Source organism: Phaeobacter sp. JH20_02 (assembly GCF_048056915.1).
Classification (GTDB): domain Bacteria; phylum Pseudomonadota; class Alphaproteobacteria; order Rhodobacterales; family Rhodobacteraceae; genus Phaeobacter; species Phaeobacter bryozoorum.
In genome coordinates, this window is the sequence record NZ_JAYMVP010000004.1 from 1 (window position 1) to 57,671 (window position 57,671).

General features: G+C 64.2%; 42 protein-coding genes. 21 read left to right on the forward strand and 21 right to left on the reverse strand.

The features are described 5' to 3' along the window. Positions 1-167: 167 nt before the first annotated feature. Positions 168-6,353 carry a DUF4347 domain-containing protein gene (locus VWY34_RS01145; RefSeq protein WP_416544822.1) on the forward strand — a complete coding sequence of 2,062 codons (6,186 nt, stop codon included), beginning with the start codon at positions 168-170 and terminating at the stop codon, positions 6,351-6,353. Positions 6,354-6,689: 336 nt separating this feature from the next. Further along, positions 6,690-7,814: a Gfo/Idh/MocA family protein gene (locus tag VWY34_RS01150; protein WP_416544823.1), complete on the forward strand. Its 1,125-nt coding sequence runs from the start codon at positions 6,690-6,692 to the stop codon at positions 7,812-7,814. 138 nt (positions 7,815-7,952) lie between these two features. Here VWY34_RS01150 and VWY34_RS01155 read toward each other — a convergent pair whose 3' ends face one another. Beyond that, entirely contained in the window at positions 7,953-8,357 is a 405-nt protein-coding gene (locus tag VWY34_RS01155) for a c-type cytochrome (protein ID WP_416535331.1), read from the reverse strand. Positions 8,358-8,529: 172 nt separating this feature from the next. Between VWY34_RS01155 and VWY34_RS01160 the strand changes: the two genes are divergently transcribed. The 4 genes from VWY34_RS01160 to VWY34_RS01175 all read left to right on the forward strand — a co-directional run bounded on the left by VWY34_RS01160 (position 8,530) and on the right by VWY34_RS01175 (position 14,264). Continuing rightward, complete coding sequence (locus tag VWY34_RS01160) at positions 8,530-9,525, forward strand: HlyD family secretion protein (RefSeq protein ID WP_416544824.1); 996 nt, start codon at positions 8,530-8,532, stop codon at positions 9,523-9,525. Continuing rightward, positions 9,522-12,212, forward strand: coding sequence for a ribosome-associated ATPase/putative transporter RbbA (gene rbbA / locus VWY34_RS01165; protein WP_416544825.1), 2,691 nt, complete (start codon positions 9,522-9,524; stop codon positions 12,210-12,212). Before VWY34_RS01160 ends, rbbA begins: the two co-directional genes overlap by 4 nt. After that, positions 12,213-13,337, forward strand: coding sequence for an ABC transporter permease (locus VWY34_RS01170; RefSeq protein WP_340547799.1), 1,125 nt, complete (start codon positions 12,213-12,215; stop codon positions 13,335-13,337). A 120-nt stretch (positions 13,338-13,457) separates the two neighbouring features. Beyond that, complete coding sequence (locus tag VWY34_RS01175) at positions 13,458-14,264, forward strand: formate/nitrite transporter family protein (RefSeq protein ID WP_416544826.1); 807 nt, start codon at positions 13,458-13,460, stop codon at positions 14,262-14,264. A gap of 58 nt (positions 14,265-14,322) precedes the next feature. On the opposite strand, the gene VWY34_RS01180 is transcribed toward VWY34_RS01175, so the two are convergent. The 3 genes from VWY34_RS01180 to VWY34_RS01190 all read right to left on the reverse strand — a co-directional run bounded on the left by VWY34_RS01180 (position 14,323) and on the right by VWY34_RS01190 (position 18,639). Further along, the gene (locus VWY34_RS01180) at positions 14,323-15,036 is read right to left on the reverse strand and encodes a VIT1/CCC1 transporter family protein (RefSeq protein WP_416535344.1); all 714 of its coding nucleotides are present in this window, start codon (positions 15,034-15,036) and stop codon (positions 14,323-14,325) included. Positions 15,037-15,080: 44 nt separating this feature from the next. Next, positions 15,081-17,690, reverse strand: a complete 2,610-nt coding sequence (locus tag VWY34_RS01185; RefSeq protein ID WP_416544827.1) for a cation-translocating P-type ATPase — start codon at positions 17,688-17,690, stop codon at positions 15,081-15,083. 94 nt (positions 17,691-17,784) lie between these two features. Next, complete coding sequence (locus tag VWY34_RS01190) at positions 17,785-18,639, reverse strand: delta-class carbonic anhydrase (protein WP_416544828.1); 855 nt, start codon at positions 18,637-18,639, stop codon at positions 17,785-17,787. A gap of 413 nt (positions 18,640-19,052) precedes the next feature. Here VWY34_RS01190 and VWY34_RS01195 point away from each other — a divergent pair, with 413 nt between their 5' ends. From VWY34_RS01195 to VWY34_RS01205, 3 genes are all read left to right on the forward strand, one after another. Then, complete coding sequence (locus tag VWY34_RS01195) at positions 19,053-20,564, forward strand: sensor histidine kinase (RefSeq protein ID WP_416544829.1); 1,512 nt, start codon at positions 19,053-19,055, stop codon at positions 20,562-20,564. A gap of 24 nt (positions 20,565-20,588) precedes the next feature. Continuing rightward, positions 20,589-21,260 (forward strand): response regulator transcription factor, encoded by a 672-nt coding sequence (locus VWY34_RS01200; RefSeq protein ID WP_340547793.1) that lies wholly within the window; start codon positions 20,589-20,591, stop codon positions 21,258-21,260. Positions 21,261-21,338: 78 nt separating this feature from the next. Beyond that, positions 21,339-22,556, forward strand: coding sequence for an MFS transporter (locus tag VWY34_RS01205; RefSeq protein WP_416544830.1), 1,218 nt, complete (start codon positions 21,339-21,341; stop codon positions 22,554-22,556). A 49-nt stretch (positions 22,557-22,605) separates the two neighbouring features. Here the strand turns inward: VWY34_RS01205 and VWY34_RS01210 are convergent, their stop codons facing one another. The 7 genes from VWY34_RS01210 to VWY34_RS01240 all read right to left on the reverse strand — a co-directional run bounded on the left by VWY34_RS01210 (position 22,606) and on the right by VWY34_RS01240 (position 30,909). Then, the gene (locus VWY34_RS01210; protein WP_416544831.1) at positions 22,606-23,847 is read right to left on the reverse strand and encodes an aminotransferase class I/II-fold pyridoxal phosphate-dependent enzyme; all 1,242 of its coding nucleotides are present in this window, start codon (positions 23,845-23,847) and stop codon (positions 22,606-22,608) included. A gap of 57 nt (positions 23,848-23,904) precedes the next feature. After that, positions 23,905-24,816 carry an acetaldehyde dehydrogenase (acetylating) gene (locus VWY34_RS01215; protein WP_416535322.1) on the reverse strand — a complete coding sequence of 304 codons (912 nt, stop codon included), beginning with the start codon at positions 24,814-24,816 and terminating at the stop codon, positions 23,905-23,907. Continuing rightward, positions 24,813-25,841, reverse strand: coding sequence for a 4-hydroxy-2-oxovalerate aldolase (dmpG, locus tag VWY34_RS01220; protein WP_416537870.1), 1,029 nt, complete (start codon positions 25,839-25,841; stop codon positions 24,813-24,815). The genes VWY34_RS01215 and dmpG overlap by 4 nt, the downstream gene beginning before the upstream one ends. Before the next feature lie 82 nt (positions 25,842-25,923). Then, positions 25,924-27,111, reverse strand: a complete 1,188-nt coding sequence (locus VWY34_RS01225) for an ATP-grasp domain-containing protein (RefSeq protein ID WP_416544832.1) — start codon at positions 27,109-27,111, stop codon at positions 25,924-25,926. An 11-nt stretch (positions 27,112-27,122) separates the two neighbouring features. Next, the gene (locus VWY34_RS01230; protein WP_416544833.1) at positions 27,123-28,196 is read right to left on the reverse strand and encodes an AbrB family transcriptional regulator; all 1,074 of its coding nucleotides are present in this window, start codon (positions 28,194-28,196) and stop codon (positions 27,123-27,125) included. Then, complete coding sequence (locus tag VWY34_RS01235) at positions 28,196-29,617, reverse strand: FAD/NAD(P)-binding protein (protein WP_416535319.1); 1,422 nt, start codon at positions 29,615-29,617, stop codon at positions 28,196-28,198. The genes VWY34_RS01230 and VWY34_RS01235 overlap by 1 nt, the downstream gene beginning before the upstream one ends. A gap of 47 nt (positions 29,618-29,664) precedes the next feature. Next, complete coding sequence (locus VWY34_RS01240) at positions 29,665-30,909, reverse strand: ATP-grasp domain-containing protein (protein ID WP_416544834.1); 1,245 nt, start codon at positions 30,907-30,909, stop codon at positions 29,665-29,667. 427 nt (positions 30,910-31,336) lie between these two features. Between VWY34_RS01240 and VWY34_RS01245 the strand changes: the two genes are divergently transcribed. Continuing rightward, entirely contained in the window at positions 31,337-32,182 is an 846-nt protein-coding gene (locus VWY34_RS01245) for a universal stress protein (RefSeq protein WP_416544835.1), read from the forward strand. Between the two features lie 107 nt (positions 32,183-32,289). On the opposite strand, the gene hmpA is transcribed toward VWY34_RS01245, so the two are convergent. Further along, positions 32,290-33,480: an NO-inducible flavohemoprotein gene (hmpA, locus tag VWY34_RS01250; RefSeq protein ID WP_340547783.1), complete on the reverse strand. Its 1,191-nt coding sequence runs from the start codon at positions 33,478-33,480 to the stop codon at positions 32,290-32,292. Between the two features lie 150 nt (positions 33,481-33,630). On the opposite strand from hmpA, the gene VWY34_RS01255 reads away from it, so the two are divergent. After that, on the forward strand, positions 33,631-34,080 hold the full coding sequence (locus VWY34_RS01255; RefSeq protein WP_416544836.1) for an RrF2 family transcriptional regulator: 450 nt from the start codon (positions 33,631-33,633) through the stop codon (positions 34,078-34,080). A gap of 73 nt (positions 34,081-34,153) precedes the next feature. On the opposite strand, the gene katG is transcribed toward VWY34_RS01255, so the two are convergent. Then, the gene (katG, locus tag VWY34_RS01260) at positions 34,154-36,322 is read right to left on the reverse strand and encodes a catalase/peroxidase HPI (protein ID WP_416541851.1); all 2,169 of its coding nucleotides are present in this window, start codon (positions 36,320-36,322) and stop codon (positions 34,154-34,156) included. Between the two features lie 260 nt (positions 36,323-36,582). Here katG and VWY34_RS01265 point away from each other — a divergent pair, with 260 nt between their 5' ends. Together VWY34_RS01265 and VWY34_RS01270 are read left to right on the forward strand one after the other, a co-directional pair. Continuing rightward, complete coding sequence (locus VWY34_RS01265; RefSeq protein WP_340547780.1) at positions 36,583-37,518, forward strand: hydrogen peroxide-inducible genes activator; 936 nt, start codon at positions 36,583-36,585, stop codon at positions 37,516-37,518. A gap of 166 nt (positions 37,519-37,684) precedes the next feature. Beyond that, complete coding sequence (locus tag VWY34_RS01270; protein WP_416549149.1) at positions 37,685-39,073, forward strand: multicopper oxidase family protein; 1,389 nt, start codon at positions 37,685-37,687, stop codon at positions 39,071-39,073. A gap of 78 nt (positions 39,074-39,151) precedes the next feature. Here VWY34_RS01270 and VWY34_RS01275 read toward each other — a convergent pair whose 3' ends face one another. The 4 genes from VWY34_RS01275 to VWY34_RS01290 form a co-directional block, all read right to left on the reverse strand. Then, the gene (locus tag VWY34_RS01275; RefSeq protein WP_416544838.1) at positions 39,152-39,994 is read right to left on the reverse strand and encodes a DUF1206 domain-containing protein; all 843 of its coding nucleotides are present in this window, start codon (positions 39,992-39,994) and stop codon (positions 39,152-39,154) included. Between the two features lie 59 nt (positions 39,995-40,053). Beyond that, entirely contained in the window at positions 40,054-40,251 is a 198-nt protein-coding gene (locus VWY34_RS01280; RefSeq protein WP_340547777.1) for a hypothetical protein, read from the reverse strand. Between the two features lie 57 nt (positions 40,252-40,308). After that, entirely contained in the window at positions 40,309-41,586 is a 1,278-nt protein-coding gene (locus VWY34_RS01285; RefSeq protein ID WP_416544852.1) for a replication initiation protein, read from the reverse strand. Between the two features lie 579 nt (positions 41,587-42,165). Next, positions 42,166-42,381, reverse strand: coding sequence for a hypothetical protein (locus VWY34_RS01290; RefSeq protein WP_416558503.1), 216 nt, complete (start codon positions 42,379-42,381; stop codon positions 42,166-42,168). On the opposite strand from VWY34_RS01290, the gene VWY34_RS01295 reads away from it, so the two are divergent. The 4 genes from VWY34_RS01295 (at position 42,380) to VWY34_RS01310 (ending at position 48,283) form a co-directional block, all read left to right on the forward strand. Next, positions 42,380-43,750 carry an AAA family ATPase gene (locus VWY34_RS01295; protein ID WP_340547776.1) on the forward strand — a complete coding sequence of 457 codons (1,371 nt, stop codon included), beginning with the start codon at positions 42,380-42,382 and terminating at the stop codon, positions 43,748-43,750. The two genes, VWY34_RS01290 and VWY34_RS01295, sit on opposite strands and share 2 nt — an antisense overlap. Position 43,751: 1 nt before the next feature. Beyond that, the gene (locus tag VWY34_RS01300; RefSeq protein ID WP_416541848.1) at positions 43,752-44,834 is read left to right on the forward strand and encodes a ParB/RepB/Spo0J family partition protein; all 1,083 of its coding nucleotides are present in this window, start codon (positions 43,752-43,754) and stop codon (positions 44,832-44,834) included. Between the two features lie 206 nt (positions 44,835-45,040). After that, positions 45,041-47,032, forward strand: a complete 1,992-nt coding sequence (locus VWY34_RS01305) for an ATP-binding protein (RefSeq protein WP_416558504.1) — start codon at positions 45,041-45,043, stop codon at positions 47,030-47,032. A 315-nt stretch (positions 47,033-47,347) separates the two neighbouring features. After that, positions 47,348-48,283: a hypothetical protein gene (locus VWY34_RS01310; protein ID WP_416544840.1), complete on the forward strand. Its 936-nt coding sequence runs from the start codon at positions 47,348-47,350 to the stop codon at positions 48,281-48,283. A gap of 43 nt (positions 48,284-48,326) precedes the next feature. Here VWY34_RS01310 and VWY34_RS01315 read toward each other — a convergent pair whose 3' ends face one another. Together VWY34_RS01315 and VWY34_RS01320 are read right to left on the reverse strand one after the other, a co-directional pair. Further along, complete coding sequence (locus tag VWY34_RS01315) at positions 48,327-48,740, reverse strand: SRPBCC family protein (RefSeq protein WP_340547772.1); 414 nt, start codon at positions 48,738-48,740, stop codon at positions 48,327-48,329. After that, positions 48,737-49,087: an ArsR/SmtB family transcription factor gene (locus VWY34_RS01320; RefSeq protein ID WP_416535309.1), complete on the reverse strand. Its 351-nt coding sequence runs from the start codon at positions 49,085-49,087 to the stop codon at positions 48,737-48,739. The genes VWY34_RS01315 and VWY34_RS01320 overlap by 4 nt, the downstream gene beginning before the upstream one ends. Before the next feature lie 294 nt (positions 49,088-49,381). On the opposite strand from VWY34_RS01320, the gene VWY34_RS01325 reads away from it, so the two are divergent. The 4 genes from VWY34_RS01325 to VWY34_RS01340 all read left to right on the forward strand — a co-directional run bounded on the left by VWY34_RS01325 (position 49,382) and on the right by VWY34_RS01340 (position 55,178). Further along, positions 49,382-49,948 carry a hypothetical protein gene (locus VWY34_RS01325; protein ID WP_340547770.1) on the forward strand — a complete coding sequence of 189 codons (567 nt, stop codon included), beginning with the start codon at positions 49,382-49,384 and terminating at the stop codon, positions 49,946-49,948. A gap of 101 nt (positions 49,949-50,049) precedes the next feature. Beyond that, positions 50,050-50,802, forward strand: coding sequence for a MipA/OmpV family protein (locus VWY34_RS01330; RefSeq protein ID WP_416544841.1), 753 nt, complete (start codon positions 50,050-50,052; stop codon positions 50,800-50,802). Between the two features lie 3 nt (positions 50,803-50,805). Beyond that, positions 50,806-52,065 (forward strand): efflux RND transporter periplasmic adaptor subunit, encoded by a 1,260-nt coding sequence (locus VWY34_RS01335; protein WP_416544842.1) that lies wholly within the window; start codon positions 50,806-50,808, stop codon positions 52,063-52,065. Beyond that, positions 52,062-55,178 carry an efflux RND transporter permease subunit gene (locus tag VWY34_RS01340; RefSeq protein WP_416544843.1) on the forward strand — a complete coding sequence of 1,039 codons (3,117 nt, stop codon included), beginning with the start codon at positions 52,062-52,064 and terminating at the stop codon, positions 55,176-55,178. Before VWY34_RS01335 ends, VWY34_RS01340 begins: the two co-directional genes overlap by 4 nt. A gap of 60 nt (positions 55,179-55,238) precedes the next feature. Here the strand turns inward: VWY34_RS01340 and VWY34_RS01345 are convergent, their stop codons facing one another. Both VWY34_RS01345 and VWY34_RS01350 read right to left on the reverse strand, forming a co-directional pair. After that, positions 55,239-56,441: a helix-turn-helix domain-containing protein gene (locus VWY34_RS01345; RefSeq protein WP_416549151.1), complete on the reverse strand. Its 1,203-nt coding sequence runs from the start codon at positions 56,439-56,441 to the stop codon at positions 55,239-55,241. Between the two features lie 133 nt (positions 56,442-56,574). After that, on the reverse strand, positions 56,575-57,366 hold the full coding sequence (locus tag VWY34_RS01350; protein ID WP_416549150.1) for a helix-turn-helix transcriptional regulator: 792 nt from the start codon (positions 57,364-57,366) through the stop codon (positions 56,575-56,577). Positions 57,367-57,671 lie beyond the last annotated feature (305 nt).

Sequence of the window (57,671 nt, forward strand, 5' to 3'; positions counted from 1 at the left end):
AAAAAAAGTCATCGCCCCCCACGATTGGCATATTGGATGCAAGAAATCTTTAATAAGCCCGCCACATAATTTGGCCATTACCGATTGATTAACCTCGATATCCTATAGGTTGAGCAAGACGACTGATCATACCTTTGGATTGTAAGCTTTAATCTCAGAGCGCTCAGATGATTGATACCCAGTATTTCGTTTTTGATTCCGCCGTCGACCACTGTCAGACCCTGCATCTCGATCTGCCGGATGACGCAACCGTCATCTATCTGACCCGCAACGGGTCCGGCCTGCGTCAGATCGCAGAGGCCCTCAGCGCAGTGCGCGGTCTGTCGGCGCTGCATATCATGTCCCACGGCGAAGACGGCGCGCTGCTAATCGGTGACGAAACCGTGACCGAGGCCACGCTCGCCCGGTACCCTGAGGTGATGGAGGTCCTGCGCCGGGCGCTGCATCCCGGTGGTGATATCCTGCTTTATGGCTGCGAGGTGGCGGCAACTGCCAAAGGCGAAGCCTTCGTTGCTGCCCTGGCCGAGGCGACCGGCGCGAATGTTGCCGCATCGCGGACATTGACCGGCGCTGCCGAGCTGGGCGGCGACTGGGATCTGGAGATGCAGATCGGCGCGATCTCAACCCCGATCGGGATTTCGGCAGTGGCGCAGGCGGCCTATCCGGCAGTTCTGTCCACTGTATTGAACTACGGCAACTATACAAATGGCGGCAACAACAAGGACGCCTGGGCCGATGGCAGCGACGGGATCGCGGATTTCCCCGGGCTGACGCTGACGCTTGATTTTGGTGACGGCAGCGAGGGTTCAAGCACCTTCACCAATCTGAACATGCGCGGCGCGCAGAACCTGGCGGTGGGCGCTGTCGAGGGCGGGACCATCGGCGCAATGGACGGTGCCTTCTACAACGATGACAGCAACGGATTTCAGCTGGCCGGTGATGGCGATTTCAGTTTCGAGGGGTTTCGGGTGCTCGGCCGGGCGCAGAGCATCACCTCACAGACTTTCACCATCCGTGGCTTTGACAGCAGCGGGACAGAAATCGTCTCAGATACGCTGACCTGGGCTGCGGCCGGTTCCAATGCACTGGTGTCATACAGCATCGGCAGCGGCGACTGGGACGCGGATGCAGCCTGGGGATCGGTGCGACGCATTGCGGTCGATTACACCAATGAACCCAGTTTCCAGGAATTCGCGGTCCTGACCATGACCGTCGACACGGCCGTGGTTTCAGCCAATAACGCCCCGCTGCTGGGCGGGACACCGCCAGATAACACTGCGACAGAGGATGTTGCGACGGCGATTGACCTGTCGGCCTACAATATATCTGACGCCGACGGCGATACCATAACCCTGACCCTGGCCGTGGATCGCGGCACCATCGCCACGACCGATGGCAACGGAACAACCGCCGGTGTGACCGTGGCAAATTCCGGCACCGGGTCGATGACGTTGCAGGGGTCGGCCGCTGATCTCAATACCTATCTGAACGACACGTCAAAACTTCGCTACACCACCGCCAGCAATGACACCACTACTGCGGTTCTGACCGTCACCCCCAACGACGGCACCACAAATGGCAGCGCCAATACGGTCAGTATCACCATTTCGGCGGTGAATGACGCGCCGGTGCTCGACGCTGCGGCGTCGCCCGTGCTCAGCACCATTGCCGAGGACGCAGGCGATGACGATGGCTCCTCCGCTGATGGCGACGACGACGCCAGCAACAACGCCAATAACACAGGTGACAGCGTTGCCAGCATCGTGTCCGATGGCAGCGTGACCGATGTCGATGGCAGCCCGGTCGAAGCGATTGCGGTGACTGCGGTCGATAACACCAACGGGATCTGGCAATATTCCCTCGACAACGGAACCAGCTGGACGAATTTCACCGCCACCACCGGCACATCGGTCGATCTAACAAGCGCTGCGCGCCTGCTGGACGGGTCGCTGGCGGGGGCGGCTACCCATCTGATCCGCTTTGTGGCAGATGCGGATTATTCCGGCACCGCCACCATCACCATCCGCGCCTGGGATCGCTCCACCGGCTCTGCCGGCGGCGTCGCGGACGCCAGCGTGACCGGCGGTACAAGCGCGTTTTCCGCCATCAGCGATACCGCCAGTATTACTGTCACCAGCGTCAACGACGCCCCGGTCTTTGCCGGTCTGGATGCCATGCCGACCTTTGTCGAAGGCGGCAGCGCCGTGGTTCTGGACAGCACCGCCACCATTGCCGACACCGAACTGGCCAGCCTGAATGGCGGCAATGGCGATTTCGGCGGTGCCTCGCTGACCATCGCCCGCAACGGCGGCACCGATCTCGAGGATGATTTCGGCTTTGATGTGACCGGGGCTCTGTTCACGGTCAGCGGCAATATGCTGCAAAGCGGCGGGCAGAGCTTTGCGACATTTGCCGAGGTGGGCGGTACGCTGACGATCAGTTTCACCTCCCTCGCCACCCCGGCGACAACCGCTCTGGTGAACGACGTGTTGCAGCGGGTGACCTACAGCAACACCAGCAATGACCCGGATGCCTCGGTCCAGTTGGACTGGACCTTCTCGGACGGCAATGTGGGCAGCCAGGGCAGCGGCGGGATCGCCTCCGCTACCGGCTCGGTCACGGTGAGCAATACCGGCGTCAACGACGAACCAACGCTGACTGCTACCGGCGGCAACCCAACCCATGTTGAGGGCGGCGCGGCGGTTGACCTGTTCAACAGCGTTACCTCCGGCACGGTTGAAACCGGACAGACGATCACGGGCCTGACCCTGACCATCACCAATATCGCCGACGGCGCGGATGAAATACTGGTGTTTGACGGCACCGACGTGGCCCTGACAAATGGCACCGCTCTTGTCAGTGCCGCCAACTCCCTGTCGGTGAGCGTCTCCGTAACCGGCAGCACCGCCACCATCACCGCCACCGGGGGCACCCTCAGCCCTGCGGCGCTTCAAACACTCGTAGATGGTATAACCTACCGGAATACATCAGATAATCCCACAACAACCGCCAATCGCGTGGTCACCGTGACCGAGCTTGTCGATAGCGGCGGTACGGCAAACAGCGGCGATGACACCGCCGCCCTGGCCGTGACAAGCACGGTCACGATCACCGCCGTCAACGACGCTCCCGTGCTGGCAAATCTGACGGGGGATCAGGGCGTCCTGACACCTGGCGCATCTGCGCTGATCGATGCTGGCGCCGACGCCACTCTCGCCAATGCAGATTCGCCCGATTACAGCGGCGGCGTCCTGCGGATTGTCGACAAGGACAGCAACAACACCGCAAGCGGCAGCTTCTCCGTCGACGGCACAACGGTGATATCGGGCGGTGACGGGGGCATTGCGGCCAATGAAACCATTCAGATTGGTGGCGTGACCATTGGCACCGTCGATGCAACCGAGAACGGGCAGGGCGGCAACACGCTTGCAATCAACCTCACCGCCAATGCGGACGATGCCCGAATCCAGACATTGATCCGCAATCTCGCCTGGGGCGCCTCGGCCGGGACCGGTGCGCAGACCTTCACCCTCAGCCTGGATGACAACGACGGCACGGCCAATGGCGGCGCGCAGTCCACCTCGGTCGATTTTTCGATGATCCTTGGCAACAAACCCGTGGTTGCCAATCTGGCCGGCGATACCGTCGCCTTTGTCGAGAACCTCGGCGCGGTGGCGCTGGATAACGGCGGCAATGTCACGATCAGCGATGCCGATAATAATCTGGGCAGCGGCACACTGAGCCTTGCCTTCCAAAGCGGACAGACCGCCAATGATCGCCTCCTGATCGACACCAGCGGTTCCGTCACACTGTCTGCCGGGCAGACAGCGGCCTCCTCCGTCAGCGTGGGCGGCGTGGTGATCGGTACCTTGGCCAACGGTGCGACCGGCGGCGCCAATGAAACCCTAGGCATCAATTTCAACGCCAATGCGACCCCCTCCCGGGTGCAGACGCTGGTCGGCGCGCTCTCCTACGACAACAGCAGCGATGACCCGGCGACCCATGACCGGACGCTGGGTCTCACCATCACCGACGGCACCAGCATCAGCTCCGACACTGCGACGCTGACCGTGACCGTCGCGGCCACGGATGATGCGCCGACGCTGGTCGCAACCGGCAGCAATCCGAATTTTGTGGAAGGCGACCCGGCAGCGGATCTGTTCAACACCGTCAGCACCGACACCGTCGAGGCGGGGCAGACGCTGACCACTCTCAGCCTGACGGTCACCAATATCGCCGACGGCGCGGCGGAGGTGCTGACGATCGACGGCAGTGTCTTGGCGCTGACGGATGCCAACACGCTGACCACCGCGAGCAACGGCCTGACTGCGACGGTATCCGTCTTGGGCAATACCGCAACCGTCACCCTGACCGGCGGCACGCTGAGCGCCGCCGCGGCCGAGACGCTGGTTGACACCATCACCTATCGCAACACATCCGAAACGCCGACCGGGGGCAGCCGTGTTGTCACCATCACCGGCCTGACCGACAGCGGCAGTGCAACCGGCAGCAACGCCAACAGCGCCCCGCTGACGCTGTCGTCGTCGGTAAACGTGCTGCCGGTGAACGATGCCCCGGTGATCGGCAATGCCCACTACCATGCGACGAGCCAGGTTGTTGTCGGAACCGGCGCCCAGAGCCTTGGCGGTTTGTCCGCGGTGACGGTGTCCAACCTCGATTCCAGCGATTACAACGGCGGCCAGCTGACAATTTCGCAGAATTCAGGCACCACAAATGGCAATTGGGGCGTTGACGGCACGATTGTCACTGCCGGAGGCGATGCCAGCCTTTCCGCAGGAGAGACTGTTCTGGTCAACGGCGTGACCATTGGCACGGTGGATATCACCAATGACGGGCAGGGCGGTTCGGATCTGACCATCAACTTCAGCACCGCCGATGCGACCAACGCGGCGATCCAGACCCTGATCCGGTCTATCACCTATGAGGCCCCGTCCACGGTCGGCGCGCGGGATTTCACCCTGACGCTGAATGATGCCGATGGCACTGCCAACGGTGGCGATCAGGATAGCAGCGTCAACTTCCTCCTGAATGCGACCGGCACCCCTCCGGTGATCGGCAATCTCGACGGCGACAGTTTCACCTTTACCGAGGGTGACAGCGCCACAGCTCTTGATGTGGCGGGGGACCTGACTGTCAGCGACGCGGATAGCGCCGATTTTGATACCGGCACGCTGACCGTCTCCTTCGAGAGCGGGATGCAGGCCGAGGATCGGCTCCTCATCGATGTCAGCGGCACCGTGTCGCTCTCTGCCGGTCAGGCCAACGGCTCGGTGGTCTCCGTCGGCGGTGTGCCCGTCGGAACCATCGTGGCAACCGGCACCGGCGGCGCGGGTGAAGATCTGGTCATCACCCTCACCTCCGGTGCAACACCCGCGACGATCCAGACCCTGCTGCGGGCCCTTCAATATGACAACACCGCAGCCGGCGCGCCAACCGACGGCAACCGTCAGATCGGCGTGCAGATTGCTGGCGGTACCGACAATGCCTTGTCAGATATGGCCGTAGTCACGATCAACGTTAACCCGGCGCCAGCGCCGGGAGGCGGATCAACAGGCGGCAGGCCGCTGGATATGTCGGCTGGCGACGACGATGACTCCATCGGCGGCACCAACTTCAATGACACCATCAACGGCGGCGGCGGCAATGATCGCATCACCGGCAACCGGGGCGAGGACCTTCTGAGCGGCGGCAGCGGTGTGGACACGCTGCGCGGAGGCGACGGGGACGACCAGCTCTTCCTAGGGTCCGGGAACGACCGGGGGGTCGCCGGCGACGGCAATGACCGTTTGAACGGCGGCAGCGGCAATGACTTCATGCACGGTGGCACGGGTGAGGATACGCTGCGGGGGGGCGTTGGAGACGATACTGTTTATGGCGGCCTCGGGAACGACACGATCGGAGCGGGACGTGGCGATGATATCGTCTTTGCTGGCGGCGGCGCCGACCGCGTGAACGGCGGGGGCGGCAGCGACCAGATCGCAATGGGCTCCCAGGACGACCGCGCCTTTGGCGGCAGCGGCAATGACAGCCTTGCTGGCGGCGAGGGTCGGGACACACTGAACGGCGGTATGGGCGACGATATGCTGCGCGGCGGTGCGGGCAGTGACGTCTTCATCTTTGTCGGCGGTCGCGGCAATGATCGTATCGCCGATTTCGACGCGCAGGAGGACCAGTTGACCCTGCGCGAATTTGGTTTCACCAGCCGGGACCAGGCGCTGTCTTTCGGGGCGCAATCGGGGGATGATTTCGTCTTTACCTTTGCCGATGGCAGCACCCTGACCCTGATAGATGTCACGCGGGCCGAACTGGAGACCGCCGACCTCCTGTTCTGAGCAACCGGACCGCCCTGCCGCCGCCAGACCGGCGGACCACCGCATCAAGCGGCGCCGCTTCGGCCGTCAGCGGCGCCTGCCGCTTTCGCGCTCCGTGCTACAGGGCCGTGCTAGAGGCCGGTTGATTTTACGGGAGTATTTCCCAAACGGTGGCAATAGGGCTATGACAGCTGGGCAGCGCTCGTATCGGAGTGCTGGTTGAAATTGCCGACAGTAACGGGTTGCCAAAAGGCGCACCCGTTTTCACGCGCCATCTGATCGAGGGCACCGACACGGCCTTTGAGCTTGTGCTGACGGCGAACGCGACAGGAAGACAATTCGGGAGATGCTGGGACTATGACGACGGATCGCAGGACGCGCCTCAGACTGGGGATGGTCGGGGGCGGGCAGGGTGCTTTTATCGGTGCGGTGCACCGGATTGCTGCCCGGATGGACGACCGGTTTGAGCTGGTTGCCGGCGCGCTGTCATCAGACCCGGAACGCGCAATGGCCAGCGCCGCAGAGCTGGGGATCGTCGCGGATCGCAGCTACGCCAGCTATGACGAGATGGCCCGCGCCGAGGCCCGGCGCGACGATGGCATTGATGCGGTTGCCATTGTGACACCCAACCATCTGCACGCAGGCCCCAGCATCGCCTTTCTCAACGCGGGCATTCATGTGATCTGCGACAAACCGCTGGCCGCCAGCGCAGCCGAGGCCGAGGCGATCAGACAGGCGGCGGAGGCCAGCAGCGCCCGGTTTTTTCTGACCCATAATTATACCGGCTATCCGCTGCTGCGACAGGCCCGCGCCATGATCGCGCGCGGCGATCTTGGTCGGATCCGGCTGGTGCAGGCGGAATATGCCCAGGACTGGCTGACCGATCCGATTGAACAGGACGGCCACAAACAGGCCGCCTGGCGCACCGATCCCTCACAGTCCGGCGCAGGCGCCATTGGCGATATCGGCACCCATGCCTTTAACATTGCCTGTTTTGTCAGCGGTCTGACCCCGGAGGCGCTCTCGGCAGAGCTGCACAGCTTCGGGCCGGGACGCCGGGTCGATGACAACGCCCATATCCTGCTGCGCTACGACGGCGGCGCGCGTGGCATGATCTGGGCCAGCCAGATCGCCGTTGGCTGCGAAAACAGCCTGCGCCTGCGGATCTTCGGCGATAAGGGTGGTCTTGAATGGGGGCATGAGGACCCCAATCAGATGAGTTTCACCCGTTTTGGAGAACCAAAGCAGATCCTGACCCGTGGCGGGGCTGGCATCGGACCCGACTGGACCCGCGTTCCGCCCGGTCATCCAGAGGGGTATCTGGAAGGGTTTGCAACGCTTTACACCGATATTGCCGAGGTGATCGAAAGCCGCACCGACAATCCGATGCTGCCGGGTCTTCAGGCAGGGCTGGATGGGATGTGGTTCATCTCCGCAGCTCAGGCGTCCTCCGCCGACGGCGGCTCCTGGGTCACCCGGTAATCCCAATCAGCGCGCCACCAATGCAATGCCCCCCGACAGCGAACTAGCCGAAGCGGGGCGTTGCGCCTCCTGAGCCGCAGCATCAAAGCATATAATCTGTGTTATGTTGATATTTGACGCTGCCCGTCAGTCGGCTGCTCAGCGCTTGTCCTGCACCGTTTGCAGATAGGCAATCAGACTGCTGAGCGACCGGGGCACCATCATCGGCTGGCCGCTGGGCAGCGCAAGGGCGACATATTTGTCCTCGTCCAGCGTCGGGCCGAACATCGGCATATCGCCATGGGCGGCAATCGGTTGCCGTCCGTCGATCTGCCTGGCCACGGCTTCAACCGGAAAATCGCCGCCGTTTCGCGTCGCCAGCTGGGTCAGATCCGGCGGGCGCAGCGCCATCATCTCGGCCATGGGGCCAAGGCTGGCAGCATCCTTTCCGTGGCACTCCGCACAGAAATACAGAAACAAGTCCCGGCCCTCATCGCTGTCGGCCTCCTGTGCCCAGACCGGTCCTGCCGCAATCGCCAGTATCGCTGCGAGCCGCATCAGCATGGCTGTTCTCCTTTGTGTCAAACCTGCCGCGGCGCATGTCCCGGGTCTATCCGGTGGCCGCCGTCCGATCATAGCAGCATTCCCGAGCCGCCGGATTGACCCAGCGCAAGGTGGCCGATGCCCAGATCATCTAGGCTCCGCAAAGGACGCAACGGGATCGGGGTGCTGTGCCATGACCAGAACAACGGGTGTTTTTCTGACTGCCGCCGCCGCGCTGCTGCTGGCGGCTGCGGCGTATCTGTTTGTTTCGGAAAACGGCGCAGAGCTGCCGGAGGGTTTCGTGCAGGGCAATGGCCGGATCGAGGCCGAACAGGTGGAGATTGCCCCGGCAAGGGCGGGTCGGGTGGCCAAGGTACTGACGGCTGAGGGCAGTCTGGTTGCGGCGGGCGATGTGCTGGTGGTGATGGACACCGATGAGCTGGCGGCGACGCATGACCGGGCCCGCGCCGAAGTCGCGCTGGCGCGCCAGACCAGGGCCGAGGCAGAGGCGCTGGTGGTGCAACGCCAGAGCGAGCACCGCCGCGCCGAGCATGAGCTGGAGCGCGCCACCGCGCTCTTGGCCGGGCGCAATATCTCCGAAACCCTCCATGAGGAGCGCGACACCATCCATTCGGTGGCCGAGGCGGTGCTGGGCGCGGCAGAGGCGCGGGTCGCCACCGCCGAGGCCGGGATCGCGGCGGCAGAGGCCGAGGTCCGCCGGATCGCCGCCCAGATCGAGGACAGCACGCTGATCGCCCCGATGCCGGGCCGGGTGCTCTACCGGCTGGCGGAACCGGGCGAGGTGGTTGGCGCCGGCGGGCCGATCCTGACGCTTCTCAGTCTGGAAAACATCTATATGGAAGTGTTCCTGCCCGCCCGCGAGGCCGGGCTTCTGCCGATCGGCGCCGAGGCCCGCATCGTGCTGGATGCGCTGCCCGGTTACGCCATTCCCGCCACCGTCACCTTTGTCTCGCCAGAGGCGCAGTTCACCCCAAAACAGGTCGAGACCCTCAGCGAGCGGGAGCAGCTGGTGTTCCGCGTCCGCGTCCGCATCCCGCAGGATCTGGTGGCAGCGCGGATCGAACATGTGAAAACCGGTCTGCGCGGCATCGCCGTGATCCGGCTCGACCCCGCGATGGAATGGCCCGAAGCGCTGGACCGGCGCATCCCGGCTGAGCTGTTCGAATGATCTCCGCCGCAGGCACCCCCGGCATCCGCATCGCCAAGGTCTCTCATCGCTACCGCAGGCATATCGCGCTGGATGACATCACCTTGGATCTGCCGCCCGGTCAGCTGGTGGGCTTCATCGGGCCGGATGGCGTCGGAAAATCCACCCTTCTGAGCCTGATCACCGGTGCCAAGAAATTGCAGGCCGGGTCGATAGACGTGCTGGGCGGCCCGATCGCTGACGCCGCCCACCGGCGCCGCATCTGCTCGGCCATTGCCTTCATGCCGCAGGGGCTGGGCCGCAATCTGTACCCCGAACTCTCCGTGCGCGAAAACCTCGAATTTTTCTCACGCCTGTTCGGGCAGCGGGCGGCAGAGCGGGAGGCGCGGATTGCATCGCTGCTGTCTGCGACCGGGCTCGCACCCTTTGCCGACCGGCTCATGGGCAAGCTGTCGGGCGGCATGAAGCAGAAGCTGGGCCTCTGCTGCGCCCTGATCCATGACCCGAAACTCTTGGTGCTCGATGAACCGACCACCGGCGTTGATCCCTTGTCGCGCCGCCAGTTCTGGGCGCTGATCGGTGCCATCCGGGACACCAGCCCCGGCCTCACCGTGCTGGTGTCCACCGCCTATATGGAGGAGGCGCAGAGCTTTGACTGGATTGTCGCCATGGATGCAGGCCGCGTGCTGTTCCAGGGCTCGCCGGATAAGCTGAAGGGCCGGACCGGTGATCTGGAAACCGCCTACCGCCAGCTGCGGGCAAAGGGCAGCCCGCCGCCGGTTCCACACCCAACACCAGCAGCACATAGTGGCGAGCCGGTGATTACCGCGCGCGGTCTCACCCGCCGCTTTGGCGATTTCGTGGCGGTGGACAGCGTCGATTTCAGCATAAGGCGCGGTGAGATCTTCGGCTTTCTCGGCTCCAACGGCTGCGGCAAGTCGACCACCATGAAGATGCTGACCGGCCTCCTGCCCATCAGCTCCGGCGCGGCGCAGCTGTTCGGCAGGCCGGTGGATGCCAGGAACCGCGCCATGCGCCGCGAGATCGGCTATATGAGCCAGGCGTTTTCGCTCTACGGCGAACTGACCGTCGAGCAGAACCTGCAGCTGCACGCCCGCATCTTTGCAATTCCCGACCGCGCGGCCCGGATTGCGGAGCTGACGCAGCGCTTCGGCCTTGCGGCACATCGTTCCTCCCTTGCTGCCGCCCTGCCGCTGGGCATCAAGCAGCGCCTGTCGCTGGCGGTTGCGGTGATCCACCGCCCACGCGTACTGATCCTGGACGAGCCGACCTCCGGCGTTGATCCAGAGGCGCGCGACATGTTCTGGGCATTGCTGGTCGAGCTGTCGCGCAACGAGGGCGTGACGATCTTCGTCTCCACCCATTTCATGGGCGAGGCGGAACGCTGCGACCGGGTGTCCTTCATGCACGCGGGCAAGGTTCTGGCCGAGGGCACACCCAAGGCGCTGATGGCGGCGAAGGCTGCGGCCACCCTCGAGGAGGCATTCATCGCCATTCTGAAGGCCGCTGATCCGCCGCCCCCGGTCTCCGCTCCGCAAACAGCGGTTCAGACAACGGGCAGCGCCGCAGGCGGCCCCACCCGCGCGCTGGCCTATGCCCGGCGCGAAACGGTTGAGGTGCTGCGCGACCCGGTGCGCCTCGCCTTTGCCTTCCTCGGCTCGCTGATCCTGATGCTGGTGTTCTGCTTCGGCATTTCGCTCGACATAGATGAGCTGGACTATGCCGCGCTCGATTTGTCGCAAAGCCCCGAAAGCCGCGCCTATCTGGCGGAGATTTCCGGCTCCCGCTACTTCCGCCCCACCCCGCCGCTGTCCAGCGCTGCCGAAGGGCGCAGCCGGCTGGTCTCGGGCGAGGTCTCGCTGGTGATCGAACTGCCTCCTGACTTTGGTCGCAAGCTGCGCACAAATGAGCCGACAGAGGTGCTCGCCATCGTCGATGGCGCCATCCCCTTCAAGGGAGAGACGGTGGAGGGCTACGCTGCCGGGCTGCATCAGTCCTTCCTCAGTGCACAGGCCGCCGCCAGCGGCACCCGCCAGCCCGAAATCGCCCGGATAGAGCCGCGATTCCGCTACAACCAGAGCTTTGAGAGCATCGCCGCAATGGCCCCGGCCATGCCCGCGATCCTGCTGATCATGCTGCCCGCCGTGCTGATGGCGGTCAGCGTCGCGCGGGAAAAGGAGCTGGGCTCGATCACCAATTTCTACGTCACCCCGACCACCCGGTTTGAGTTCCTGATCGGCAAGCAGATCCCCTATATCGTGATTGCCTATCTGAACTTCCTGCTGCTGACGGCAATGACCATCGCGGTCTTCGGGGTGCCGCTCAAGGGCGATCCGCTGCCCTTGGCCCTCGGCGCGCTGCTCTATGTCTGGGCTGCGACTTCCTACGGGCTGCTGATCGCCACCATGACCTCCAGCCAGGTGGCAGCCACTTTTGCAACCACCATCGCCTCGGTGGTGCCGACGATCCAGTTCTCCGGCCTGTTGCAGCCGGTCTCGACGCTGGAGGGCGGCGCGCAGGTCATCGGCTCATTATGGCCGTCGTCTTATTTTCTGCATCTGAACGTGGGCGCCTTCACCAAGGGGCTGGGCTGGGAGGCGCTGCTGCCCGATATTCTGGCACTCGCCTGCTTCGGTCCGGTGTTCACCCTGCTGGCCGCGCTGGCGCTCAGGGCGCAGGAGAAGTAGATGCAGCGCCTGTCCCGCATAGTCTGGCTCGGCCTCAAGGAGATGATGAGCCTGCGCCGCGACTGGGTGATGATGGCGCTTCTGGTCTGGTCCTTCACCCTGTCGCCGGTGATGGAGGCAACGGGCGTGGCAACCTCGGTGAACAACGCCTCGATCGCCTTTGCGGATGAGGACAACTCGCCCCTGTCGCGCACCCTGGCGGAGGCGTTCTTTCCGCCCGAATTCCAGCCGGTGGTGCAGATCGAACCCGGCACCGGCGCCGCCCGGATGGATGCGGGCGATTTCCTGTTCGTGGTCGCCGTGCCGCCCGGGTTCGAAAAAGACCTGCGCGCCGCCCGGGTGCCGGAAATCCAGGTGCTGATCGACGCCACCGCGATGGAACAGGCGGGCATTGGCGTCCATTACATCACCAGTATTCTCAGCGCCGAGATCCGCCGCTTTGCCATCGGCGCCGATCTGGCCCAGCCGCAGCCCCTTGGCATCATCATCCGCAGCGCCTTCAACCCAAACCGCGACACCATGCGCTTTGCCGGCATCAACGCGCTGATCGGCCAGATCATGTGGCTGACCACGATCCTGACCGGCGCGGCAATGATCCGCGAACGCGAGCACGGCACCATTGAACACCTGCTGGCGATGCCGCTGTCGCCCTTTGACATCGCGGTGGCGAAGATCTGGGCCAACGCTGCCGTGGTGCTGGTTGCGGGGGCGCTGTCGCTGGGTTTTGTGATGCAGGGGGTGCTGGGCATCACCATTGCCGGGTCAAAGATTCTCTTCCTCTGCGGCACCGCGCTGTTTTTGTTCACCGCCACCGCGCTAGGGGTGTTTCTGGCCACGGTCGCGCGTTCGATGGCGCAGTTTGCGCTCTTGGTGATGCTCACGATCCTGCCGATGCTGATGCTGTCGGGCGGCGAAACCCCGGTGGAAAGCCAGCCGGACTGGTTGCAGGCCATCACCACCCTGCTGCCCTCGCGCCATTACATGGCCGCGAGCCAGGCCATCGTGTTCAAGGGCGCAGGGGTTGAAACCGTCTGGCCGGAGTTCCTGTGGATGGCGCTGCTGGGCGCCGCGCTGCTGGCCACCAGCCTGCTGCTGTTCCGCCGCTCGGTGGCGCAGGACCGATAGCGCGCCCGGTTGCCTGCCCGTTGTGGCACCTTGATCGGGATCATGGCAGCGGCCAGCGGGAATGATCTACTGGTGCGGCCGCTGCCCCGCCCATGCCCCCATAACTGCCGGAGCCGACAGATGACCAATACGCCCACTTTTGACGCCTATAAACCCGCCGAAATCGCCGCATTGGTGGAAACCGCCGGCACCGCCAAGGCGCGGCTGCCGCTGCCCCAGATGTTCGTGCTGGCGATGCTGGCGGGCGCCTTTATCGGATTTGGGGCGGCGGCCTATACGATGACCCTCGCAGGTGCGGCCCCTGTGACCGGACCGCTCCGCGTGCTGGGTGGCGCGGTGTTCTCGCTTGGGCTGATCCTTGTGGTGATTGCCGGGGCGGAGCTGTTCACCGGCAACGTGCTGATGGTGATCGCCGCGGTGGACCGCAGGATTTCGCTGCGCCTGCTGTTGCGCAGCTGGGGCGTGGTCTATCTCGGCAATCTCGCGGGCGCAGCCGGGCTGGCGGCCGCCTTTGCCGTGACCGGGCTGCTGGATGGTGCGATGGGCACAACCGCCGTCGGCATCGCCGAGGCGAAGGCCGGGCTGACCCCGCTTGAGGCCCTTATGCGCGGCGCGCTGTGCAATGCGCTGGTCTGCCTAGCCGTCTGGCTGTCCTTTGCCGCCCGCACCGCTGCGGGCAAGGTTCTGGCCATCCTCTGGCCGATCACCGCCTTTGTGCTGCTGGGGCTCGAACACTCCATCGCCAATATGTATTTCTTCCCGCAAGGCTGGGCCGCAGGGGCCGATGTCCCGCTTGTCGCAGCGGCCGCCAACCTGCTTTGGGTCACGCTGGGCAATATCGTGGGCGGCGCGGGCGGCGTCGCTCTGGCCTATTGGTTCGCCTTCCTCGGGGGCACCACGCAGAAGCCACCCGTGCAAAGCCGCTGAAGCCGCAGCACCCTGAAAGCCATAGCGCGCGCGGGCGCCGCCGCCCCGTTGCTGCGGGTCAGACCCGGAACAGGCTGCCTGCCAGATAGGCGACAGCAGCGGCGCAGGAACCGATTGCCAATGTCTCCAGCCCGGATTTCCACCAGGGCGCCAGCGACCAGACGCTCTTGCTGGCGCCAATGCCGAAAAACACCGCCCCGGTGGCCAGCGCGGCGGTCAGGAACGGATCGGGCAGCCCAAGAATGAACGGCAGAAGCGGCACGATGCCCGCCGCCATGAACGCCGCAAAAGTCGTCAGCGCCGCCGCCACCGGGTTGGGTTCTGCCGGCGCCAGCCCATATTCGCTGGTCAGCATCAGCGCGATCCATTTCTCCGGCTTGGCGGTCACCGATGCCACCGCGCCCTCCAGCACGTCGCCGCTCAGCCCCAGCTCCTGAAAGATCTGGCGCAGCTCCTCGCGCTCGCCCTCCGGGTACTGGCGAATATGACGCTTTTCCACCTCGTAGAGACGCCGCCGGTCGTCCAGATCCGCCTTGGTCCCCAGATAATTGGCCGCAGCCATGGAAAACCCGTCCGCCAGTACGTTGGCAATGCCAAGGGCGATGATCACCGCAGGGGAAAATCCCGCGCCCTCTACCCCCGCAGCAATCGCAAAGGTGGTGACCGCGCCGTCAATGCCACCATAAACCGCATCCCTGAGCCGCCCGGTGCCATTGCTGCCCGCAAGCCGCCGCGCGATGTCGTCCTTGCTGTGACCGTGATCCTTCTCCATGCCCGCAGGATGCCCCGGAGTGGCCCCCGCCGCCTTGACGGAGGTCAAGCTGCCGCCACTGCCCTCCGCTGGCGTTGACCACTGAGATAACGCAGGGTTTTCAACACCTCCGGCACCAGCAGGATGGGCAGCACCAGCAGCGCGATCAGCCCCCAGTGCTCCCCTTGCAGCGGCACCGTGTGCAGCATCACCTGCAAGGGCGGCCAGTAGACCGCCGCCACCTGCGCTCCGATGGTCACCACCAGCGCCGCCAGCAGCAGCGGATTGCTGAACACCCCGATCCGCCAGCACGGCAGATGCAAGGAGCGGAAGGCAAAGACGCTCGCCTTCTCAAAAACCACCATGGCGGTAAAGGCGGCGGTGCGGGCCAGATCCTCGTTGCCGTCCAAAAGATGCAGGAACAGCCACAGGCTGGCCAGCCCGGTATAAAGCCCCAGCGCCAGAATGCTCAGCAGCCCGGCCTTGCCCAGGATCGGCGTGTCTTTCTGGCGCGGCGGGTGCTCCATCTGGTCCGGCTCGCCCTTCTCCAGCCCCAGCGCCACCGCCGTGACCCCGTCGGTCACAAGGTTCATCCACAGGATCTGCGTCGCCAGAAAGATCAGCGGCCCGCCGATCAGGATGTTGATCAAGAGCGCAATCACCTCGCCCGCGTTGGAGGACAAGAGGTAGCGCACGAATTTGCGCACATTGGCGAACTGCCGCCGCCCCTCGCCAATCGCCCGCACGATGGTGGCGAAATTGTCATCGAGCAGCACCAGGTCAGAGGCATCCTTGGCCACATCCGTGCCCCGCACCCCCATTGAAACCCCGATGTCGGCCTGTTTCAGGGCCGGCGCGTCGTTCACCCCGTCGCCGGTCATCGCCACGATCTGATGCTGCGATTGCAAGGCCGAGACGATCCGCATCTTGTGGGCGGGCCTTGTGCGGGCAAACAGCACATCTTGCTGCAGGATCCGGTCCAGCTCCGCATCCTCCAGCGCCTCCAGCGCATCGCTGGTCAGGGTCTTTCCGGCAGGCAGCCCCAGCTGGGCCGCAATCGCCTTGGCAGTCAGCGGGCTGTCGCCAGTGATCATGATCACCCGGATACCCGCCGACCGGGCCGCGCCGATGGCGTCCCGCACCTCCGGCCGCGGCGGGTCGATCAGCCCCGCCAGCCCGAGGAAGGTCATGTCCTCCTCGCGGATTTCTCCGCCCTGCGCCGCCCCGGCTGCCAGGCCGATCACCCGCAGCCCTTCTGCCGCCATTGCCTCATAGGCGTCGGTGATGGCGGCCGCCTCCCCTGCGCCCAGCTTCCGCGGGCCATCCTGCGTCAAAACTTCTGTGCAGAGGCCCAGAACCTGCTCCGGCGCGCCCTTGGTCAGGACCCTGCCGCTGCGCGCCAGCACGCTCATCCGCTTGCGCTCGCTGCTGAAGGGGATCTCCGCCAGCACCGCATCCGGCGGCGGCAGCGCTGCCCAGCCCTTGTAGCCGAGGGTCACCAGCGCGCCCTCGGTCGGGGCGCCGGTCATCTGCCAATGATCCCCCTCGCGGTGCAGGCTGGCATGGGTGCAGGTCAGCCCCGCCGCCAGCAGCTCTGCCAGCACCGCGTCCTCCCGCGCGCCGGTGACCGTGCCGCCATGGGCAATATGGCCTGCCGGATCATAGCCGGTGCCGGTCACCTGATAGCTGCGGTCCAGCGTCCAGACCCGGGTCACGGTCATCTTGTTTTCCGTCAGGGTGCCGGTCTTGTCCGTGCAGATGACCGAGGCCGCACCCAGCGTCTCCACCGCCTGCAACCGCCGCGCCAAAGCTTTCTGCCGCACCATCGCCGCCGCCCCCAGGGCCAGGGTGATGGTGACCACCGCGGGCAGCCCCTCCGGCACCATCGCCACCGACAGCGACAGGCCGGTCATGAACATCTCCGCCGCGTCCCGCCCCATATACAGCCCCAGCGCCAGAATAGCGGCGGAAACACCCAGCGCCGCAAACCCCAGCTGCTGCGCCAGACGGCCCAGCTGCACCTGCAGGTTTGTCTTCTTCAGCCCCACCGATCCGGTCAGCGATGCGATCTCGCCAAAGGCGGTGCGCGCGCCGGTCGCCGTGACCACCGCCAGCGCGCGGCCCGCCGCCACCACCGTGCCGGCAAACACCTCTGCCGTCTCTGTGCCGGGCGCCTTGTCCACCGGAACCGATTCCCCGGTCAGCGCGCTCTCATCCAACGATAGCCCGGCAGATTCCTGCAGGCGCGCATCGGCAGGCACCCGGGCGCCGGCCTCCAGAATGATCAGATCGCCCGGCACCAGCTCGCGCGCCGCAATCACCTGCTCGCGCCCGTCGCGCACCACCAGCGCCTGCGGCGACAGCAGGCTGCGCAGGCTTTCCAGCGCAGTCTCCGCCCGCCATTCCTGCACAAAGCCCAGGATCCCGTTCAGCCCGATCACCAGCCCGATCGCCAGCGTGTCGGCATATTCGCCAAGCGCAAAGGCGATGATCCCGGCGGCAATCAGGATCAGCACCAGGAAATTGCTGAACTGGCGCAGGAACACCCGCAAAGGCCCGGTGCGTTTGCCCTGCGGCAGCTCATTCCATCCGTATTGACGCCGCGCCGCCTCCGCCTGCTGCCGCGTCAGCCCGCCGAGCCGCCCGCGACCATTGTCCTGAACCGGGTGTTCCATCCGCTCTGCCCTCCGCAGCCGCCACAGGCTGCTGCCCCAGCCTGCCGCACTCCGCACCCTTCGGGCAACTGCTGTGGTGCCGCAGGTCCAGCTCCTAGCGGGACATCGGCGACAGCAGATCGGGATTGACCACGAGGGTGCGCACGCCATGGGCATGATCTTCGTCAAAGGCATTGTCGCCCAACCATGCCTCCACCGAGGCAATGCTCACCTTGGCCACCTTGGGGCGAACGCTCCAGGTGACCTGCACGGGAGAGCCGGTCTCATTATAGGCCGGACCGGTCGTCGATCCGGTATATTGCACCGGCGTACCCATATCCTGCGGAATATGGATTGCCTGATGATAGCCATCGACAAACTCATGTTTGGTCAGCCTCATGAAATCCAGCGCGGCAGGATCATTGACCAGCACCATCACCTGAGTTTCGACCCGCAGCTGCGGGTTCAGCGTGGCGACATCCAGACAGGATCCCAGCGTCGGCCCCGGTCCCACCTGCGCCGTGCTGTAGACATAATGCACCTCGATCGTGTCACCGGGCGCCAGTGCGCCATGGTCGGTGCTGCCAACCGGACGGGCATAGGGGGCCACCTCGGCCGCTGTCAGCTCGCCTGAATAAAGATACCCGGTGCCATAGCCCTGACCATCGCCATGTCCGGCATATTTGGTGAATTCACCACCCTTGTGCTCTGCGCTTTCGTGGAAATGGATGTTGCAGAGGTTCATTCGGCTGGCGGGTGGCGCAAATGCAAAATCGCGCTTGTTCGATCCCACCGCCGAGCTGAGATCACGCGGCGACTGCGGGCCAAATCCCTGATCCGCAACCGCCTCTGCCAGCGCCCGCCGCTGCGCGTCGATCACGCTGGCACCGACCTGATCCGCCGCATGGGCCAGTGTCGCGACAGTCAGCGCTGCCCCGGCGACGGCCGCCAGTACTCTCTGAATGGTCATCCCGTGTCCTTTCCTCTGCCGGGCCGGTGCCGGGTTCATCCGCCGCAATCGCGTCCCGGTCACAACGGGAAGGAAAAAAGGCACCCGATGCCTTTTTAACCATGGCAGGCAACAGGTGACTGTCTGGACTGTGAACGGAGCCAAGACCGCATATGAACGGGAGATGAACGCACCATGGCCGGTCGGCAGCCCTTGGCGGCGCATTCGTTCATCTGTTGTTCATGATTTCGACAGGACGCTGTCATTGCTGCAAACTAACTCTACCACTGGCGGCCCTGACAGGGTTATGGTCAGCCGGTGCGTAGCCAACCCAAACCCCGCACCGGCTGACCTCGCAATTGGCAGCCCGACCCACAACGACGGGACCACCTCGACCAATGAAAATAGTGCATATTGTCAATATTTTCGCGGCCGTGGTACTGCTGGCAGCCGCTGCCAGTGTGTCAGTTGCGGTCTGGGCCGCCAGACAAAGCGATCTGCACAATTACCGCATTTCGCTGGCTCACACCTCCTTTGAACACCATCTGAAACTGGCGGCAGACACCTATCTTCTGTTCAAGCGTTTTGGCGATCTGCTGCTGGCCGATGACACCGGGCAGGTGGCGGATATCACCAATATTTCCAACCGCCTTCAGACCCATATCACCAATATTCGCGCCGCCATTGAGCAGGAAATCGAGCTGGTCGGCGACGAGGAGCTGGCGGAGCTGATGCTGCTGGACAAGATTGAGGAGATCATTGACGACATCCTCGACCTTTACCGGCGGGCGCAGTCGCGCGAGGCCGCAGATGGCATCGGTGGCGACTGGCGCGAGGTGTCGCTGGCCCTCAACGAAGACATCAAGGAAGATTTCCGAACGCTGATCTCAACGGCGCTCACCGAAGAGCAGGAGGAAGTCTCCAGAGCCGAGGCCGAAGCCAGCGCAAAGATGGCGCTGGTGCGCATGATCTCCTTTGGGTTGGCGGTGGCCTTTCTCTGCATCACCGCCATCGCGCTGATTGTCTTTCGCCGCGAATTCACCCGCCCGTTAAGACAGCTTCTGGGTGGTGTGCGGCAATTTGCGGCCGGGGATTTTTCCAGCCGGATCGCCCTGCCGGGGCGGAGCGAACTGTCGGAAATCGCCGGCGTTCTGGATGAAATGTCCGCAGTGGTCTCGGCCCGCACCAAAAACCTGACCACCCAGAACGAGGAACTGGAACAGGCCGTCCGCCAGCGTACCGAAACGCTGGAAAAACTGCTGACCGAGGCGCGAAAATCCGAACAGAACCGCCGCCAGCTGCTGGCAGATGTCAGCCATGAGCTGCGCACCCCGCTGACCGTCATTCAGGGCGAAAGTGACGTGGCGCTGCGCGGCGCCGACAAAACCGTCGAGGAATACAAGGACGCCCTGACCAAGACCCGGCTGGCCGCCAATCACACCGCCAATCTGATCAGCGACCTTCTGTTCATCGCGCGCAAGGAATCCGGCTCGCTTGAACTGGTCAGGAAACCCGTCGATCTGATCAGGCTGATCCACGAGGTGATCGCACTCTGCGGGGCCGAGGTGGGCTTTGAGCCGCAGCGCGACAAGGTGATCGTCATCGCCGATGGCCAGCGGATCCGTCAGGCCGTGCTCGCCCTGCTGGAAAATGCCAAATACCACGGCGGCGACATGATCGCCGTCACCCTTCAGACCCATGGCGATATCGTTGAGATTGCGGTGTCCGATGACGGGCCGGGCGTGGATAACGCGGAAAAGGAACTGGCCTTCGAGCGCTTCTTTCGCGGCTCCAACGCCAGCGGCCGCTATATCGAAGGGCTGGGCCTTGGTCTGCCGATCGTGCGCTCCATCGCCGAGGCCCACGGCGGCTCGGCGCGGATCTTTGATCGCCCAACGGGGGGCACAACGGTTGTGCTGACGATCTCCACGGATGCCGACCCATAGTTACAGGACGCCAGAGAACGGCTGATGAATATTCTGCTTGTAGAGGATGAAGAGCGCGTAGCCGATTTCATACGCCGGGGGCTGAAGGCTGAGGGCTTCAGCGTCGAGCACGTGGTGGATGGCGAACTGGCGCTGGGGTTCCTGCAAACACGCGACTTTGATGTTGTGATCCTCGACCTGATGCTGCCGGGGATCTCCGGCATCGAGGTCTGCCAGCGGATGCGCGCCCGCGCCAATACCACCCCTGTTCTGATGCTCACCGCGCTGGATTCAACCGACGAACGGGTCGCGGGCCTGCGCATCGGTGCCGACGACTACCTGCCCAAACCCTTCGATTTTGAGGAGCTGGTCGCAAGGCTGGAGGCGCTGCATCGCCGCCGGGTCGGCTATGGGAGCACACCCGACGATGAGGTGATCACCCATCGCGGCCTCTCCTTTGATCCCCGCGCGCTGGAATTCTACGTCGACGGCCGCCCGGTCGCGCTCTCCAGCAAGGAGCGCGAACTGGCCGTGCTGCTGATCAAGAACATTGGCCGCGCCCTCAGCCGGGAACGCATTCTGAATGCGGTCTGGGGCACACAGTCGGACCCGATGACCAATATCGTTGATGTCTATATCGGCCGCCTGCGCAAGAAATTCGGCCCCGAAGGTGACGCCATCGTGACCCTGCGCGGCGCCGGGTATCGGCTCGATTGAGCGGCACCGGCAGCCGTGACAGCGCGGCCCCTGCGCGCTAGTATCGCCGGACCGGAACAACCTCAGGGCATCCCCACCATGGCCTCCCCGCTCCTGCTTCGTAACCGCAATTACCGGCTGCTGTTCACAGCCGGGGCGCTGACCAACCTCGGCGATGGGTTCATCCTGCTGGCGCTGCCCTGGCTGGCAACGCTGATGACCCGCGATCCGGTGGCGATTGCCGCCGTGGCCGCAGCCGGTCGCCTGCCCTGGCTGTTCTTTGCGCTGCCCGCCGGGGTGATCGCGGATATGGCCGACCGGCGCAAGCTGATAGCCCGCGCCGACCTGCTGCGCGCCGTGATCGTGCTCGCCATCCTCATGCTCGCGCTCAGCGCACCGACGGCCGGTGCCATCTGGGCGCTGGCTGGCCTGGCCTTCCTCCTTGGCGCGGCGGAGGTGATCCGCGACAATGCCGCCCAGACCATCCTGCCCGATATCGTTGCCAGCTCCGATCTTGAGGCGGCAAATGGCCAGATGTGGACCGTCGAACAGCTCACCGGCCAGTTCATCGGGCCGCCGCTCGCCGGCCTGCTGATCGCGGTCGGCATCGCAATTCCCTTTGGACTGGATGTGATCGTGCTGGTGCTGGCGGCCGGTTTTGTCTGGCTGATCAGCCTGTCGCCGCGCGCGCCGGTGCAGCAGAGCTTTGGCAAGGCGCTGATGCAGGGCATCACCTTCATGCGCGGCGATGGGCTGCTGCTGCGGCTGGCCGTCGTGCTTGGCATCGCCAATTTCCTCGCCACCGCAACCATCACCGTAGAGGTGCTTTTCGCGCAGGAGGTGCTTGGCCTCGGCCCTACCGAATACGGGTTTGTCCTGTCGGTTGCCGCCCTTGGTGCTGTGACCGGCAGCCTGATTGCACCGCACCTCAGCCGCCTGATCGGGGTGCAGCCCTGCCTTTACCTGTCGATTGCGGGCTGGGCGGTTGGCTATGCGCTGATCGGTGTCAGCAGCAGCGGCATCATCATGGCGCTGGCGATGTTTGGCGTGATGGCGGCGGCGATGGTCTGGAACGTGATCACCGTCTCCTGGCGCCAGCGCCGCATCCCCTCCGAACTGCTGGGCCGGGTGAACAGCATCTACCGCTGCTTTGGCTGGGGCTCGATGCCGCTTGGCGCGCTGACGGGCGGTGCCGTCGTGGCGCTGCTGGAACCGGAGCTTGGCCGCGACCTCGCCCTGCGCGCGCCTTTCCTGATCTCCGCCAGCTGCTGCGGCCTCCTGCTGGTCTATGCCGCGCTCCGGCTGCGGCTGGACTGATGCCCGCGGGGGTAGGCTGACCTGCGACGGCCAGCCCACTCCGGCCAGATCAGGAAACGACTTCCATCACCGGCGGCCGGGCGGTGTGCCGCGCTGCCGCTGTGTCCTCCAGCTCTGCCAGGCACCGCAGGATCTGACTGGCGCCCAGCCGAACCTGATCCGCGTCGATGGCATAGGACAGCCGGATATTGTCCGGCGCGCCAAAATGACGACCGGGAACAGCAGCCACGCCATATTCTTCCAGCAGCAGATTGCAGAGATCCTCATCGGTGCTGATCATCCGCCCCCGGTGCAGGGTGCCAAAGACCCGCGAGATATCGGGGAACAGGTAGAATGCCCCACCGGGGCGGGCACAGCGGATCTGCGGTGCGCTGTCAAACGCCGTCAGCAGAAGATCCCGCCGCATCCGGTAGCCCTCGGTCATCCGCTGCGAGAACCCCTGATCGCCCGCCAGCGCCTCCGCCGCGGCAGCGGCCACCACCGGCGGCATATTGGAGATCGAGTTGCTGTTGAGCGTGGCAACCGCCGCCGCCACCTCCGTTGGCGCAGCCAGCAGACCCGCGCGCCATCCCGGCATCCCGTATAGCTTTGAAATACTGTCCACCTTGATGATCCGCGACGCCAGATCGGGCGCGATCTCCAGCAGATGCGGGCACGGCTCGTCGGCATAGACAAAGCGCTGGTAGACATCGTCGCTGATGATCCACACATCATGGCGCCGCAGCACCTCGGCCAGCGCCGCCAGCTCCGATCTGCTGTAGACCGCGCCGGTGGGGTTGGACGGGTTGTTCAGCACCAGCGCCCGAGGCCGCCCACCCAAGGCCGCCTCCAGCGTCGCGGGGTCCAGCTTGTACCCCTGATGCAGCCCGCAATAGGGCGTGCGCACCTCAACCCCGCTGAGCCGGGCAATGTCGAAATAGGTCGGCCAGCAGGGCGCCGGGATGACCACGGTATCGCCGGGCTGGAACAGCACCTGAAACAGCGCATAAAGCAGATGCTTGCCGCCCTGTCCCACAGCAATATTCTCCACGCCGAACTGATCCAGCCCCAGCTGAGCCAGATAGTGCAGATAGGCCTCGATCAGCCCGGCCTCGCCCCGGCTCGGACCATAGCGGCAGCGATCGGCACGGATCGCGGCAATCGCCGCCTCGTAAACCCGCTGCGGCGGTGTGAAATTGGGCACCCCGATAGAGAAATCGACCACCGGGTCAGGGCGGCTCTGGATCCGTCCGGCCAGCGCCAGAATCGGACAGAAGGGCGTGTCGCGGTGAAGCGCGGGCAGATCAGGCATGGCAACCTCCCCGGCCTGCGATGGCGGCGCCACAGCGCCGGAACTCCGACATGCGCATCAGGCCACGCTTTCCATCGGCTGCGCCACCGGCGGGTGGCTGTCCCGCGCGGTGCGGTCACGGGCAATGGCCTCGGCCATCCGCGTGGCGGCGGCGGTGATGATATCCAGATTGCCCGCCGACGGATCCAGATAATCTCCGGCCCCGGTGACCCGCACCATGGTGAACAGCCGATCCCCGGTAACATGCGGCTCAACGATCACGTCATAGCCCGGCACCGCCGCGCGCAACCGCGCCACCGCCCCGGCGATAGCGCTCCGGGTGGCCTCCAGATCATGCTGCTCTGCCAGCGCGGAGATTGCTGTCTGCATATAGACGTTCGGCTTTGCCGGGTTGATGTTCAGGATCGCCTTCACCCGGTTGCAGCCGGTGAACTGCCGCAGCGCATCTTCGGTGGTTTCGATATAGTGATTGAGGTTCAGCCGCGTGGCCGGCCCCGCGCTTTCGGCACTGATCGAGGACACCACCTCCAGATAGTGGATCTCCGGGTTCGCCGCCGTCATCGCCTGGGCAATCGGGATCGAGGCCTGCCCGCCGCAGGTGATCATGTTGATATTGCCCGCCGCCAGCAGCGCATCGCCGTTCAGCGACGGCACGCAGAGCGCACCATTGGGAGCCGGGGTCAGGTTGATCAGCACCTTGCCCGCAGCCTGCAAAGCCGGGGCATGGGCCTGATGCGCCGCCGAGGAGGTGGCATCGAACACCAGATCAAAACTGTCGAGCGCGGCAAACAGCCCCTCCGCCCCGCGATCGGTCACCGGGATGCCACGGCTTCGGGCCAGCGCCAGCCCCGGCGATGCCGCATTGCGCCCGGCAAACAGGGTGCACTCCAGCAGCGCGGAACGCTGCACCTTGCACAGCACGTCACAGCCGATATTGCCGCTGCCTATGATGGCGGTTCTCAGTTTCATGCGTCCACTCCTTCCAATGCGGGTGCCGCCGTCCGGGCCAGCCGTGCCGCCGCCGAGATGATCAGATCCTCCTGCCCGGCCACGGCGTTGCAGCGCGACAGCTCTTCGTAGATGAACCGTGGTGCAACGCCGAAATCCTGCGCCGCGCGGGTCACATGTTTTTCAAAACCGGCACAGACGCCGTAGATGCCGCTGATCAGGTTAGAGGTGCCCACGATGGTGCGCCGCTGCACCGGCGGCAGCTCGGGCAGCGCTTCCACCGCCTCGCAGAGCGCAAAGACATCGGTTCCGGTCTGAAACCCGTAGCGCTCCAGCACCGCACAGAGCACCTCCAGCTGGGTATTGCCGGCCCCGGCACCAAACCCGCGCATGGTACCATCCAGAATGGTTGCGCCCGCTTCGGCGGCGGCAATGGAATTGGCAATCGCCAGTCCCAGATTGTTATGCGCGTGAAACCCCACCGGCACCTCCAGCTCAGCCGCCAGAACGCCGATCTTCTCGCTTGTGTCGCGGGGGTCGTAATTGCCTGCGGAATCCATCAGGACAATGGCATTGGCGCCATAGGACACCTGCCGCCGCGCCTGCGCCAGCAGCACATCCGCAGGCGCCATATGGGTCATCATCAGCACGCCCTGAACATATTTGTCCTGGCTGCGGGCATATTCGATGTAGCTCTGGGTCAAATCGCCTTCGGTGCAATGCGAGGCGATGCGGAACACATCCACCCCGGCGCCGATGGCCGATTTGATGTCCGAGATCTTGGCAAAACCGGGGATCGCATGAATGCCCAGCTTGGTCTGGCTGAGATTGGCGCGGGCGGTTTCCAGCATCTCTATATCGGCATGGCGCGCCATGCCCAGCTGCAACGAGGAGGCCCCCAGCCCGTTGCCATGGCCGACCTCGACCACCGCCAGGCCGCAGCCATCCACGGTCCGGCAATAGGCGGCAATATCGTCAAGGCTCAGCGCATGGGCGATGGCATGATTGCCGTCGCGCAGGGTAGGGTCGTGAATGGCAATGGCCATGGTCTGGCTCCTTGTCATGGGACTTGATTTCATGGGACGTTGATTTGAGGCGATGATCAGGGGGCCGCAGGCCGGTGCCGCATTACCTCAGCGCGATCCGGGCCACGGCGGCCTCGGCATGGGCCAGCGCCTGCTCGCGGCTGTCACCGCGCGCCAGCACATAGGCAACCCGAGAGGCCGCAGACAGCACCGCATCATAGCGGGTGCCCGGTTTGGCAGAGGAATGCACCCGCGCCACACCTTCGGAACTGGCGGCGCAGTCAAGCCCGGTGATCGCATCCAATGTGCGGTCCTGCGCCAGCATGTAGCGGATCGCCATCGCCGCGGTGGAGAGCGGCGGCGCATCATAGGCAAGCCCGAGCACCGCGGCAAAGGTCTCCTTGAACACATCGGCACCGGTGGTTTCCAGGGTCAGCTCCCAGATCTGGTCACCGCCGTTGCGGGTCTGGGTCTCGATGATATAGACCGCCCCGTCGTGCAGCTTTACCTCGGTATGGGCCGGTCCGGTCCGGTAACCGACCACCTCCAGCAGCGCCTGAACCCGCTCGGCAATTCTGGCCTCATCCGCGGCACTCAGGGCGGCGGGCTGCACATGGCCGCTCTCGATGAAATAGGGCGCGCCGCTGGTGGTCTTCTCGGTGATCTGAAGCACCCGGTGACGACCGCCAACCGACATGGTTTCGACACTGTATTCCGGCCCGGGAATAAACGCCTCGGCGATCAGCTCCTCGCGGCCCACCTGCAACGCATGGGACAATGCGGTCTGAATATCGGTGGAGCCATCGACGAAATGAACCCCCTCGCTGCCGCCGCCCTCGGCCGGTTTGACGATGCTGTCGCCATGGCGCGCCACAAACTCGGCGATCTCCGCCACCGTGCGCACGCGGGCAAAGGGCACATCCTCGATACCCGCCGCCCGCAGCGTCTCGCGCATCCGTCGTTTGTTGCGCGTCAGCCGGACCGTCGGCACTTGGCAATTGCTCGGCAGATCCAGCGCCTCGGCGATATGCGCGGCGGTCAGAAACCCATATTCGGCAAAGGAGAACACCGCATCAAACGGCGTCTTGCGATGCAGAGCGCGGGCCAGCGCGACGCTGGTTTTCACATCCTCGTAATCGGTCACCACCACGGTTTCGGCCTGATCAAGCAGCAGCTCGGTCAGATGGGACCGGATCTGAAGCGCGCTGTAGCGCAGCCCCATCTCGCCGATACGGACAAAGGTGTGATCGCGACCGCCAATCATCAGGATATTGCGTTGCGGTTCAGACATGGCGTTCCCCGTCATCTGTCATCTGTCATCGGTTGGATTGGATCAGGCGCGGATCGGAACATCTCGCGGTTCATGAACATCGGCGCGATATGCAGCACCGACATGCGCAGCACATGGTTCAGCATCACAAAGGCAGGCTCCAGACCCAGCGCCAGCGCGGTGGCCACCATCACCTCGACCCCACCCGGCACCCAGGACATGAACAGCACCAGGAACGGCTGACCGGTCAGCAGGCTGAACAGCGAGGCCATGGCAACCGTGATCCCAAAGGTGATCGAGGTGACGATCAGCCCTGCGCGCAGGTAGCTTGCGATATCGCTGCGGGTGATATCCTTCAGCCGGATGCCGATCAGCCCGCCCAGCAGCGCCATGGCAAACAACACCAGCGGTTCCGGCACCACGATCGAATCGCTGCCGCGCCAGAGGTTGGTGCCCGCCGCCAGTATCAGACCGGTGACCATATAGGGCGCCGGCATGGCAAAGCGCTCCAGCACCCGCCCCGCCGCATAGGCCGCCGCCGCCAGCAGCAGAAAGATCGCGTAGCCCGCCAGCGTGCCCGCCCCTGTGGCGGCCTCGTCGGGCAATGCGGCGATCTCCTGCGATCCCTCCTGCGGACCGGCGATCAGAAACACCGCAACCAGCAGCGCGATCATCCGCACCATATGGGCAAAGACCATCTTGGCCGAGGTCTTGCCCTCCTCGCCGGTCAGGGTCATCACCGCCGCCATGGCGCCGGGCACCGCCCCAAGGAGGCTCTCGGCGCGGGTCCATTTTTCCACCCGGTACAGCCAGGTGAACCCGGCCGCCAGCTGCGCCGACATGCAGATCAGAAGCCCCGCAAGCACGGTCAGATCGGCCATGCCCTCCAGCATCTCGGCATTCAGCAGCGCCCCGACGCTGGCGCCCAGGATCAGCTGGATCACCACAATGGCCGCCGGCGGTGTCGCCAGCGCCAGACCAAATCGACAGGCCAGCAGCACCAGACCCGCCGCCCCCAGAAGCTGCCCCAGCGGCAGCCCGCTCAGATATCCCAGCGCCGATCCGGCACAGGCCAGCAGCAGGGTGATCGCAAAATTCCGCAGCATCAGCCGACGCTCCGCAGAATATCCGCCGGCGCCAGCGCCGATGCGGTGGCAATGCGTGCCTGATGGTGGATCACGTCAATGTTGTTGACCATATAGAAGGTGCCGCAGGTCAGCTGCCCCAGCGCAAACAGGCCCGGCGATGGCCGCCCGTCGCGGGTCAAAACCCGGCAATCCTCCAGCTGCACCTTGATCCCGCCGGTTGCGTCCCGCTCGGCAAAGCCCTGCGCCAGCAGGCTGCGGATCAGCGGGTTGCTTTCGTCCAGCCCGCGCTGCAGGCCGGTTGCATTGATCACTGCATCCACCTCGGCGATGCCATCGGCAAACTCCATGCGATAGCGGCCATTGCGAAAGCTGACATTGCGCAGCCCGCTGCGATGGCTGAGCGCGCCACTGGCCTGCAACATCGCGATACGGTCGGCATTGGTGCGCGAGATCGGCACCCGCATATTCGACCAGAGCCGGTGGAAATGGCGCAGGAACGCCGCCTTGGCGCGATCCGAAAGACTGGCCCAGAGCTGCGGGATCAGCATATTGGTTTCGGCCAGAATGCTGGACACCAGATCATTGTCGGCACTGTCGACGCCGCGCAGCAGATCGGCAAAGCTGACATCCACCCCCTGATGCTGCATCTCGGCCTCAAACAGCTCCATCACCGCCGACAGCGAAATCCGCCCGCCATCCGGGCCGTTGCGCAGCGCCGCCAGACCGGCCGGCGTCAGATGGTGCAGCGTCACCGGGCGATAGGCCGTCACCGCCTTGGGCAGCCCCGCCCGGCGCGAGGTCATCAGCATCCGCCGGCCATTCACCCCAAGCGCCACATCATAGGCGGTCAGCCGACAGCCCAGAATGCCCACCCGCAAACGGGTCAGCGCCTTCAGGCGGGCCGCCGGATAGGGCGCGCGGAAATAGCCCGGCGTGCCGCCCAGCCCATAGGGGTCGGCCTCCAGATTGGTGCCCAGACACAGGTAAACCGCATCATAATCGGACACGCTGCCCATCCAGCCCAGACGGTAGAGCGCATCGGCGCGCGGGCTGGGGGCAATCGTCTCCACCTCGGCGCCAATCATGCGGATCCGCCCCCCCGCGGTGCGCACCCGACCGCTCAGCGCATCGAACCGGCTTTGCAGGAACCGCCCGAACAGGGCGCGCTGTAGGAAACCATCCTCATCCGCTGCCGCCTCCGTCGCCCCGGTCTGGCGCAGCCAGTCGCGGAAATCATTGCGGCGCGCCAGATACATCAGCTTCAGTGGCCGGTTGAGCAGATTGGTCTCGGCATCCTCCTGATAGGCCACGCCGGGACCAAAACTGCGGCTCTTGTCAAAAACATCCACCGACAGCGCCGACAGATCAGGCAGGGTGGCGACCAGATTCTCCAGGACCGAGACACCGGCATAGCCCGCGCCGAGAACAGCAATTTTCATGTGGTAGATCCTTTGTTGGGCATCAGGCGAACAGGGGCAGGTCTGGATCAGGCCGCGGCGCTGGTCTCCCATTGGCAGGCACTGTGGAACCAATCCTCCAGCTGCCGCAGCCGCGCGCGCAGCTCCGCCTCGCTGTCGCCCTCGACGATGGCGTTCAGGATCTCGGCATTGGTATAGGCCATCTGACCATACTGCCGCCCCGCCACGCCGCTCATCCGATAGGCACGCACGAACTCGAACGGGCAGCGCTCCGGCACCGCGCGCAGCACACCGTCGCGCGGCGGCACGCAGAGCTGGCCAACCAGCCGCACGGGCTCCAGCATCGGCTCAGGCCGTGCCGTGTTCTCAAACCCCGGATCCCGCATCGCCCGCAGATAGGTCATGCGCGGATCCAACCCCCAGGCCTCGGTCATTTCCTGGTTGAAGAACACCCCGCCCAGCCGCGAGGCGATCTCGCCCAGGACAATGGTGCCATCCGGGCTGACAAAGACCTCAAGATGGAACAACAGCGTCGGCGGCGAGGGCATCACCTCTTCGACCAGATGGCGGGAATAGGCCACCAGCCGATCGCGCAGCAGCGTCGTCGGCTCCAGCATATGCAGATCATGTGAACGCCCGCCGAGGAAATCCAGCGCCGAGGTCAGCACCCGCACCGGCGAAATCACAATCGGATGCCCATCCACATAGAGCCCGTTGACGATATAATGATCCCCGGCGACAAACCGCTCGATCATCGTGTTGTAAAACGTCGTACTGTCCTGCCGCGCCAGCCATCCCGCCAGATCGTCGGCCCCGCGGATCACGCAGACCCCGTTTGATCCGCGCCCGTCGCGGGGCTTCAGAACAACCGGATACCCCCAGCTGTCGATAAATCGGCGGATATCCATCGCATTGCGCACCACCGCCATGTCGCTGACCGGCAGCCCTGCCTCCCGCGCGCGGGTCTTCATCGCGTATTTGTCGCGATAGGCGTCGAGCTGCACCGCAGCATCCGTCGACACGCCGAGGTAGTCATTCACCCGCGCGGCGCGCAGCACGTCAATCTCCGCCAGCGCGACACAGACCGGATCCGCAAGGCCGCGCGCGATCTCGATCGCCGCCAGCTCCACCTCCGCGTTATCATTGAAATTCTGAAAGAAGCGGATATCCAGCCCCTCGGGAAAGCTGTCCATCAACGCCGCTTTGGCACTGGCGCAGGTCAGGATGATGCTGGCTGGCCCAATCGCCTCAACCCAATCGGTAACACTATGCTGTAAAAGGATTTTTGGCGGCGCAAAGAGAACTATATTCATGACACGACGGGACCTTCGACAAAGTTTCAACAGGTTTCGGCGCAGAATTTTCTTCGCCTTTTACGTGTTTGCACGCAACTTACAGTATGTTTTGTATCCGTCAAGCGGCAGTTTTGTGAAACTTACACAACGTTAAGGTGAGCGATTTTCCGCCTTTGTCCTGCCGTGATTTCTTTGGAAATACATGGCCGCGCCGTCCAAACCCATGACGGCATCCCATCGTATACTGCGGCAAGAGGACGTGATGCCGCAGCTGCAAAATCGCCTGTCAGCCCCGGCAGGTCGCGCGCCCGTGCAGTGCCTCATTGCTCCCGGTCGCGACAACCGGCCGAGGCTTGATCAGGATCATGGCGGCCGCTGTCACAGATGATCTAATGACGTCAGCCGCGGGCAGATCCGCCCGCCGCATCCCGTCAGGAGGCACGCCATGCAACGCCGAACATCCCTCTTCATCCTCAGCAAAGACACCCGCGACGAGACCATCACCGCCGCCGCCGAGGCCGCAGCCGAACAGGAGGCGCATCTCGCCTGCCTGTTGCTGGAGGCGCTGCCCGGTCCGCCCAGTTTCGCCTTTGGCCACTCCGGTTACGCCGCCCTGGTTGCCTCGGACGGTCCGTTGGAACGCCTGCGGCAGAACAAGGCCGCCGCCAAGAAACGTGTCGACGACATCGAGGCGCTGCTGGCCCGCAGCAACTGCCCCGGCGACGTGCAGTTCGCGGTCTGGTCGGGCAATGATATCGGTCTGGTCGCCGCGCGGCGGGCGCTGACCTGCGACATTGCCCAGATCGCCGACGATCTGACCGACCCGGACCCCGTGTTCCGCGAAGCCACCTATGGCATCCTGTTCCAGTCCCCGGTGCCGCTGATGCTGAACGGCAGCCCCTTCGCCCACCGCGACCGCATTTTCCTCGCCTGGGACAGCAGCCTGTCAGCGGCGCGCGCCGCCCATGCCGCCCTGCCCTATCTGCGCAAGGCCAGCGAGGTGATCATCGGCTGCATCGACTCCGATCTGTCCCATGGCCGCGATGGCGAGGATCCCGGCACCGATATCGCCGCCTGGCTCAGCCACCATGGCTGCGCCGTCACCCTGTCGCAATTTGCCAGCAACGGGCAGGAAATCGGCACCAGCATCCAGTCGCGGGCGCGCGAAATCGGCGCCGATCTGGTGGTGATGGGGGCCTATGGCCACTCTCGTATGCGTCAGGCGATGTTCGGCGGCACCACGCGCACGATGCTCCAGCAGACAGAGCTGCCGATCTTCCTCGCCCATTAACAGGGGCATCACGCGACAGGCATCACGCAATATGGCCGCGACAGCTCAACGTCGCGGCCATATCACAGCATGGGTCCGGTCAGCCCTCAGATACCGGGCGTCAGGTGTCAGGCGACACCCAGATCTTCCGCCGGACCAAAGAACTCATAATGGATCCGCTCCATATCGACATTCGCCGCCCGCAGACCCGCAATGGCCATCGCCATGAATCCCTTTGGCCCACAGATGTAATAGTCCGAAACGGCGGTATTGGTATTCGCCGCCAGCCAGTCCGGGGTGATCCGCCCTTCCACGTCATAACGCGCGGCGGCGCGGTCTGCCTCGCTCGGCGTTTCGAGGAAGATCACACTGCGTTTCGCTAGTGATTTGCTGAGCCCCTCCATCGCCAGATTGTCGCCATCGACCGCCGCGTGCAGATAGGTGGCGCTGCGATCATTCGCGGCCAGGCTCTCCAGCATGGCAACCATCGGCGTCAGCCCGACACCGGCCGACAGCAGCACCACCTCCGCCTCCGCCTGATCCTTCAGATAGAAATCCCCCGCCGGGGCCGCCACGCGCAGGATGGTGCCCTCCGCCGCGACCTCATGCAGCCAGCCGCTGATCACGCCACCCGGCTCCTGCTTGACCGAGATCCGGTAGTATTCCCCGTTCGGCGCGCAGGAGATCGAATAGTTCCGCCGCGCCTTGCCGGTCTCGGGGCTATCGAAATCAAAGGACAGATATTGCCCCGGCTTGTGCCGCAGCACCGCACCGCCATCCACCGGCCGCAGGACAAAGGATTTGACCGAAGCGCTCTCGCGCAGGATCCCGGTGATGGCAAAATCGCGCCAGCCCTCCCAGCCGCCCTCCGCTGCGGCAATCTCCTCATACATCCTGCTTTCCGCCGCGATCAGCAGATCGGCAAGGAACCAATAGGCGGCCCCCCAGGCATCCAGCACCTCCGGCGTTGCCGCATCGCCCAGCACCGCCTCGATCGCCCCCAGCAGCGCGGTCGCCACATGGGCGTAGTGCGCGGGCTTGATCTGCAGGCTGACATGTTTGTTGACGATCCGCTCCACCACGCCGCTCAGCGCGCCCAGATTGTCGATATTGCGGGCGTAGCCCAGGATCGCATTGGCCAGCGCCGCGTGCTGGCTGGACCCGTTCTGCTGATGTGACTGGTTGAACAGGGCGCGGATTTCCGCATCCGCCAACAGGCGCTCATACATCTGCGCAACGATGGCGCCACCATGGGCCTCCAGCGCGGGAACGGTTGCGGTCACAATCGCCTTGGTCTGCTCTGACAGGGGCTGTGCCATGGGTCTGGTCCTTCTCTGCTTTGGCCGGAACCGGGATATCCGGGTGGCCGTGGTAAAACATTCATTTCAGCTGAATGTATATTTCCGCTATACAAACATTCAACCGAAATGAATATTAAACACCGCAGATGCCGCCACCCGGAGCCCGCAATGAAGCTGAATCTGAAAACCGACTACGCGCTGAGGCTCCTTATTTTGCTGGGCAGTCGGCCAGAGCAGATGTTCGAGATTGAGACATTGAGCCGCATGCACCAGCTGCCGGTCAGTTCCGTGATGAAGATCATCAGCGAGCTGGTCCGCCACGGCTATATCCGCAGCATCCGGGGCCGGTCGGGCGGGGTGCAGATGAACATGGATCCGGCAGAGATTCGCCTCGGCGATGTGGTGCAGGCGATGGGCGAACCGATGGAGATCGTCGATTGCAGCAGCTGCCTGCTGGTCGGCAACTGCCGCCTCAAAGGGGTGCTCTGCGAGGCAGCGCAGGCCTTTGCCGAGGTGCTGATGAAATACCGTCTCAGCGATCTGATCGAGGCCCCTGCCCCGGTGCTTGCACCGCTGCTGGCAACCGAAAGCGGCGCTGCCGGCTCCACCCCGACCTGAGCCATGAAAAACCCGCCCGGCATCAGCTGCCGGACGGGGTCGTTTAGGTCATCATCCGTGAAATCGGATGGGGTCAGTGCAGATCGAACCGGTCGGCGTTCATCACCTTGGTCCAGGCTGCGACGAAATCCCTGACGAATTTCTCGCGGTTGTCATCCTGGGCATAGACCTCGGCATAGGCGCGCAGGATGGAATTGGAGCCGAACACCAGATCCACATTGGTGGCGGTCCATTTCACGTCGCCGCTCTGGCGATCCGCGACCTCGTAGACCTCATCGCCCGCCGCGCGCCAGACATTGCCCATGTCCAGCAGGTTGACGAAGAAATCGGTGCTCAGCACGCCTTCGCGGTCGGTAAAGACCCCATGCTTGCGGCCGCCATGGTTGACACCCAGCACCCGCAGGCCGCCGATCAGAACCGTCATTTCCTTGGCGGTCAGCCCCATCAGATGGGCCCGATCCAGCATCATCTCCACCGCCGAGGCGGAGAAATCGCCCTGCAACCAGTTGCGGAAAGCATCGTGAACCGGCTCCAGCACCGCAAAAGAGGCAACATCGGTCTGCTCAGCGCTGGCATCGCCACGACCGGGGGCAAAGGGCACCTCGGTGGCGAAACCGGCAGCCTCGGCGGCGGCCTCAATCGCCACAGCTCCCCCCAGAACGATCACATCGGCCAGGCTCGCGCCGCTCTTTTCGGCAATCCCTTCATAGGTTTCCAGCACGCGACCCAGACGCTCCGGCTCATTGCCGACCCAGTCCTTCTGCGGCGCCAGACGGATCCGGGCGCCATTGGCCCCGCCGCGCAGGTCAGATCCACGGAAGGTCCGCGCGCTGTCCCAGGCGGTGGCGATCATATCGGCCTGCGACAGGCCGCAATCGCGCAGCAGCTGCCTGGTCGCGGCCACATCATAGCCGGTGCTGCCTGCGGGCACATTGTCCTGCCAGATCAGATCCTCCTGCGGCGCCTCCGGGCCGATATACCGGTTGCGCGGCCCCATATCGCGGTGCAGCAGCTTGAACCAGGCGCGGGCAAAGACATCCGCGAAATAGGCCGGATCCTTGTAGAACCGTTCGGAGATCTTGCGGTATTCCGGGTCCTTGATCATCGCCATATCCGCATCGGTCATGATCGGGTTGTGACGGATCGAGGGATCCTCCACATCCACCGGCTTGTCCTCTTCCTTGATGTTGACCGGCTCCCACTGCCAGGCGCCTGCCGGGCTTTTCTTCAGCTCCCAGTCGTAGGTGAACAGCAGGTAGAAATAGCCGTTGTCCCATTTGGTCGGATTGGTGGTCCAGGCGCCTTCGATGCCGCTGGACATGGTGTCGCGCCCATGGCCGGTGCCGTTGCTGTTGCTCCAGCCCAGACCCTGTTCGATCAGGCTGCCGCCTTCGGGATCATTGCCAATCGCATCGGCGCGGCCATTGCCATGCGCCTTGCCGATGGTGTGGCCCCCTGCGGTCAGCGCCACGGTTTCCTCGTCGTTCATCGCCATACGTTCAAAGGTGATCCGCACATCCTGCGCCGTGCGCAGCGGATCCGGTTCGCCGCCGACACCTTCGGGGTTCACATAGATCAGGCCCATCTGTACGGCCGCCAGCGGATTGGCAAGCGAGTCACGATCCGCGCCATCCTCATAGCGCCCTGCGGCCAGCCATTCCTTTTCCGCGCCCCAGTAGACGTCTTTTTCCGGCGACCAGATATCCTCGCGGCCAAAGGAGAAACCATAGGTCGGCAAGCCAACCGACTCATAAGCAATATTGCCCGCCAGTGCGATCAGATCGGCCCAGGACAGGCTGTTGCCGTATTTCTGTTTGATCGGCCACAGCAGACGGCGCGCCTTGTCCAGATTGACGTTGTCCGGCCAGGAGTTCAGCGGTGCAAAGCGCTGGTTGCCGGTGGTCGCCCCACCCCGGCCATCCGCCGCGCGGTAGGTGCCCGCCGAATGCCAGGCCATCCGCACCATCAGACCCGCATAGGTGCCCCAATCGGCGGGCCACCAGCTCTGGCTGTCGGTCATCAGCGCCGTCAGATCCGCCTTCAGCGCCTCAACATCCAGGGATTTCACCGCCTCGCGGTAGTCGAACCCCTCGGGCATCGGGTCGGTCTTGCGGTCGTGCTGGTGCAGGATGTCGAGGTTCAGCGCATTGGGCCACCAATCTGCCACACCGGCGCTGGTGTTGGTGTTGCTTCCGTGCAGAACCGGGCATTTTCCGCCTGTGTTTCCGTCACCTTGCTGCATGTTGTCTCTCCTGGGTCTTGGGTCATGACGCACCGGCATTCCTCCCTGACAATACGCCGGGACCGGGCCTCTCCGGGCAAAGGCTAGCAGTGGATCGTGATTATAAGAAATGATAAATCAGGATTTCTTATATAGGAAATAGCTATCAAAATTCCCCGTCCCCTACTGTCGCCCACCCTAGCACATGCCACCTGAGTCGGGGCGAGAACCTGATCGGCACAGCTTGCCTGCCTTCGTAAAACCGGATTAAAAATCGCAAGATGATAGACGCCCCCTATAACACCAGCCTCACCCTGCGACAGCTGCGCTTCCTTGTGGCGGTTGCGGATGAGCTGAACTTTTCCCGCGCCGCCGCCAGATGCTTTGTCAGCCAGCCGACGCTCAGCGTCGGCCTGCGGGAGCTGGAAGAGCGGCTCGGCGTCACCCTGGCAGAGCGTACCAAACGCTCGGTCATCCTCACCCCGGTCGGCGCCCAGATTGCCGAACGCGCCCGCAAGCTGTTGCAGGACAGCCGCGAGATCGAGGAGCTTGCCGCCGCGCAGGCCAGACCCGAGGGCGGCACCCTGCGAATGGGCGCAATCCCCACCATCGGCCCCTTCCTGATCCCCCGCGCCATGCCTGCGCTGAAATCCAGCTTTCCCGATCTGCAACTCTACCTGCGCGAGGAACTGACCGGCCAGCTGCTGGAAGGCGTCCACAGCGGGCGGCTGGATCTGGTGATCTATGCCGAACCCTATGCCGCCTCCGGGCTGGAAACCCTGCATCTGTTCGACGACGGCTATCACCTTGCCGCGCCGCCGCCCGCCTCTGACCTCAGCGCCGGGGCCGACACCGCCCTTCGCGGGGCCGATCTGGACGGGCGACAGCTGCTGTTGCTCGAACAGGGCCATTGTCTGCATCATCACGCGCTCAGCGCCTTTCCCGATCGCGATATCCAGCGCGACGACAGTTTTGCCGCCACCTCGCTCTCCACCCTGATCTCCATGGTGAGCGAGGGGCTGGGGATCACCTTGCTGCCCGATCTCGCGGTCGATGCCGGGGTTGCGGCGGGACAGGATGTGGTGATGACGCCGCTTGCCGATGCCTGCCCGCGCCGGGTGACCCTCGGCTGGCGGCCAACCAGCGTGCGCGCCGATCTGTTCCGCAAGATCGGCACCGTCCTGCGGCAGGCCCGCGGCTCGCTGACCGGCACATAGAGGGCGGGTAATTCCGCCGCAGCCCTGTCGCCGGATCTTACACCCGCCAGCCAAACCCGCTAGCCTGCCCGCAGCCTCTCCCGCAACCGGTAGAACCATGACCGCAGACAGACCTTCGCCCCGCCTGAGTCGCCGCCGCGCGCTGCAATTGACAGGGGCCGCCGGGATGCTGGCGCCACTGGGGCTGGCGGGCGCACAGCTCACCACCCCGGCCAGGGCGCGGGCCAGCGCCCAACCCACGGCGGTGCCTCTGCCGATCCATATCCAGCGCGCCCGCTACACCATCGCCGATCAGCCTACTGATGACCTGATCTCGACCCGACCTGACGGGCCGCCGCCGGTCATCCGCCTCAAACAGGGTCAGCCCTTTGCCGCGCGGGTCACCAATACCCTGCCCGATTACACGGCAATGCACTGGCACGGCATCCGGCTGGACAATGCCATGGACGGGGTGCCCTATCTGACGCAATTCCCCATCGGCGAGGGGGAGAGTTTCGACTACCACTTCACCCCGATGGATGCCGGCACCTATTGGTATCACCCGCATTGCATGACGATGAACCAGATGGCCATGGGGCTGACCGGCGTGCTGGTGGTGGACGAGGCCGAAGACCCCGGATTTGACGCCGATATTGCCCTGAACCTGCGCGATTTCCGACTGCGCCCCAATGGCGAATGGCTGAAGCTGTGGACTGCGCGCGGGGCGGCGCGGGCGGGCACCTTTGGCACCATCATAACCGCCAATTGGGACAGCGACCCGACCTATGAGGCCCCTACCGGCGGGCTGGCGCGGCTGCGGCTTGCGGCCACCGATACCACGCGGATCTACAAACCCTTTGTGCTGGGTGCCTCCGGTCAGGTGATTGCCGCCGATGGTCACCCGCTGCGCGAGGCCATCGACTGGCCCACGGATACGGCCCCTGCCCTGCTGTCACCCGGCCAACGTCTGGATATCGCGGTGCAGATGCCCCGGATCGAAGGCGCCTATGTCGATGTGATGACCGACTTTCCCGGCGGACCCCGCCGTCTGGCCCGGATCCGCGCCACCGGTCCCAGCCTTGGCCGCGATCTGGCCGAGCTGTCGCCGCTGCCCGCCAATGACGTGCCTGAGCCGGATCTGACCAAAGCGCGCACCGAGGATCTGGTTTTTGGCTGGACGCCCGAAGGCGGCGCGCAGGAGAACGGTTATTGCGGCTCGCTGGGCTATAGCTTCTGGTCGATCAACCGCAAACCCTGGCCCGGTGACGCTGCCGCTCCCGACACCCCCGGCGCCGCCCCGCTGCTGGTGCTCAACCGCGGCGAAAGCGTGATCCTGCGGCTGCGCAATGAAAGCCCCAACGCCCATCCGATCCACCTGCACGGTCTGGTGTTCCGCCCGCTGCGGTCGAACCGGCGCAGCCTGCCGTCCAACTGGACCGATACCGCGCTGCTGCTGAAGGATGAAATCATCGAGGTGGCACTGGTGGCCGACAATCCCGGCGACTGGGCGTTCCACTGCCATGTGATCGAACATCAGAAAACCGGGCTGGCGGGCTATATCCGCGTGCTGGCCTGACCTCCCGGCTCCGCCCCTGCGCCGAGAGGCACGCGCCGGTGTGGTGCGGTCGCCTGATCGCTTGGTCGGGGAACCGCCTCAGCCGTTCAGCAATTGCCGCAGCGACGGCGTGCCGGAGGCATCGGCCCGTGGCACGATCCGGTAGCGCGCGTTGACAAAGCAGAACAGGCCAAACCCCAGAAGACCAAGGCAGAGGGCAATCACCAGCGCCTGGCCATAGGCTTTGGATTGCAGCCAGTCAAAGGCCGAGCCCAGACCACCCGCCTCGCTGCGGGAGGAATAGGTGGCGGCCTGTACGATCAGCAGGCCGATGATGCCCACTGCAACCCCCTGCCCGGCCAGCCCGATGCGCAGCGCCATGTTCAGATGGCGGGTGACCGGGTTGCCCTGTAGATGGTCAAGGTAGCCCTGCGTCCAGGCCTTGTGCAGATAGTAGAAGCCGACGGCGATGGTGATCACCCCGATGATCCCCGCCGCCAGCTGACCCATCGGAGAGGCAAACAGCTGCTGTACGACGCCAGTGTCGCCACCGCCCCGGCTGACCCCAACCGCAACAATGATGGCAAGCGCGGCCAGCCCCAGATGCACCAGACCGGTGATGATCATCCCGGCCCTTGCCACCACTCCTTTGAGGTCGCTGCCATAATCTTCAAGATCCCAGATCCCGTCCACGGCCCTCCAGATGGCATAGGCCAGCATCGCCAGCGCGATCACCAGCAGCACCGCGATGCCCCAGCCGCTGCGAAACCGCTGCATCGTCTCGGCGGTGCCCTCCGCCTCTCCGCCATTCAGGATCGACCAGAGCGACAGCCCCGCAACCAGCAGGTAGACCAGCCCGCGCCCGGCGTAGCCCGCCCGCATGATCGGCAAGGCCCAGGCAAAATCACGGGCGGAATGATCGGTGGTACGGTCTGCGGACATGGCGAGGGTTCCTGACGATGGTGCCTGCGGCATGGCAGGTGAAGAATGACAGCGGGCGGTCACGACCCCGGTGCGGCGGGTCGAACAAACGGCGCGACAGATCCGACCGGTGCAGGATCCAGCGCCTGCGCTCCGCCCGCGCGGGCCGGTTGGGTCAGCATCGACAGCAGGATCAGGGCGGCAAGACCCGACAGCAGGACCGCCAGCAGCGTCCGCAGCAGGCTCAGCGCAAAGGGGTTGAATAGAAAATAGACCATGCCGGACCAACGCGGCAGACCGCTGTTGGTTCCCTCGCGCCCCCTGCCGGGACCGCGCTAGCTGTCGAAGGCCTCCGGCTCCAGCTCACGCCAGAAGGCGATGATGGCCGCAGCATTGAGCGCCGAGCGCCAACCGTGCTGACGGAAATGCTCGCGGTCCAGATCGCTCTCCAGCCGCGACAGGAACAGCCGTTTGTCTGCGTCACGCTGGGTCGGGTTTCGCCGCGAAACCAGCGCCTCGACAGTTTCCAGATGCCGCGCCCGGTCCCGGCGGGCTGCGGCGCGGGCGTCAAAGGCGGCGGCCTCTGCGGCGGCCTCCGCCTCGCGTGCCAGACGGGCTTCGCGAATGCGGGCCTCCTCCTCGGCTGTGATCGGCGGCGGGGTTCCCGCCTCTGGTGTCGCGCTGTAATCGCCGTCAATCGCCGCCCGCAGATAGCCAAGCCGCGATTTCACCGCCCCCTGCCCGGCCACGTAATCGAGTTTCTGCTGAACGTAATCCGGCCCGTGTTCGGTGATCCATTGCCGCGCCAGACGGTCTGACACGCCCTGCCCGCGCAGCGCCTTATAGACCGGTTGCTGGCGCAGCCCGTCGCTGTCGTCGATCTGGAACATCGCCATCTGCGGATTTTCACGGATCAGGAAACGGATTTCGCTGACCGCGCGGCCTTTCTTGCGGGTCTGCGGCTCGATGATGATGTCGGAGGATTTATTGACCTCGGCCACCGCCGGTTTGATGATCTTGGCGTTGAGATGTTTGAAACTCTCGTAATAGGCGGAGCCATCCACCCCCATCAGCTTGCGAAAGATATCGAGCCCCCACCAGCCGGTCGATCCGGTGCGCACAAAACGATAGCAGTTTTCATAAAGCGCCAGCCCGTGACCGGAGCTGAAATTGCGCTGAATCTTGACGTTGATCAGGGCAAAGATCTTGGGGTCGTGCAGTTTCTTGGCCAGCTCCGGCGAATAGGCATATTCGCAGATCCCATTCTTCAGCTTGGCAAAGCTGAGCAGCGACGAGACGCCCCATTCCTGATGACCCTGTTCGTCCAGCATGTCCCATTCGGCAACGGTTTCGGCCAGCGCCCGCAGGCTGGCGCGCAGACTGTCGATATCGTTGGAGTTATACCCCACCATCATCGCCAGAGTGCGCGCGTCGATGGTATGGCTGCGCGCCGAGGTCAGTGTGTCATAGGCATTGAGCAGCAGCACATTCGACAGCTTGCGCTGCAACAGCGTCAGCTTGCCGCTGATATGGATCGCGGCGACATTCTTCTTGACCGTTTCGCGGGTCAACGCGCCGGTCAGCCGCTCTGTGTCAAAGCCGGGCTCTGCCATGGAATCACTGCCTGTCATCATGGGCCTCAATTGCGCCATACCCTGCCACAAAAGGAACCTATGCGACAACCGCACATGGGTTCCTTTGTTATTGGGTCGGCCGACATTTGTCTTTGGCACCGGTTCCGGGCAGCGGCCACCGCCACGCCGAAAGGGACCCGTTCACGGGATCAATCGTGGCAAATGACGCCCTGTTGCGAATCGCGGCGATGCCCCATGATCGCATGATCCGACCCGCCGTTGCGCCGCAGAGGCCCAGAGCGCGCGCTGGGGGCGCAACAGGAATTTCCGCCAATCAGTGTCAAAAATGGCGCAACAGGCTCTGTTTTATGGCTGTCATTCGGTCTAGCATCGGGCTGGCAACACCTCTGACACCGGACTGCCGGTGTGCAGCGCCATCCTGAGAATCGGCGCCTTTTGCCCCGCTTTCAGGCGCCTGTTATCCCGCATACGGGTCCCTTTCATCCCGTGTTCAGGTGCCTCTTGTACCGGATGCGGGTCCCCAAACTGGGGTAACTGACTGTAATTGAATGTTAAACCGGAACCAAAGACTCTAAAGATTCTAAAAAATATAAACGTTTAGCTGTCATCTATTTTTAAGTTTTCCAAGGAAAAGCCGAACGTTTCGCGGCGAAACCGGGCGGAGGTGAATTGAAGCACCTGCAAAAATTGCCCTTGCGGGTCCATATGACCTAGGCAGCCTGCAAGATGTTCCCTATTCTCTGGCATATAAGCGCAAATAGAAAACACGCGCGATAACACGCATCCACATGCACCGAGATCGAGCCGCAACATGACATCGCCCCCCCTGCCCCCGTATTTCAATCTGGATCCCAAACAGGCCGCCGCCAAGCTGCCGGATCCGATCCAGACCACACGGTTCGCCAAGGCCGCCGCCATGTGCACCAAAGGGCGCGAGGATCTGGCCCGGCGCGGTTATGCGCCCGACGGCGAAAAACGGCTGCGCAAATTCTCCACCTGGGAGATCACCCGCTATCTGATCCCGGTCGCGCCACAGCATCTGCGCCGGGTGTTGAAGAACCACCCCGACCTGCCGCAGGGCGAGGGAGAAGGCGGCTCCAAATGGTTCACTCTGGAGGAGGTGCTGGCGCTGCGGCGGCATTTTGCCTCCGAAGGGATCTCGACCAAGGAATATCTGCCCTACCGGCCCAAGGGCGTGCCGGCCAAGGTGACGGCGGTTGCCAATTTCAAAGGCGGCGTTGGCAAGACCTCGACAGCGGCGCATCTGGCGATGTCGGCTGCGCTGGATGGCTACAAGGTGCTGGTCATTGATCTGGACAGCCAGGGGTCGATGACCTCAATCCTTGGCGGCAAGGTTGAGGACGAATGGTCCACCGTCTTTCCGCTGATCGCCAAGGATTACGCCAAATCCGTGGTTGCGGAAAACGCCGTGCGCGCCGCCGCCGGAGAGCCGGAACTGCCGCTGGATGAGACATTGAACGAGGCGCTGCGGGTTTCGTCGCGAAACGTCATCCAGAAAACCCATTGGTCGAATATTGATCTGATCGGCGCGCAGCTGAACCTGTATTGGGCAGAGTTCCAGATTCCGGTCTGGCGCATGGGGCTGCGCAGCTGGCCGCTGTGGGATGCGCTGAGCAACTTCCTCGAGCAGGAGGGCATTCTGGACGATTACGATATCGTCTTCCTCGACACCCCCCCGGCGCTTGGCTATCTGACCATCAACGCGCTGGCGGCGGCGGATATCCTGCTGGTGCCGCTGGGGGCATCGTTTCTGGAGTTCGACTCTACGGGGCGGTTTTTCGACATGCTTTATTCCACCTTCGCCTCCATCGAGGAGGGCGAGAATATGGCACAGCGCGCGGCGGGTTTGCCGGAAATTAAATTTGAATGGGATGTAGTGAGGGCGCTGATCACGCGCTTTGACGCCAGTCAGCAGACGGACATGGCGAATGTGATCCAGGCCTATTTCGGAGATTTCATGAACGCCTACCGTCAGGATGTCACCGCCCTTGTTGGGCAGGCGGGAGAACAGGTGAATGGGATCTACGAAGCAGACTATCGCGACTTCAACCGCGATACCTATGTACGCGGTCGCGAAACCTTTGATCGGACCTATGCGGAGTTCAAGGAGCTGCTCATCGGCAGCTGGTGGCGTGACACCCAGATGGAAGAGGCGGAGTAACATGGCAAAACGCAGACGGCTGAGCGCCCCCGACGCATCCGAAATCGAAGCCATCGAGGAGGGTTTCGCCGCGAAACCCGGCATCAACCCCTTTGACCCGGCGCCCGGTGGCGTCCCGGCCAGCGCGCCGCCGATTGCCAAGGTCTCGGCCGAGGCGGCACAGCTGCGCGGGATGGCGGCGGTGGCGGACCGGGTCGAGATGGCCCGCGACAAGGCAGACGCCGAACGCTGGCGCGCGGCTGAGACTGCCGGTGAAACCGTGTTGCGCATTCCGCTGACCGAGATTGACCGCGACTATCTGCGCCGCGACCGGATGCAGATCGACGAGGAGGAGCTGGACGAGCTGATCAGTTCTATCCGCGCCCATGGTCTGCGCAGCCCGGTTGAGGTGATCGCGCTGGACGATGGCTACGGTCTGGTGTCGGGCTTTCGCCGTCTGGAAGCCTATGCGCGGCTGAACCGGAGCGAAGACGGGTTTGCCGAGATCCCCGCGTTTCTGCGGCGGGGCGCGGACAGTGCGGGCGCCTATGTGGCGATGATCGAGGAAAACGAGCTGCGCGCCAATCTGACGCCCTATGAACGCGGGCGCATTGCGGTGCTGGTGGCGGGGCAGGGGGTGTTTGCCTCGGTCGAGGCCGCGGTTGAGGCGCTGTTTGCGGCGGCGTCAAAGGCGAAACGCTCCAAGGTGCGCAGCTTTGCCGCCGTGCATGAGGGGCTGGGCGATCTGCTGCGCTATCCCAATGCGCTGTCGGAGAAGGCCGGGCTGAAACTGGCGGCGGCGCTGCGGTCGGGCGGGCAGGGCGCCCTGCGTGCCGCGCTGGCCGGGGCGGATCCGGCGGATGAGCGGGCGGAATGGCGGCTTCTGGAAACCGCGCTGTCGGATATGGACCCGGTGGCGGAGGCCAAGCCGCGTGGCGGGCGCCCCCGGCAGGTCACCCGGCTGGCCGCGCGGCGGCTGCAATCGGGAGGGGACCTGTCGGCTGAGGTGGCGCCGACGGCGGTGCGAATCGACCTCAAGGGCCGCAGCCTTGACCCCGCGCAGGTGGAGGCTTTGCTGGCATTGATCGAGGACACCCTGGACTGAGGGCTGCCCGGAATGGCCACTCACCCGTCTGTTCTGTCAGCCCCAGCTGTCGACCTTGGCGGCTGGGGTGCTTTTTACGGGGATTAATGGGTAAAACTGTAGGTACCGTCCCGTTTTAACGATAGGTTCAGACATTTTTGGCCAGATGGGTGGCTTGAGGGGTATGCACAGCGGGACGGCACTTGCAGGTACTATTTACATTCACGATGCGGCGCCTGGCGGTATTGCTGTTCTTCGCTCTCGTCGGTGTTCCGACTTTGGCCAGCATGGGGCAGGCCGAACCGATCCGGATGACCTATGAGGAATACCCGCCCTATTCCTTTACCGATATTGACGGATATCCAAAGGGCGTGTCGATCGACCTGATGCGCCATATCGCCAGCGCGGCGGGGCGGGAGGTCGTGTTTCAGCCCAACACAAACCCGGCCGGTATGCTGGATGAGCTGCGTCTGGGCCGGGCGGATGTGACATCGCTTCTGGCGCTGACGCCGGAGCGGTTGAGCGCCGGGCTGGCCACGCGCACGCTTGGATCGTTTGAGATGCGGGCCTTTGTCCGCAAGAGCGATCAGCTCTACGAGCTGGATGATCTCGCTGGAATGGATATCGGCGTGGTCAGCGGCAGTTTCGCCGTTGACGGTGCCCGCCAGATCCCCTTCACCGAGATGGTCGAATTTGCCTCGATGGACACCCAGATCCTGCCGTTTCTGACCGGTGAGATTGATGTGGTGGTGTCAGGCCACAACAGTTTCCTGCGGCGGCTGCGTATGGCTGAGGTTGACGACCATGTCCGGGTGCTGTCACAGCCGCTGGTCAGCAGCCCCTATGGGTTCCTGGTGGCGCCGGGGCAGGAGGCGCTGCGCGATGAGCTGGACGCCGCCATCGCCGCAAGTGTTGACGCCAACTTGCTGCGCGATCTGGACAAGAAATGGTTTGGCCAGTCACGCACGATCTGGGACAATATTCTGGTGCGCTGGGGCCTGCTGATCGGTGCCGTTCTGGTGGCGGTCATCCTGACGCTGGGCTATTGGTTCCATTATTATCGCAACAAATCCAATCAGTTGCTGAGGGATCGCGCTGGCGACCAACTGCTGGTTGAGGCACTGGATGAGGTGGCTGCGGCCATCGTGATCTATGATCACAACCTGCGGGCGGTGCATTGGAACCATGGGTTTGAACTGATCTTTCCCGGCATGGTGGCGGCCCTGAAAAAGGGCGCGACGATGCAGCAGATGATCGTGAAATCCTATATGGATGGCACCATCGAAAACCCCTACACCGATGCGCAGATTGTATCCCTTGTTGATCAGGTTGTTGAGGATCTGCAGCGCGGAAGATCCGAGCCACGGACAGTGCGCACGACGGATGGCCGGGTGTTTCAGGCCCGTGATGTCAAGCTGGGGCCCCGGCATTTTGCCTCCCTGCGGGTGGATGTGACCCGCTTGCAGGAACAGCAGGATCTGATTGCCGCGCAGGCCCGGTCGCTGGAGGTGGTCAATGAGGATCTGCGCACCTTCTCCGCCATTGCGGCACATGATCTGAAGGCGCCATTGTTCAGCCTGCTCAACCTGATTGATTTCGTGGCCGAGGACATGCAGGAAGCCGGGATAGATCTGCCCGACGGCGTCCGCTCTAACTGGGTTGAAATGGAACGCCTGTCGCAGCGGATGATGCAGCTGGTGCAGGATCTGCTGGTCTATTCCACCACCCATAGCGAGAGCCATCAGGCGGAGGTGATCGAGCCATCGCAGCGCCTGCATGAGGTGCTGGAACTGGCCGGACCGCGCGCCGGTTTCGAGGTGATCATCGAAGCGGGGATGCCGGAACTACAGGTCAATCCGATCGCCTTTGACATGGTGATGCGCAACCTGATCGCCAACGCCTTTCAGCATCACGACCGGGAACGCGGCCATCTGGTGCTGAGCGCAAAAACGGGTCCCGATGCGGTGACGATCTCGGTGCGCGACGATGGTCCGGGCATCCCGGAGGAACACCGCGAGCGGATCTTTGCCCCGTTCCACCGGCTGTCCTCCTCGACCGAAGGCAGCGGGCTGGGGCTGGCGTTTATCAAGAAAACCGTGGAGAGCTGGGGCGGAACCGTGCAGGTTTCGGCGGCCCAGCCTCGTGGTGCGGTCTTTGAGGTGAGTTTTCCTCGCCCCCTCGCGAAGGGTGGCGCCGCGCCGAAGCAGCTTGTCGGCTAGACCTGTTCCTGGCCAGCTGCGCGCCTGGGGTTCATAAATTCAGGCTCTAACAAAGGCATTACAGACCAATCCCTGCGGTTGCATTGACTCTTCTTCCGCGGGCTGGCTACACACGGGCTGACACCTGATCGGCCCGGCCTGCGTGCGGCGGCTGCATTAAGGACAAAATTGGGACAAAACAAAGACAAACACCCCGTTAATTATGGTCTTAAGGGCAACCTTATTGTGACATCGGGGCTGGGGCGGCCTGTTATGGGCCGCGGGTTGTGATCCGGCGACCCCCGGCGCGCGACGACACCAAGGCGGAGTTTGACGATGACAGAACCGCAGACCATCTCTGGCGTGACCGGCTCCACATCTGGAGGCGGGGCAGGAGATCTGACGGTTGCGCTGCATATCGGGGCGCCGTTCACCGATGAGGATCAGCTGATCTGGTCGCTGCGCCGGGATTCGGCGCGGCTGTTGCAGGATGGCGTACTGGTGCGCCGACCGGGAACCTATCTGAAAGACCTGACCGATCTGAAGGGCCGCGCCGCAAAGGAGGGGGTCAGCGACGAGGCGTGTGAAGACTTTCTCGAGGGGGTACTGCGCGACGCGGATCCGGCGCGGGTGGTGCTGTCGATGTCGGCGATTCTGGGCGTGCCGGCCTGGATGCTGAATGATGGACGGCTTTACCGCAATGCCGGTGCCAATACCGCCGCGCTGCGGGCGGTGTTTGCCGATTATCGCTGCGAGTTTTTCCTGGGTCTGCGCAATCCGGCGACGCTGGTGCCTGCCGGGTTTGCCGCGCAGTCGCAGAAGGATTGGTACGGGTTTGCCGGGGATACCGACCTGATGGAGCTGCGCTGGTCAGAGGTGGTCGGCGATATCCTGACCGCAAATCCCGATTGCGCGATCACCGTCTGGTGCAATGAGGAAACGCCGGTGGTCTGGCCGCAGGTGCTGGGACATGTCACCGGGTTGGGCGCGGGCTACCGGTTCACCGGTGAGACGGATATTCTGCGTCAGGCGATGACGGTGGAAGGCACCCGGCGGCTGGAGGCCTATCTGGCCGAGCGTCCGAAGCTGTCGGAACAGCAGCGCAATCAGGTGCGCGAGCTGTTCCTGTCCTATTTCCACGCAGAAGATGCGGTGGAAGAGGAAATTGACCTGCCGGGCTGGTCGCAGGGATTCGTCGATGAGATGACAGAGCGCTATTTCGCGGATATTGATCTGATCCGCAGCCTGCCCGGCGTGACCGTTATCGACTGAGCCTTTGACCTGTGCGAACGGCAGGTCCGGCCCGCCGCGCAGCTCAGCTGTCGTGGGCGGAGGCCCGCATCCGGCCCAGATGTTCGTCCCATCCTTTGTCCAGCGCCAGCAACAGGTCAAAGGCCTCGACCCCCTGTGGCAGGCCGGTGTGGGTCAGCGACAGATTGGTGCCGCCGGGCACCTCCTCTAGCGTCCAGGAGACGGTGCTGGTGCCATCGCCCATCGGCGCGATGGTGAAGCTGTAGTCAAGGCGGGTGAAGGGCTCCGCCAGCAGCACCTCGCCCCACATCAGCCGCTTGCCGCTTTCGGTGCCGAACATCTCATAGGGGCCTTCGACCAGTGGGGTCTGGGGTTTGTGGAACCAGATCGCCAGTTTCTCCGGCTCTGTCAGATAGGCCCAGACCTGGGCCGGGGTGGCCCGCAGATAGATGGATTTGCGCAGGATCGTATCGGTCATTGGATGTCCTTTTCGATTTCGGATTTGAGCGTCGCAAGGCGGTCGTCCCAGAAGGCATCAAAGAAGCCGAACCAGTCGAACACCTGCCGCAGCCCATCCGGGTTGAGGTGATTGAGCCGGGCGCGGCCCTCGGTCTGGACCGAGATCAGATTGCCCTCGTCCAGAATGGTGAGATGTTTCTTCACCGCGGCGCGGGTCATCTGAAAATTCTCCGCAACCTCGGCGATGGTGAGGCTGTCCTGCGCCAGCAGCCGGAGGATCTGGCGGCGTGTCGGATCCGCCAGGGCGCGAAAGGCCAGTTGCTCCGGGTGCTGGTGGTTCTGCTGGTCCGGCGTCTGCTGTGACATGGCGGTATCTGCTCCTTATATGATACCGTTCGGTATCCTTTTAATATGATACCTTATGGTTTCACGTCAAGCCTGATTCTGCGGCATCGCGCCGGACCCCCCGCTGGTCGGGGGCAAAACCGTGCTGTCCGGCGTCCTGTCCTGCCGGGACGGGCAGTCTGGCGTCCTTTCCGGCCCGGTTGGACGACGGGGCTGCGCGGCTCTGGCTAGGGTCAGGGCGAGGCGGCGGATGGCCTGCCCTCTACAGCCCTGCTGTTGCGCAACCGGAATATCTGACCAGAGAGAGACCCCGCCATGCTCAGACCTTCGTTTCAGTCCCGTTATCTGACCTCTGCGCTGCGGCGGTATCGGCGCGCCGTGCCGCTGCTGCCGGTGGTGTTCTGCATCGCACTGGGGTTTGCCATCGGGGCCACCCCTGCGACCAGCGCCGGAACCGGCAGCGATGACATCCAGCCGCGCGACGGGCATTGGCTGGCGCTGATGCAGTTCCGGTCGGTCAGCGGCTGTTCGGCGACGCTGCGGCGCGAGATCGAGTCCGATGCAAAGGATGAGGTGCTTTATTCCAAGCCCCTGCATTTTTCCAAACCACTTGATCTGAACCAGCTCAATGCGGCCTGGGAGGTAGATATCAACTGGACCCGCACCAGCCCCAACCGCTGGGAAGGGGTGATGACCGAGGTCGAGCGCACCCTGTTCGGCAAGGTCACCACCGTGACCGAGTTGCAGACACGGGTGATTTCGGAGGGGCTGATTGATCAGAAGGCGGTGGCCACGATCAGCTTTCCGCCGCGCATGGTCCGGCAGATCGGTTCAGCCGAGCCTTGCGTGGTCCATGCCGATATCACCCACCGGCTGCGCTGATCCGCAGCTGGCCAGCATCGCCCGCACCTGACGAGGGCGCGCCGGGGCGTCCCGAAACCCATACCCAAGACCTAAAACACGATCTGAAAAAGGATAAGACCATGAATTTTTATCGCAGCGCCGCTCTTGTGACCGCGTGTAGTCTGGCGGGCGCATCTGGCGCCGCCGCCGAGGGGCTGTTTTCCAACGGCCAGTTTACCCTCGGGCTGGGGGCGTTTGCCTCCTCCGACCTTTACAAGGGCGAAAGCACCGAAGCCGCCGCCCTGCCGTTTGTGTCCTATGACAGCGACCGGCTGCATCTGGGCTGGGACGGGGTCGCCTATCATATTCTGAACAGCGAGGACCTGCAGGTTTCGGTGCGCGTGGGTGCGGGCGAAAAGCCGGATTACCCGGAGAATAAGCCGCTGTTTGCAGGACTGAAGCGCAGCACACCGATCGAGGCGGGATTTGACATGACCTATCGTTTTGACGGGTTCTATGTGGCGGGCAGCGCGATGGTGGATGTCTCCAATGAGCATGACGGCTATCACGCGGAGGCCAAATTCGGGACTGAGTTCCAGATGGGCCAGCTGGGTGTCGATATTGGCGCCGGGGCGCGGATGCGCGACGGCAAGCTGAACAACTTCCTTTACGGCGTGTCCGCCAGCGAGGCGAACGCGCAGCGGGTCGCTTATGATGTTGGCTCCACCACCGAGCCGTTTGTGGATATGACCATGGTCTACCCGATCAGCGACACGTTGTCGGTGCTGGGGACGGTGAATTATCAGCTGATCGACAAGAAGGTTCACGACAGCCCGCTGACCAATACCAAGGACAGCTATTCGGTCGGGCTTGGCCTGATCTACAGCTTCTGATCCATGGCGTTTCCGCTTCACTCGAAACCGCGGGGCAGGGCAGGGGCGGCGCGGCGGGAGACCGCGCCGCCAACCGGCCCCGCTGCCGCCGTGCCGCCGCTCTCTGCCGTTACCGGGGCCGCTCCAGCGGCGCCGGTTGAGCTGGTGTTTGTCAGCGATGCCAGGGCGACATGGCCGCCACTGCTGGCGGCGGCGATCTATCTGGGGCTGGTGGTCTGGATGCTGGTCGGGCTGTTTTGGCCCGCCCCCCCGCTGCCGCCGCCCGATGGTGGGAATTCCCCTGTAACAGAGCCTGTTTCTGTCGCTGTGCAGCTGTCGCAGGCGGTGCCGGTGACGCGGCTGCTGCACGCCGAGGGGCATAGCAGGGCTGACCGGGACGTCACCCTGCGGGCGGAGATGTCGGGCCATGTGGCCACCGTTGCGGTGGCGAAGGGCGCACGGGTTGCGCAGGGGCAGATCCTCGCCACCTTGCAGGCCGGTCCCCGGCAGGCGGCGCTGGCGCGGGCGGAGGCCTCGCAATTGCGGGCCGAACACGAGTACACGCGCGCGGCGGCGCTGCATCAGCGGGGATCGACCACCGATCAGCGGCTGAGCGAGGCGCGCGAGGCGCTGGCCGTGGCCAAGGCGGATCTGGCCGCGGCTCGGCAGTCTCTGGCGGAAACGCAGCTGACCGCGCCCTTTGCCGGGCATCTCGAAGCCTTTGACCTCACCCCCGGTGCCTATGTGCAGGAGGGGGCCGAGGTGGCGCGGGTGGTGGCGCTGGATCCGCTGCGGGTGGTGTTTCAGGTGCCCCAGCACCAGCGCGGCTCCCTGACCGAGGGGGCCATTGCGCAGGTCCGGTTTCTGGACGGGCGCAGCGCCGAGGGGCGGCTGAGTTTTCTGGGGCAGAGTGCGGCGGCAGAGACCCGCAGCTTCACCGCCGAGCTGACGCTGGCCAATCCGGCGGAGCGCAGCGCTGCGATCCCGGCCGGGGTCAGCGCCCGGATCGAGGTGCCGCTGGATCAGGTCCAGGCGCATTTCCTGTCACCGGCGCTGCTCTCGCTGGATATGGCGGGGGGGCTGGGCGTCAAATCTGTCGATGACACCGACCGTGTGGTCTTTACCCCGGTGGAGATCGTCCAGTCAGCGCGCGACGGCGCCGGTGTCTGGGTCAGCGGCCTGCCGGATCAGCTGCGGCTGATCACCGTCGGACAGGGGTTTGTCAGCGCAGGCGAACGGGTGCGGCCCGGTGGCGATGGCAACGGCGCGGCGGATCCGTCGTGAACGGCATATTGGCGGTGATCTTTTCCCGCAGCCGCGCGGTGATCCTGATCTTTGCGGCGCTGCTCTGCGCCGGGGCCTATGCCTATGTCAGCATCCCCAAGGAGAGCAATCCCGACATTCCGATCCCCTTTGTCTATGTCAGCACCAGCCTGTCGGGGATATCGCCGGGTGACAGTGAGCGGCTGCTGGTAAAGCCGCTGGAAACCGCGCTGAGCGGGCTGGCGGCTCTGAAGGAGATGAAGGGTCACGCCTATGAGGGCTATGCCAGCGTGACGCTGGAATTCGAGGCAGGCGCCGACGTCGCAGAGGCGCTGGACCGGGTGCGGGTGGCGGTGGATCAGGCCCGCCCGGACCTGCCGGAGGCCGCCACCGAACCGGTTGTGATCGAGATCAACACGGCACTGTTTCCGGTGCTGACCACGGTGCTGTCCGGGCCGGTGCCGGAGCGCAGCCTGAACCGGATGGCGCGCGAGCTGAAGGCACGGCTGGAGGCGGTTTCGGGCATATTGGAGGTGGATATCGGCGGCGGTCGTTCGGATCTGCTGGAGGTGCTGATCGACCCGGTTGCCTTTGCCACCTATGGGCTGTCCTTCGAGGCGCTGGTGGGACAGATCAACCGCAACAATGCGATGATTGCCGCCGGAACCATCGACGGGGCGGCCGGGCGGTTTGTGCTGAAGGTGCCGGGGCTGGTCGATGGGGCGCAGGATCTGATGCAGATGCCGGTCAAGGTGCAGGGCGGTGCGGTGGTGACCCTTGGCGATATCGCGGTGGTGCGGCGGCGGTTCGAGGATCCGCGCAGCTTTGCCCGGATCAACGGCCAGCCGGCGCTGACGCTGGATATCACCAAACGCAGCGGCGCCAATATCATCGAGACGGTGGCTGCGGCAAAGGCGGTGATCGCAGCGGCGCGGCAGGAGTGGCCGCAGAGCGTCAAGATCGACTATCTGCTGGATGAGAGCCGCGAGGTGGAGACCATGCTGGGCGATCTGGAGGCCAATGTGGTGGCGGCCATCGTGCTGGTGATGCTGGTGGTGATCTATGCGCTGGGGCTGCGCGCGGCGCTGCTGGTTGGCCTGTCGATACCGGGCGCGTTCCTGGCTGGTGTGGCGCTGCTCTGGGCGATGGGGATCACGATGAACATCGTTGTGCTGTTCTCGCTGATCCTGGTGGTCGGAATGCTGGTGGACGGCGCCATTGTCACCACTGAACTGGCGGATCGCCATTTGCAGGAGGGCGCGACCCCGGCGCAGGCCTATCGCGCGGCGGCGGGGCGGATGGCGGGGCCGCTGATCTCCTCGACCGCGACCACGCTGAGCGTGTTTGTGCCGCTGCTGTTCTGGACCGGCACCACCGGTGAGTTCATGAAATTCCTGCCGATCACCGTCATCGTGACTCTGGCGGCATCGCTGCTGATGGCGCTGGTGTTCATCCCGGTTCTGGGGGGCGTGATCGCGCGGCGGTCGCCGCAGACGGCGGCGGCGAAACGGGCGTTGCATGCGGCGGAATATGGTGATCCGCGCCTTGGCCGTGGGACGGCGGGGCTATATGCGCGGATGCTGGCGCGCGCACTGCTGTTTCCGGGCACCACCGTTCTGCTGAGCCTTGCGCTGTTGATCGCGACCTTTGGCCTATATGGGACATTCGGCGCGGGGCTGAGCTTTTTCCCCAAGATAGAGCCTGAATTCATGCAGGTTCAGCTGCGTGCACGGGACAATTTTTCGATCCATGAACGCGATGCGCTGGTGCGGGTGGTGGAGGATCAGCTGCTGCGCCGCGATGGGATTGCCAGCGTCTATGCGGTGGCCTCGCTGGGCGGGGGTGATGATCTGGACCTTATCGGCACCATTCAGCTGGAGCTGGATCCCTGGGACCAGCGCCCGCCCGCAGCGGAGATTGGCGCCGGGATCCGTGCCGAGGTGGCGGCTCTGCCGGGGGTCGAGGTGCGGGTGGAAACCGAGGATGACGGGCCAAGCGGGGCCAAGCCGCTGGATCTGCATGTCACCGCCCGCGACCCCTCGGCGGCCGAGGCGGCGGTGGCCCGGATCCGCGAGATCATGGGCGGGATTGGCGGGTTCACCGATGTTGCCGACAGCCGCGCCCTGCCGGGGGTGGAATGGCGCATCGAGATCGACCGCGCCGAGGCCGCGCGCTATGGCGCGGATCTCAATCTTGTGGGGCAGGCGGTGCAATTGCTGACCCATGGCGTGACCGTGACCACATTCCGCCCCGATGACGTGGCGGAGTCGGTGGATGTGCGGGTGCGTTTTCCGGCGGCGGATCGCAGCTTTGACCGTTTGCGGCAGCTTCAGGTTCCGACCAGCGCGGGGCTGGTGCCGATTGCCAATTTCACCCGCTTTGCACCGGTGCCGCGCTCCGGCGCGATCGAGCGGCGGGACCAGTTGCGGGTGCTGACGCTCTCGGCCAATGTGGCGCCGGGGCTGCTGGCCGATGCGCAGATCGCGCGGCTGCGTCAGGCGCTGGACCGGGCCGATCTGCCAGACGGCGTAAGCTGGCAGTTCCGGGGCGAGGCAGAGGAGCAGGATGCGGCGATGCGGTTCCTGATCCTTGCCTTTGTGACGGCGGTTGTGCTGATGGCGGTGATCCTGATCGCGCAGTTCAACAGTTTCTATCAGGCGGCGGTGGTGATGTCGGCGATTGTCTTTTCCATCGCGGGGGTGCTCCTTGGGCTGCTGCTGGCGGGGCGGCCGTTTGGTGTGGTGATGGGCGGCATCGGGGTGATTGCGCTGGCGGGCATCGTGGTCAACACCAATATCGTGCTGATCGACACCTATAATGCGCAGCGGCAGGCCGGGCAGTCGCCTCATGAGGCGGCGCTGCGCGCAGGGGCGCTGCGGCTGCGGCCGGTGGTGCTGACGGCGCTGACAACGGTGCTGGGGCTGATGCCGATGGTCCTGGGGATGAAGCTGGATCTGCTGGCGGGCAGCATGGTGTTTGGCGCGCCGTCCAGCCAGTGGTGGACCGAGCTGTCGACAACCATCGCGGGCGGGCTGGTGGCGGCAACGCTGCTGACGCTGCTGGTGACCCCGGCGATGCTGGTGCTGGGCGCGCGCGGGCGCAGCTGGCGGGGTCAGCGGGCGACGGGTGGCTGAGAGCGGCGGCTGAGAGCGGCAGCGGCAGGCCACCGGCCAGCTGCTGCCCCGTTGTCGGCGTCAGGTCGATGGGGCGGCGCTGCCGCGGGCGGCACGCAGCGCAGAGGGGGTGGTGTTCATCTCGCGCTTGAAGGCGTTGTAAAAGGACGAACGCGAATTGAACCCGACATCATGGGCGATCACCAAAATGGTCTCATCGCTGTCATGCAGCTGTTTCACCGCATCCTGAATGCGCCATTTGTTGACGAAGTCAAAGAAATTCGACTGAAGCGTCATATTCAGCGTCTGCGAGACGTAGTTGGAGGTGACGCTGATATGTTTGGCCAGATCCCAGAGCGACAGGTTGGGATCGCGGTAGAGCATATCCTTGGTCATGGCGCGTTCGATCTTGGCGGCGATACGGGCCGCGTGATCGTCGGTGAGCGCGGAGCGTTCGTATTTTGCGGTGGCCAGTTCCCGGTCGGCGGGCGGCTGCGTGTCGCCACGCGGTTTCGGCATCAGCCCCGGCTGCTGGCGCACGCCCCAGACGCCGATCACCCAGGTGATGGCGAGGCTGGACAGGCCATTGGTCAGGTCGGAGGCTTCGCTGAACAGGATGAACAGCTCAAGACCAAAGAGGTCGGCCAGAATCTCGGCGACACTGAGCAGGAGATAGGCGGAGACCGTGGTGGTGATCCACCAGACCCAGGTCAGTTCGCGGTCCTCGGTGGTGGCAAACAGATCCTTCAGGCGCGTGCGATATCGCGACAGCATCCGCATGATCAGCACCAGGTAGATGGCGACCTGGCAGTAAAACAGCACTTCGACCAGCTGGAAGTAGATCAGGATCGCCTGAATATACTGGCTGAGGTCGGCGAACTCCAAATCATTCTGGGCGAACAGGGATTTCGGGATGGTCCAGAACAACACCACCATGCTGATCGCCAGCAGGATGGGCACCGCGTGCCAGAACCTTTGTGTGACCGGGGGGCCGTCATCCTCGGAGGTGAGACCGCGCACGTAGAGCCAGAGCAGCAGCGGCTGGGCAAACACGGCGGGCACATGCAGGCTGTTGAAGCGCGCGACAAGATAATCATAGGCGTCATCGGTGACCACCAGATCAAGGATGCCGAGCATTTCGGTAACGGATTGAGTGATGAAGAACAGCGCCAGCGGCACATAGATGCGCTGATGGCGTTGGTGCAGCAGCAGCTGATTGGTGCAGAACAGCGCCATGCCGAGGTGAAAGGCCGACAATGCCAGCAGGTATTTATCGTCCACCATCACGCGCCCGATCCTGAAATTCCCTATCTGGCCTTTAGCAGCGGGCTGCGCTGATGGACAGATCTGCGGGCGGTCTGGCTGTCCTTTCCAGCAGGGAAGAACGCCGGACAGGGGGCAGGGGCGGCTTTTGACCCTAGGGGCCGGGCCTCGCGGAGGGCCGGATCCTGGCAAGCACGCCGATCGCCTCGACCCGGTTGCGGACGTTCAGTTTGCGGTAGATCGAATGGGCGTATTCCGAGACCGTATGGGGCGAAATCTTGCAGATTGCCGTGCATTCCTTGGTGGTCAGCCCCTGGCTGAACAGATAGAGCACCTCGCGTTCGCGCGGGCTGAGCCGGGTCAGCGCCTCCGATTGCGGGGCGATCAGGGACCGGTTGAACGCGGCCTCTGCCGGGGCGTCGGCGGGGGGCTGTTCCGGGGCCGCCGCCGCGGGCTGTCGCAGCTCCTCCATGCGGCGATGGATGATCATGCAGAGAAAGCGCAGGCTGTCGGTCTTGCCCGCGACATGGGCGAGAAAATCGGCCCGGGTCAGACTGGTGCCGATGTTGAAACCGCCGAACCGGTCGGAACCTTGCAGCCGAACCGGGATGGCAATGCCAGCGCGAAACCCGCTCTTGACCGAGGCGTCGCGGATGAAGGCGGTTTCCGCAGCGGCCAGATAGGGGTGATCGGCCAGAAATTCCGCCCCGGTGAACTGTGGTTCGTAGCTGTTGCAGCAGTGATCCAGAAACGGATCCCGATGGCTGGGCAGCTGCTGGTAGATATCGGGCAGGTTGGTCTGGATATGTGGATGGCTGCGGTCGCCGTCCACGGTCAGGTAGATGGCGTAGTCAAATCCCATCGCAGCAAAGACCTGCAAGCTCTGCGCCCAAAGCTCGGCGATGCTGGTGCAGCGTTCCAGACTGTCGATATCGGTCCAATCCACGACGATACCCCCTAATGTTAAGGGATAACACCTGCGGGGCCGCATTGCTAGCGTGGCCGAGGCGCCGGGGATACGGCCATGTCTCTCCTCGGATATGTTGGGCATGGCTGTGGTCCGGCGCTGGTGGCCTGTTGTGAGTGCGGGGCATCTGAGTGTTTTTGACCGCCGCGGATCCGGTGTGAGGCCGATGCGGGGCGGCGAAGACAGCATAGCCTGATGGGCCTGGCCGGACGTCGCATTACCGCATGTCGTATTGGCCGGGGGAGGCGCAGGGTGAGGCCGAATTGAGCGATCCTCGCTGCTGC

What these genes read in the sequence shown, in the direction of transcription:
- VWY34_RS01160 (WP_416544824.1), top strand. Translation starts at nt 8,530, where the DNA reads ATGACCAGAACAACGGGTGTTTTTCTGACTGCCGCCGCCGCGCTGCTG.
- rbbA (WP_416544825.1), top strand. Translation starts at nt 9,522, where the DNA reads ATGATCTCCGCCGCAGGCACCCCCGGCATCCGCATCGCCAAGGTCTCT.
- VWY34_RS01200 (WP_340547793.1), top strand. Translation starts at nt 20,589, where the DNA reads ATGAATATTCTGCTTGTAGAGGATGAAGAGCGCGTAGCCGATTTCATA.
- hmpA (WP_340547783.1), bottom strand. Translation starts at nt 33,480, where the DNA reads ATGGCACAGCCCCTGTCAGAGCAGACCAAGGCGATTGTGACCGCAACC.
- VWY34_RS01150 (WP_416544823.1), top strand. Translation starts at nt 6,690, where the DNA reads ATGACGACGGATCGCAGGACGCGCCTCAGACTGGGGATGGTCGGGGGC.
- VWY34_RS01310 (WP_416544840.1), top strand. Translation starts at nt 47,348, where the DNA reads ATGACAGAACCGCAGACCATCTCTGGCGTGACCGGCTCCACATCTGGA.
- VWY34_RS01280 (WP_340547777.1), bottom strand. Translation starts at nt 40,251, where the DNA reads ATGGTCTATTTTCTATTCAACCCCTTTGCGCTGAGCCTGCTGCGGACG.
- VWY34_RS01155 (WP_416535331.1), bottom strand. Translation starts at nt 8,357, where the DNA reads ATGCTGATGCGGCTCGCAGCGATACTGGCGATTGCGGCAGGACCGGTC.
- VWY34_RS01190 (WP_416544828.1), bottom strand. Translation starts at nt 18,639, where the DNA reads ATGACCATTCAGAGAGTACTGGCGGCCGTCGCCGGGGCAGCGCTGACT.
- dmpG (WP_416537870.1), bottom strand. Translation starts at nt 25,841, where the DNA reads ATGGCCATTGCCATTCACGACCCTACCCTGCGCGACGGCAATCATGCC.
- VWY34_RS01210 (WP_416544831.1), bottom strand. Translation starts at nt 23,847, where the DNA reads ATGCCTGATCTGCCCGCGCTTCACCGCGACACGCCCTTCTGTCCGATT.
- VWY34_RS01320 (WP_416535309.1), bottom strand. Translation starts at nt 49,087, where the DNA reads ATGTCACAGCAGACGCCGGACCAGCAGAACCACCAGCACCCGGAGCAA.
- VWY34_RS01175 (WP_416544826.1), top strand. Translation starts at nt 13,458, where the DNA reads ATGACCAATACGCCCACTTTTGACGCCTATAAACCCGCCGAAATCGCC.
- VWY34_RS01225 (WP_416544832.1), bottom strand. Translation starts at nt 27,111, where the DNA reads ATGTCTGAACCGCAACGCAATATCCTGATGATTGGCGGTCGCGATCAC.
- VWY34_RS01145 (WP_416544822.1), top strand. Translation starts at nt 168, where the DNA reads ATGATTGATACCCAGTATTTCGTTTTTGATTCCGCCGTCGACCACTGT.
- VWY34_RS01290 (WP_416558503.1), bottom strand. Translation starts at nt 42,381, where the DNA reads ATGTTGCGGCTCGATCTCGGTGCATGTGGATGCGTGTTATCGCGCGTG.
- VWY34_RS01300 (WP_416541848.1), top strand. Translation starts at nt 43,752, where the DNA reads ATGGCAAAACGCAGACGGCTGAGCGCCCCCGACGCATCCGAAATCGAA.
- VWY34_RS01345 (WP_416549151.1), bottom strand. Translation starts at nt 56,441, where the DNA reads ATGGTGGACGATAAATACCTGCTGGCATTGTCGGCCTTTCACCTCGGC.
- VWY34_RS01325 (WP_340547770.1), top strand. Translation starts at nt 49,382, where the DNA reads ATGCTCAGACCTTCGTTTCAGTCCCGTTATCTGACCTCTGCGCTGCGG.
- VWY34_RS01305 (WP_416558504.1), top strand. Translation starts at nt 45,041, where the DNA reads ATGCGGCGCCTGGCGGTATTGCTGTTCTTCGCTCTCGTCGGTGTTCCG.
- VWY34_RS01185 (WP_416544827.1), bottom strand. Translation starts at nt 17,690, where the DNA reads ATGGAACACCCGGTTCAGGACAATGGTCGCGGGCGGCTCGGCGGGCTG.
- VWY34_RS01205 (WP_416544830.1), top strand. Translation starts at nt 21,339, where the DNA reads ATGGCCTCCCCGCTCCTGCTTCGTAACCGCAATTACCGGCTGCTGTTC.
- VWY34_RS01335 (WP_416544842.1), top strand. Translation starts at nt 50,806, where the DNA reads ATGGCGTTTCCGCTTCACTCGAAACCGCGGGGCAGGGCAGGGGCGGCG.
- VWY34_RS01235 (WP_416535319.1), bottom strand. Translation starts at nt 29,617, where the DNA reads ATGAAAATTGCTGTTCTCGGCGCGGGCTATGCCGGTGTCTCGGTCCTG.
- VWY34_RS01180 (WP_416535344.1), bottom strand. Translation starts at nt 15,036, where the DNA reads ATGGAGAAGGATCACGGTCACAGCAAGGACGACATCGCGCGGCGGCTT.
- VWY34_RS01330 (WP_416544841.1), top strand. Translation starts at nt 50,050, where the DNA reads ATGAATTTTTATCGCAGCGCCGCTCTTGTGACCGCGTGTAGTCTGGCG.
- VWY34_RS01245 (WP_416544835.1), top strand. Translation starts at nt 31,337, where the DNA reads ATGCAACGCCGAACATCCCTCTTCATCCTCAGCAAAGACACCCGCGAC.
- VWY34_RS01170 (WP_340547799.1), top strand. Translation starts at nt 12,213, where the DNA reads ATGCAGCGCCTGTCCCGCATAGTCTGGCTCGGCCTCAAGGAGATGATG.
- VWY34_RS01255 (WP_416544836.1), top strand. Translation starts at nt 33,631, where the DNA reads ATGAAGCTGAATCTGAAAACCGACTACGCGCTGAGGCTCCTTATTTTG.
- VWY34_RS01215 (WP_416535322.1), bottom strand. Translation starts at nt 24,816, where the DNA reads ATGAAACTGAGAACCGCCATCATAGGCAGCGGCAATATCGGCTGTGAC.
- VWY34_RS01275 (WP_416544838.1), bottom strand. Translation starts at nt 39,994, where the DNA reads ATGTCCGCAGACCGTACCACCGATCATTCCGCCCGTGATTTTGCCTGG.
- VWY34_RS01315 (WP_340547772.1), bottom strand. Translation starts at nt 48,740, where the DNA reads ATGACCGATACGATCCTGCGCAAATCCATCTATCTGCGGGCCACCCCG.
- VWY34_RS01240 (WP_416544834.1), bottom strand. Translation starts at nt 30,909, where the DNA reads ATGAATATAGTTCTCTTTGCGCCGCCAAAAATCCTTTTACAGCATAGT.
- VWY34_RS01265 (WP_340547780.1), top strand. Translation starts at nt 36,583, where the DNA reads ATGATAGACGCCCCCTATAACACCAGCCTCACCCTGCGACAGCTGCGC.
- katG (WP_416541851.1), bottom strand. Translation starts at nt 36,322, where the DNA reads ATGCAGCAAGGTGACGGAAACACAGGCGGAAAATGCCCGGTTCTGCAC.
- VWY34_RS01230 (WP_416544833.1), bottom strand. Translation starts at nt 28,196, where the DNA reads ATGCTGCGGAATTTTGCGATCACCCTGCTGCTGGCCTGTGCCGGATCG.
- VWY34_RS01295 (WP_340547776.1), top strand. Translation starts at nt 42,380, where the DNA reads ATGACATCGCCCCCCCTGCCCCCGTATTTCAATCTGGATCCCAAACAG.
- VWY34_RS01285 (WP_416544852.1), bottom strand. Translation starts at nt 41,586, where the DNA reads ATGGCAGAGCCCGGCTTTGACACAGAGCGGCTGACCGGCGCGTTGACC.
- VWY34_RS01270 (WP_416549149.1), top strand. Translation starts at nt 37,685, where the DNA reads ATGCTGGCGCCACTGGGGCTGGCGGGCGCACAGCTCACCACCCCGGCC.